At 75.1% G+C, this 56453-nt stretch carries 52 protein-coding genes, 4 tRNA genes and 1 riboswitch (2 of these 57 only partly in view); of the genes, 16 read left to right on the forward strand and 40 right to left on the reverse strand.

Annotation, left to right across the window (positions count from 1 at the left end):
- The 18 genes from M3185_RS04345 to M3185_RS04430 all read right to left on the reverse strand — a co-directional run.
- Positions 1–41: the start of a helix-turn-helix transcriptional regulator gene (locus M3185_RS04345; RefSeq protein ID WP_251332444.1), read on the reverse strand. It extends 919 nt beyond the left edge of the window; the window shows 41 of its 960 coding nt (coding positions 1–41); the start codon lies at positions 39–41; the stop codon falls past the left edge of the window.
- 75 nt (positions 42–116) lie between these two features.
- Positions 117–299 carry a hypothetical protein gene (locus M3185_RS04350; RefSeq protein WP_251332445.1) on the reverse strand — a complete coding sequence of 61 codons (183 nt, stop codon included), beginning with the start codon at positions 297–299 and terminating at the stop codon, positions 117–119.
- Between the two features lie 201 nt (positions 300–500).
- Entirely contained in the window at positions 501–1265 is a 765-nt protein-coding gene (gene hisF, locus M3185_RS04355; protein ID WP_251332446.1) for an imidazole glycerol phosphate synthase subunit HisF, read from the reverse strand.
- A gap of 39 nt (positions 1266–1304) precedes the next feature.
- A complete protein-coding gene (gene hisG / locus M3185_RS04360; RefSeq protein WP_251332447.1) occupies positions 1305–2150 on the reverse strand; it encodes an ATP phosphoribosyltransferase in 846 nt (281 codons plus the stop codon).
- A gap of 80 nt (positions 2151–2230) precedes the next feature.
- Positions 2231–2494: a phosphoribosyl-ATP diphosphatase gene (locus M3185_RS04365; RefSeq protein ID WP_251332448.1), complete on the reverse strand. Its 264-nt coding sequence runs from the start codon at positions 2492–2494 to the stop codon at positions 2231–2233.
- A gap of 72 nt (positions 2495–2566) precedes the next feature.
- Positions 2567–3046 carry a 6,7-dimethyl-8-ribityllumazine synthase gene (gene ribH, locus M3185_RS04370; protein ID WP_251332449.1) on the reverse strand — a complete coding sequence of 160 codons (480 nt, stop codon included), beginning with the start codon at positions 3044–3046 and terminating at the stop codon, positions 2567–2569.
- Positions 3043–3783 carry a GTP cyclohydrolase II gene (locus M3185_RS04375; RefSeq protein ID WP_251332450.1) on the reverse strand — a complete coding sequence of 247 codons (741 nt, stop codon included), beginning with the start codon at positions 3781–3783 and terminating at the stop codon, positions 3043–3045. Before M3185_RS04375 ends, ribH begins: the two co-directional genes overlap by 4 nt.
- Positions 3780–4445, reverse strand: coding sequence for a 3,4-dihydroxy-2-butanone-4-phosphate synthase (ribB, locus tag M3185_RS04380; protein WP_251332451.1), 666 nt, complete (start codon positions 4443–4445; stop codon positions 3780–3782). The genes M3185_RS04375 and ribB overlap by 4 nt, the downstream gene beginning before the upstream one ends.
- Complete coding sequence (locus tag M3185_RS04385) at positions 4445–5146, reverse strand: riboflavin synthase (protein ID WP_251332452.1); 702 nt, start codon at positions 5144–5146, stop codon at positions 4445–4447. Before M3185_RS04385 ends, ribB begins: the two co-directional genes overlap by 1 nt.
- A 96-nt stretch (positions 5147–5242) precedes the next feature.
- The gene (ribD, locus tag M3185_RS04390; protein ID WP_251332453.1) at positions 5243–6301 is read right to left on the reverse strand and encodes a bifunctional diaminohydroxyphosphoribosylaminopyrimidine deaminase/5-amino-6-(5-phosphoribosylamino)uracil reductase RibD; all 1059 of its coding nucleotides are present in this window, start codon (positions 6299–6301) and stop codon (positions 5243–5245) included.
- 106 nt (positions 6302–6407) lie between these two features.
- A riboswitch (FMN riboswitch) is annotated at positions 6408–6571 on the reverse strand.
- Positions 6572–6629: 58 nt separating this feature from the next.
- Complete coding sequence (gene rpe, locus M3185_RS04395; RefSeq protein ID WP_251332454.1) at positions 6630–7289, reverse strand: ribulose-phosphate 3-epimerase; 660 nt, start codon at positions 7287–7289, stop codon at positions 6630–6632.
- A gap of 33 nt (positions 7290–7322) precedes the next feature.
- Positions 7323–8912, reverse strand: a complete 1590-nt coding sequence (locus M3185_RS04400; protein ID WP_251332455.1) for an RsmB/NOP family class I SAM-dependent RNA methyltransferase — start codon at positions 8910–8912, stop codon at positions 7323–7325.
- Positions 8909–9832 (reverse strand): methionyl-tRNA formyltransferase, encoded by a 924-nt coding sequence (gene fmt / locus M3185_RS04405; RefSeq protein WP_251332456.1) that lies wholly within the window; start codon positions 9830–9832, stop codon positions 8909–8911. Before fmt ends, M3185_RS04400 begins: the two co-directional genes overlap by 4 nt.
- Before the next feature lie 41 nt (positions 9833–9873).
- The gene (gene def / locus M3185_RS04410) at positions 9874–10458 is read right to left on the reverse strand and encodes a peptide deformylase (RefSeq protein ID WP_251332457.1); all 585 of its coding nucleotides are present in this window, start codon (positions 10456–10458) and stop codon (positions 9874–9876) included.
- Between the two features lie 65 nt (positions 10459–10523).
- On the reverse strand, positions 10524–11393 hold the full coding sequence (locus M3185_RS04415; protein ID WP_251332458.1) for a cytochrome: 870 nt from the start codon (positions 11391–11393) through the stop codon (positions 10524–10526).
- A 154-nt stretch (positions 11394–11547) separates the two neighbouring features.
- Positions 11548–11622: transfer RNA gene (locus M3185_RS04420), tRNA-Val, on the reverse strand.
- A gap of 51 nt (positions 11623–11673) precedes the next feature.
- Positions 11674–11744: transfer RNA gene (locus M3185_RS04425), tRNA-Cys, on the reverse strand.
- Positions 11745–11804: 60 nt separating this feature from the next.
- Positions 11805–11877 (reverse strand) — tRNA-Gly (locus M3185_RS04430).
- Between the two features lie 406 nt (positions 11878–12283).
- Between M3185_RS04430 and M3185_RS04435 the strand changes: the two genes are divergently transcribed.
- Positions 12284–12355 (forward strand) — tRNA-Val (locus M3185_RS04435).
- Between the two features lie 164 nt (positions 12356–12519).
- On the opposite strand, the gene zapE is transcribed toward M3185_RS04435, so the two are convergent.
- Complete coding sequence (gene zapE / locus M3185_RS04440) at positions 12520–13575, reverse strand: cell division protein ZapE (RefSeq protein ID WP_251332459.1); 1056 nt, start codon at positions 13573–13575, stop codon at positions 12520–12522.
- A gap of 196 nt (positions 13576–13771) precedes the next feature.
- On the opposite strand from zapE, the gene M3185_RS04445 reads away from it, so the two are divergent.
- The 3 genes from M3185_RS04445 to ybaK are packed head-to-tail and all read left to right on the forward strand — an operon-like array spanning position 13772 to position 15643.
- Positions 13772–14680: a sulfurtransferase gene (locus tag M3185_RS04445; protein ID WP_251332460.1), complete on the forward strand. Its 909-nt coding sequence runs from the start codon at positions 13772–13774 to the stop codon at positions 14678–14680.
- The gene (locus tag M3185_RS04450) at positions 14677–15132 is read left to right on the forward strand and encodes a SufE family protein (RefSeq protein ID WP_251332461.1); all 456 of its coding nucleotides are present in this window, start codon (positions 14677–14679) and stop codon (positions 15130–15132) included. Before M3185_RS04445 ends, M3185_RS04450 begins: the two co-directional genes overlap by 4 nt.
- A 19-nt stretch (positions 15133–15151) precedes the next feature.
- Positions 15152–15643 (forward strand): Cys-tRNA(Pro) deacylase, encoded by a 492-nt coding sequence (gene ybaK, locus M3185_RS04455; protein ID WP_251332462.1) that lies wholly within the window; start codon positions 15152–15154, stop codon positions 15641–15643.
- Between the two features lie 9 nt (positions 15644–15652).
- Here the strand turns inward: ybaK and M3185_RS04460 are convergent, their stop codons facing one another.
- Positions 15653–16957, reverse strand: coding sequence for an alpha/beta hydrolase family protein (locus tag M3185_RS04460; RefSeq protein ID WP_251332463.1), 1305 nt, complete (start codon positions 16955–16957; stop codon positions 15653–15655).
- Positions 16958–17049: 92 nt separating this feature from the next.
- Here M3185_RS04460 and msrB point away from each other — a divergent pair, with 92 nt between their 5' ends.
- The 3 genes from msrB (at position 17050) to M3185_RS04475 (ending at position 19671) form a co-directional block, all read left to right on the forward strand.
- The gene (gene msrB, locus M3185_RS04465; RefSeq protein ID WP_251332464.1) at positions 17050–17484 is read left to right on the forward strand and encodes a peptide-methionine (R)-S-oxide reductase MsrB; all 435 of its coding nucleotides are present in this window, start codon (positions 17050–17052) and stop codon (positions 17482–17484) included.
- 92 nt (positions 17485–17576) lie between these two features.
- Positions 17577–18254, forward strand: a complete 678-nt coding sequence (locus tag M3185_RS04470) for a DUF3000 family protein (RefSeq protein WP_251332465.1) — start codon at positions 17577–17579, stop codon at positions 18252–18254.
- Positions 18255–18306: 52 nt separating this feature from the next.
- Positions 18307–19671 carry an HRDC domain-containing protein gene (locus tag M3185_RS04475; RefSeq protein WP_285859438.1) on the forward strand — a complete coding sequence of 455 codons (1365 nt, stop codon included), beginning with the start codon at positions 18307–18309 and terminating at the stop codon, positions 19669–19671.
- A 32-nt stretch (positions 19672–19703) separates the two neighbouring features.
- Here the strand turns inward: M3185_RS04475 and M3185_RS04480 are convergent, their stop codons facing one another.
- A complete protein-coding gene (locus tag M3185_RS04480; RefSeq protein ID WP_251332466.1) occupies positions 19704–20174 on the reverse strand; it encodes a hypothetical protein in 471 nt (156 codons plus the stop codon).
- Between the two features lie 249 nt (positions 20175–20423).
- Here M3185_RS04480 and M3185_RS04485 point away from each other — a divergent pair, with 249 nt between their 5' ends.
- Complete coding sequence (locus M3185_RS04485; RefSeq protein WP_251332467.1) at positions 20424–20861, forward strand: Rieske (2Fe-2S) protein; 438 nt, start codon at positions 20424–20426, stop codon at positions 20859–20861.
- A gap of 16 nt (positions 20862–20877) precedes the next feature.
- On the opposite strand, the gene dxs is transcribed toward M3185_RS04485, so the two are convergent.
- From dxs to M3185_RS04505, 4 genes are all read right to left on the reverse strand, one after another.
- Entirely contained in the window at positions 20878–22893 is a 2016-nt protein-coding gene (dxs, locus tag M3185_RS04490; RefSeq protein WP_251332468.1) for a 1-deoxy-D-xylulose-5-phosphate synthase, read from the reverse strand.
- Between the two features lie 197 nt (positions 22894–23090).
- Positions 23091–25919, reverse strand: coding sequence for an aconitate hydratase (locus M3185_RS04495; protein WP_251332469.1), 2829 nt, complete (start codon positions 25917–25919; stop codon positions 23091–23093).
- Between the two features lie 155 nt (positions 25920–26074).
- Entirely contained in the window at positions 26075–27472 is a 1398-nt protein-coding gene (locus tag M3185_RS04500) for a class I SAM-dependent RNA methyltransferase (RefSeq protein WP_251332470.1), read from the reverse strand.
- Positions 27469–29496: an APC family permease gene (locus M3185_RS04505; RefSeq protein WP_251332471.1), complete on the reverse strand. Its 2028-nt coding sequence runs from the start codon at positions 29494–29496 to the stop codon at positions 27469–27471. Before M3185_RS04505 ends, M3185_RS04500 begins: the two co-directional genes overlap by 4 nt.
- 105 nt (positions 29497–29601) lie before the next feature.
- Between M3185_RS04505 and M3185_RS04510 the strand changes: the two genes are divergently transcribed.
- Both M3185_RS04510 and M3185_RS04515 read left to right on the forward strand, forming a co-directional pair.
- Entirely contained in the window at positions 29602–30345 is a 744-nt protein-coding gene (locus M3185_RS04510) for a potassium channel family protein (protein ID WP_251332472.1), read from the forward strand.
- Positions 30345–31019, forward strand: coding sequence for a potassium channel family protein (locus tag M3185_RS04515; RefSeq protein ID WP_251332473.1), 675 nt, complete (start codon positions 30345–30347; stop codon positions 31017–31019). The genes M3185_RS04510 and M3185_RS04515 overlap by 1 nt, the downstream gene beginning before the upstream one ends.
- A 6-nt stretch (positions 31020–31025) precedes the next feature.
- Here M3185_RS04515 and M3185_RS04520 read toward each other — a convergent pair whose 3' ends face one another.
- The 4 genes from M3185_RS04520 to dut form a co-directional block, all read right to left on the reverse strand.
- Positions 31026–31760, reverse strand: coding sequence for a DUF3159 domain-containing protein (locus M3185_RS04520; protein ID WP_251332474.1), 735 nt, complete (start codon positions 31758–31760; stop codon positions 31026–31028).
- Between the two features lie 13 nt (positions 31761–31773).
- Entirely contained in the window at positions 31774–32181 is a 408-nt protein-coding gene (locus M3185_RS04525) for a hypothetical protein (protein WP_251332475.1), read from the reverse strand.
- Positions 32182–32184: 3 nt separating this feature from the next.
- A complete protein-coding gene (locus M3185_RS04530; RefSeq protein ID WP_251332476.1) occupies positions 32185–32934 on the reverse strand; it encodes a DUF3710 domain-containing protein in 750 nt (249 codons plus the stop codon).
- A gap of 78 nt (positions 32935–33012) precedes the next feature.
- Entirely contained in the window at positions 33013–33441 is a 429-nt protein-coding gene (dut, locus tag M3185_RS04535) for a dUTP diphosphatase (RefSeq protein ID WP_374238464.1), read from the reverse strand.
- Positions 33442–33563: 122 nt separating this feature from the next.
- On the opposite strand from dut, the gene M3185_RS04540 reads away from it, so the two are divergent.
- Positions 33564–34082 carry a DUF3093 domain-containing protein gene (locus tag M3185_RS04540; protein WP_251332478.1) on the forward strand — a complete coding sequence of 173 codons (519 nt, stop codon included), beginning with the start codon at positions 33564–33566 and terminating at the stop codon, positions 34080–34082.
- 147 nt (positions 34083–34229) lie between these two features.
- On the opposite strand, the gene M3185_RS04545 is transcribed toward M3185_RS04540, so the two are convergent.
- Complete coding sequence (locus M3185_RS04545) at positions 34230–34529, reverse strand: DUF4193 domain-containing protein (RefSeq protein WP_251332479.1); 300 nt, start codon at positions 34527–34529, stop codon at positions 34230–34232.
- Positions 34530–34826: 297 nt separating this feature from the next.
- Between M3185_RS04545 and sepH the strand changes: the two genes are divergently transcribed.
- Both sepH and M3185_RS04555 read left to right on the forward strand, forming a co-directional pair.
- On the forward strand, positions 34827–36077 hold the full coding sequence (sepH, locus tag M3185_RS04550) for a septation protein SepH (RefSeq protein ID WP_251332480.1): 1251 nt from the start codon (positions 34827–34829) through the stop codon (positions 36075–36077).
- A 129-nt stretch (positions 36078–36206) separates the two neighbouring features.
- Positions 36207–36986 (forward strand): hypothetical protein, encoded by a 780-nt coding sequence (locus tag M3185_RS04555; protein ID WP_251332481.1) that lies wholly within the window; start codon positions 36207–36209, stop codon positions 36984–36986.
- Between the two features lie 39 nt (positions 36987–37025).
- On the opposite strand, the gene M3185_RS04560 is transcribed toward M3185_RS04555, so the two are convergent.
- The 4 genes from M3185_RS04560 to M3185_RS04575 are packed head-to-tail and all read right to left on the reverse strand — an operon-like array spanning position 37026 to position 43004.
- Positions 37026–38201, reverse strand: coding sequence for an alkaline phosphatase family protein (locus tag M3185_RS04560; protein WP_251332482.1), 1176 nt, complete (start codon positions 38199–38201; stop codon positions 37026–37028).
- Positions 38198–38908: a DUF5998 family protein gene (locus M3185_RS04565; protein ID WP_251332483.1), complete on the reverse strand. Its 711-nt coding sequence runs from the start codon at positions 38906–38908 to the stop codon at positions 38198–38200. The genes M3185_RS04560 and M3185_RS04565 overlap by 4 nt, the downstream gene beginning before the upstream one ends.
- A gap of 46 nt (positions 38909–38954) precedes the next feature.
- Complete coding sequence (locus M3185_RS04570) at positions 38955–40292, reverse strand: serine/threonine-protein kinase (RefSeq protein WP_251332484.1); 1338 nt, start codon at positions 40290–40292, stop codon at positions 38955–38957.
- A gap of 15 nt (positions 40293–40307) precedes the next feature.
- Positions 40308–43004 (reverse strand): bifunctional acetate--CoA ligase family protein/GNAT family N-acetyltransferase, encoded by a 2697-nt coding sequence (locus tag M3185_RS04575; RefSeq protein WP_251332485.1) that lies wholly within the window; start codon positions 43002–43004, stop codon positions 40308–40310.
- A 130-nt stretch (positions 43005–43134) separates the two neighbouring features.
- Between M3185_RS04575 and M3185_RS04580 the strand changes: the two genes are divergently transcribed.
- Positions 43135–45633, forward strand: a complete 2499-nt coding sequence (locus tag M3185_RS04580; protein WP_251332486.1) for a DNA gyrase/topoisomerase IV subunit A — start codon at positions 43135–43137, stop codon at positions 45631–45633.
- 24 nt (positions 45634–45657) lie between these two features.
- On the opposite strand, the gene M3185_RS04585 is transcribed toward M3185_RS04580, so the two are convergent.
- Entirely contained in the window at positions 45658–46707 is a 1050-nt protein-coding gene (locus tag M3185_RS04585) for a malate dehydrogenase (RefSeq protein WP_251332487.1), read from the reverse strand.
- Positions 46708–46782: 75 nt separating this feature from the next.
- On the reverse strand, positions 46783–48891 hold the full coding sequence (locus tag M3185_RS04590) for a DNA gyrase/topoisomerase IV subunit B (protein ID WP_251332488.1): 2109 nt from the start codon (positions 48889–48891) through the stop codon (positions 46783–46785).
- A 270-nt stretch (positions 48892–49161) separates the two neighbouring features.
- On the opposite strand from M3185_RS04590, the gene M3185_RS04595 reads away from it, so the two are divergent.
- A complete protein-coding gene (locus M3185_RS04595) occupies positions 49162–49362 on the forward strand; it encodes a DUF7455 domain-containing protein (protein WP_017834164.1) in 201 nt (66 codons plus the stop codon).
- A 199-nt stretch (positions 49363–49561) separates the two neighbouring features.
- On the opposite strand, the gene M3185_RS04600 is transcribed toward M3185_RS04595, so the two are convergent.
- The 4 genes from M3185_RS04600 to M3185_RS04615 all read right to left on the reverse strand — a co-directional run bounded on the left by M3185_RS04600 (position 49562) and on the right by M3185_RS04615 (position 55128).
- On the reverse strand, positions 49562–51115 hold the full coding sequence (locus tag M3185_RS04600) for an RNA polymerase sigma factor (RefSeq protein WP_251332489.1): 1554 nt from the start codon (positions 51113–51115) through the stop codon (positions 49562–49564).
- A gap of 185 nt (positions 51116–51300) precedes the next feature.
- Complete coding sequence (locus tag M3185_RS04605) at positions 51301–52704, reverse strand: DUF4192 family protein (RefSeq protein ID WP_251332490.1); 1404 nt, start codon at positions 52702–52704, stop codon at positions 51301–51303.
- Between the two features lie 124 nt (positions 52705–52828).
- The gene (locus M3185_RS04610) at positions 52829–54124 is read right to left on the reverse strand and encodes an MFS transporter (RefSeq protein WP_251332491.1); all 1296 of its coding nucleotides are present in this window, start codon (positions 54122–54124) and stop codon (positions 52829–52831) included.
- Between the two features lie 86 nt (positions 54125–54210).
- Positions 54211–55128: a proteasome assembly chaperone family protein gene (locus M3185_RS04615; RefSeq protein ID WP_251332492.1), complete on the reverse strand. Its 918-nt coding sequence runs from the start codon at positions 55126–55128 to the stop codon at positions 54211–54213.
- A 233-nt stretch (positions 55129–55361) separates the two neighbouring features.
- Between M3185_RS04615 and M3185_RS04620 the strand changes: the two genes are divergently transcribed.
- On the forward strand, positions 55362–56453 hold the 5' portion of the coding sequence (locus M3185_RS04620) for a leucyl aminopeptidase (protein ID WP_251332493.1). It continues 453 nt past the right edge of the window; the window shows 1092 of its 1545 coding nt (coding positions 1–1092); it begins with the start codon at positions 55362–55364; the stop codon falls past the right edge of the window.

Raw genomic sequence — 56453 nt, forward strand, 5'->3', positions numbered from 1 at the left:
TCCCGGGTCGAGTACGACGACCGGTGGAACGCGGTGCTCATCCGCCGGGGCCGCGAACGGCCCGCCGGCGCCCACGAGCGCCGGCGACCGCTCTCGTCATGGTGTCCGGTCCGGGCCTAGCGCCGGTTGAGGAACTTGCGCAGCATGCCGCCGACCCCGGCGCCGCCCGAGCGGCGGGTGCCGGCCTGGCCCGCGGCGTTCACCCCGCGCGTCGTCCGGCGCCCGCCGGCGGCCCCGGTGGCGCGGGTCCCGCCCGTCAGTCGTCCGGTGGCGTTCCTGAGGATGTTGTTCAAACCCACGGTGGACTCCTTCGTCGTCAGCGCCCTGGGGGCGGACCGCCGCCAGGGTGCTGACGACTGTACGCCGTCCGCGTGTCCACGGCTACGCCCGGCGCCGGGTCGCCGCCGTGGGCCGTCACGAAGGCCCGGCCGCCGTGCACGGGCCGGGCCCGCACCGCCGCCGGGGCGCGGGCACCGTCGCGCTCCCGGGGTGCGAGCGGCTCAGCGGACCTCGTAGCCGGCCGCGCGCAGGGCGTCCTTGACCTCGGCGATCGCGTGCACCGGCCCGAAGTGGAAGATCGAGGCGGCCAGCACGGCGTCGGCGCCCGCGGCCACGGCAGGCGGGAAGTGCTCGGGCGCCCCGGCCCCGCCGGAGGCGATCAGGGGCACGTGCACCCGCTGCCGCACGGCGGAGATCATCTCGAGGTCGAAGCCCTCCCGGGTGCCGTCGGCGTCCATGGAGTTGAGCAGGATCTCCCCCACGCCGCGTTCCTCGGCCTCGCGGGCCCACTCCAGGGCGTCGAGGCCGGTGAGCGTGCGCCCCCCGTGGGTGGTGACCTCGAAGCCGGAGGGGGTGTTCCCGGTGCGGCGGGCGTCGAGGGACAGGACGAGCACCTGGCTGCCGAAGTGCCCGGTGATCTCGTCGATGACCTCCGGGCGGGAGACCGCGGCGGTGTTGATGGAGGTCTTGTCCGCGCCGCAGCGCAGCAGCCGGTCGACGTCGGCGACCGCGCGGACGCCGCCGCCCACCGTGAGCGGGATGAAGACCTGCTCGGCGGTGCGGGTGACGACGTCGAAGGTGGTCTCCCGCGCGGCCGAGGACGCGGTGACGTCGAGGAACGTCAGCTCGTCGGCGCCCGCCTCGTTGTAGCGCTTGGCGAGCTCCACGGGGTCGCCGGCGTCGCGCAGGTTCTCGAAGTTGACGCCCTTGACGACGCGACCGGCGTCGACGTCCAGGCAGGGGATGACACGTACGGCAACGCCCACGGGCGGGACCTCCTCGGCTGCGGCGGGTGGGGGACGGGGTCAGATCCGGGCGGCCTGGATCGGGGAGACCAGGATCGCGCGGGCACCGATCTCGTAGAGGGCGTCCATGACCTTGTTGGTCTCCGCCTTCGGGACCATGGCGCGCACGGCACAGCCGTTGCCGCGGCCCAGCCGGGCGATGGTCGGGCCCTCCATGCCGGGGGTGATCCGGGTGGCGGCGTCGACGAGGTCCTCGGCGACGTCGTAGTCCATCAGCACGTACTGCCGGGCCACGAGCACGCCCTGCAGGCGCCGGCGCAGCACGGCCAGGCCCTCGGGCTCCTCGGCGGTGCGGCGGCGGATGAGCAGCGCCTCGGAGGTCATGATGGGCTCGCCGAAGACCTGCAGGCCCGCGGCGCGCAGGGTGTTGCCGGTCTCCACGACGTCGGCGATCGCGTCGGCCACGCCCAGCCGGATGGAGGACTCGACGGCGCCGTCGAGGCGGACCACGGACGCGCCGACGCCGCGCTCGGCGAGGTAGTCGCGCAGCAGCCCGTCGTAGCTCGTCGCGATCCGCTTGCCCTCGAGCTGGGCGATCGAGCTGAACTCGCCCGCGGGGCCCGCGAAGCGGAACGTGGAGCGGGCGAAGCTCAGCGGCAGGTCCTCGTCCGCGTGGGCGCCGGAGTCCAGGAGCAGGTCGCGTCCGGTGATGCCGACGTCGAGGGTCCCGCCGCCCACGTACACCGCGATGTCGCGGGGGCGCAGGTAGAAGAACTCGATGTGGTGCTCGGGGTCCACGAGGACCAGTTCGCGCGAGTCGCGGCGCTGCCGGTACCCGGCCTCCTTGAGCATGGTGACGGCGGCTTCGGACAGGGCGCCCTTGTTGGGCACTGCGACACGCAGCATGGGGATCCTTCTCGGCTTCGAGGGGAGGCGCTCCGGCAGGAGCGTCCCGGTGGGAGCGGGGTGCGGAGGCGGCGGGGCGCTCAGAGGTGGGTGTAGACGTCCTCGAGGCGCAGGCCCTTGGCGACCATCATGACCTGCAGGTGGTAGAGCAGCTGCGAGATCTCCTCGGCGGCCTGCTCCGGGGTCTCGTACTCGCACGCCATCCAGACCTCGGCGGCCTCCTCGACGATCTTCTTGCCGATCCCGTGGACCCCGGTGTCGAGCTCCCGCACGGTGCCGGAGCCTTCCGGTCGGGTCACGGCTTTGTCGCTGATCTCGGCGAAGAGGGTCTCGAAGGTTTTCACGCCTCCCAGGGTAATGGGTCGGCGCGGCCGCCCCGGACGGCGCCGCGCGCGGGCGCCGTCCGGGGCGGCCGGTCAGACCTGCAGGGCGCGCAGCAGCAGCGCGGTCTGCACAGCGGCGGCCGCGGCCTCGTAGCCCTTGTCCTCGTGGGAGCCCTCCAGGCCCGCCCGGTCGAGGCCCTGCTGCTCGGTGTCACAGGTCAGCACACCGAAGCCCACCGGCACGCCGGTGCGCACGGCGACGTCCGTGAGGCCCTGGGTGGCGGCGGAGCACACGTAGTCGAAGTGCGGGGTCCCGCCGCGGATCACGACGCCGAGCGCCACCACGGCGTCGACGGTCGGGGCGAGCCGCGCCGCGGTCACGGGCAGCTCGAAGCTGCCGGGCACCCGCACGACCGTCGGGTCCGCCACCCCGGCGTCGGCGAGCGCGCGGCGGGTGCCGTCGAGCAGCCCGTCCATGATCACCGTGTGCCAGCTCGAGGCGACGACGGCGATGCGCAGGCCGGCCGCGTCGGCGGTGCTGAGGTCGATGTCGGGGGCTCCGTGTCCGCTCATGGGGTGCTCTCTCCTGTGCTCTCGAGGGGCGTGGTCTGGTGGAACGTGGTGTCGTGGAACGCTGTCTCGTCGTTGAAGCTGTCGCTGTCGGTGATCCCGCCGGCGGCGTCGTCCACGTGGCGCAGCCGGTGGCGCATCCGGTCGCGCTTGGTGGCGAGGTAGTCGTGGTTCTCGGGACGGGCCGGGACCTCGTTGGGGACCATCTCGGTCACCTCGATGCCCAGGTCCGCAAGGTGCTCCGCCTTGGCGGGGTTGTTGGACAGCAGCCGGATCCGGGTGAGCCCGAGCCGGTGCAGGATCGCCGCGGCCGCGGTGTAGTCCCGGGCGTCGGCGGGCAGGCCGAGCAGCTCGTTGGCCTCGACGGTGTCCGCTCCCCCGTCCTGGAGCTTGTACGCGCGCAGCTTGTTGACGAGGCCGATGCCGCGGCCCTCGTGGTTGCGCAGGTACAGCAGGGTCCCGCCGTCGGCGGCGATCCGGCGCAGCGCCAGGTGCAGCTGGGGTCCGCAGTCGCAGCGGAAGGAGCCGAAGACGTCGCCCGTGAGGCACTCGGAGTGCAGCCGCACGAGGGGCGGCGGGCCCGCCGGGGAGCCGGCGGGGGGCGGCGCGGTGAGGCTCAGGTGCTCCGCGACGACCTCGCCCGGCCCGCCCGGCAGCTGCCAGCCCACCACCTCGAACCGGCCCTCGGGCGTGGGCACCACGACGGGCTCGGTGCCGATCAGGGCGGCGGAGGGGGTCATGGGCGCGGCTCCCGCAGGTGCACCACCAGGTCCTCGATGCTCACCAGGGGCATCCCGTGGCGGTCGGCGAACGCGCGCAGCGCCGGCAGGCGCATCATCGACCCGTCGTCGTGGACGAGCTCGGCGATGACGCCCACGGGCTCGAGGCCTGCGAGGGAACACAGCTCGACGGCCGCCTCGGTGTGCCCGCGCCGGGCGGCGACCCCGCCCTCGGCGGCGCGCAGCGGCAGCACGTGCCCGGGCCGGGTGATGTCCCCGGGCCCGGCCTGCGGGTCGGCGAGCACCCGGGCCGTGAGCGCGCGGTCCGCGGCGCTGATGCCCGTGCTCACGCCCTCCCGGGCGTCGCACGTGACGGTGTAGGCGGTGCCCTTGGCGTCCTCGTTGACGGCGACCATCGGCGGCAGCCGCATCGCGTCCGCCCGCTCGCCGGTCAGGGGCACGCACACGACCCCGGAGGTGTGCCGGACGGTGAAGCCCATGAGCTCCGGGGTGGCGTGCCGGGCGGCGAAGACGATGTCGCCCTCGTTCTCGCGGTCCGCGTCGTCGACGACGACGACCGCGGCGCCGCGCGCCACCGCCGCGACGGCCGCCGCGACCGGGTCGAGGCGGATCTGCTCCGCCCCGGCCGCGCCGGCGTCCTCGTGGGTGCTGCTGGTGCGCATCATGCTCCTTCTGCTGCCGTGGACGCGGCCGTGGACGCGGCCGTCGATGCTGCGGGGGACGCCGCCGCGCCGGCGTCGAGCCGGGCGAAGGCCAGCAGGCGCTGGGCGTACTTGGCCAGGACGTCGACCTCGAGGTTGACGCTCGAGCCCACCGGGCGGCGCCCGAGGGTGGTCTCGGCGAGGGTCGCGGGGATCAGCCCGACCTCGAACCAGGGCTGCTCCGCGCCCGGCGCGCTGACGGCGGTCACGGTGAGGGACACCCCGTCGACGGCCACGGAGCCCTTCTCGGCGAGGAATGGGGCAAGCTCGGCGGGCAGGGCCACCCGCACGCGCTCCCACTCGCCGAGATCCTCGCGCTCGGCCACCGTGCCGGTGCCGTCCACGTGGCCCTGGACCACGTGGCCGTCCAGCCGGCCGCCGGCGGGCACGCACCGCTCTAGGTTGACGGGGTCGCCCGCGGCCAGGGCCCCGAGGTTCGTCCGGGCGAGCGTCTCGCCGATGACGTCGGCGAGGAACTGCCCGGCGCCGATCTCCCCGGTGCGCGTGGCGGTGAGGCAGACCCCGTTCACGGCCAGGGAGCCGCCGTGCGGCAGGTCGGCGACGAGCGGGCCGGCGTCGACGAGCAGGCGGGCGCTCGTGCCGTCGGGCCGGGTCTCGACCGAGCGGACGGTGCCCTGCCCGGCGACGATTCCTGTGAACATCGGCTTCTTCCTCTGCTTCCTCTGCGTCTTCGGGGTCTTCTGCTGCTGGTGCTTCTGCTGCTGGTGCCTCGGCTGCGCCGTGAACCGCGGGACAGCTCAGGCCGCGGGGGCCGGCCGCAGGTGGATCCACAGGTCCGGGCCCAGCTGCTGCACGGGCCCGCCGCCGGCGGGGTCGAGCCGCCAGCGGACGGCGTCGGCGAGGGTGCCGACGCCGAGCTCCTCGAACGCCGGCCGGCCCGCGCCCAGCAGCAGCGGGGCCTGATAGAGGCTGAGCTCGTCGACGAGGCCCGCCCGCAGGAAGGCCGCCCCGACGGTGGCCCCGCCCTCGACGAGCACGTGGCGCACCCCGGCGTCGTAGAGCTCGGCCAGGGCGGAGTGGGGGTCGTGGGTGGCCACGTGCCGGAAGCGGCCGTCGGCCCCGCGCATCGCGGCGCGTGCCGGGACGGGGCGCAGGCCCATGGCCACGCGCAGGGGCTGGCGGGCGACGGCGCCGCCGTCCCCGGTGCGGGCGGTGAGCCGGGGGTCGTCGGCGAGGACGGTGCCGGTGCCCACGAGCACCGCGTCCGCGCGGGCGCGGACGTCGTGGCCGTGCTCGCGCGCCGACGGCGACGTGATCCACTGGCTGGTCCCGTCGGCGGCCGCGATCCGGGCGTCGAGGGACTGGGCGACCTTGAGCGTCACGAACGGGCGCTGGGCGCGCATGGTCTCGCCCCAGCGGTCGTTGAGCCGCTCCGCCTCCTCAGCGAGCAGCCCGGAGCGCACGTCGAGCCCGGCGGCGCGCATCGTGGCGGCCCCGCCGGAGGCGGCGGCCGTGCGGTCGGGGGCGCCGAAGACCACCCGGGGCACCCCGGCCTCGGCGATGGCCTCGGCGCACGGTCCGGTCCGGCCCCAGTGGTTGCAGGGCTCCAGGGTCACGTACATCGTGGTGCCGCGCAGGTCGGTGCCGGCGGACGCGGCCCGGTCGAGCACGTCGACCTCGGCGTGGGGGGTGCCGGCCCCGCGGTGGTGGCCGACGTGCAGGATCCGCCCGGAGGCGTCGACGAGGACGGCGCCCACCAGGGGGTTGGCCCCGCGGGGGCCGCGGGCGGCCGCGTGCAGGGCGGTCCGCATGACCGACCGCTCGGCGTCGCGGCCGGGCTCGCGCTGCGGGTCCATCGCGCCGTCCTTTCCCGGGTCGGAACCGGGGCGCAGGACAACGGTGACGCCGCCGGGACCCGGCGGCGCGGTGGCGCGTCCGTGCGGGCGCGCCACGAGGGCCGTTGAACGTGTTGCCTTCCATCCAGACTGTGACTGTCGGTACCGGAGTTCCACCGGTTCGGCCGGACGCCGAGCCCCGGCGGGCGCGGGGCGCCTGCAGGAACGTCGTCGTCCGGTTCGCGGACTGTGACCGCCGGTTCGGACTTGCACCGACCCCGGAACACGTTGTTGTTGTCCCGATTATGACACAGCGCCGCGCGGCCGGGCGGCAGCGTCCCGGAGGGCCTCAGCCCTGGTGGGCGGCGGCGCGCAGCGCGGCGATGGCGGCCTCGGGGTCCCCGGCGCCGTAGACGGCCGAGCCGGCCACGAAGGTGTCGGCCCCCGCCTCCGCCGCGCGCACGATGGTCTCCGCGGTGATCCCGCCGTCCACCTGCAGCGCCACCCGGCCGCCGCCCGCGCGGATCGCCTCGGCGGCACGGCGGATCTTCGGCAGCGTCACGTCCAGGAACGCCTGCCCGCCGAAGCCCGGTTCGACGGTCATCACCAGCAGCATGTCCAGCTCCGGGAGCAGGTCGAGGTAGGGCTCCACCGGGGTCGCCGGGCGCAGGGCCAGCCCGGCGCGGGCCCCGTGGGCGCGCAGCTCGCGGGCGAGCCGCAGCGGGGCGCGGGCCGCCTCGGCGTGGAAGGTGACGGACTCGCAGCCGAGCTCGGCGTAGGCCGTGGCCCACCGGTCCGCGTCCTCGACCATCAGGTGGACGTCCAGCGGCACCGGGCTCACGGCGAGGACCCGCTCCACCACGGGCAGGCCCAGCGTGAGGTTGGGGACGAAGTGGTTGTCCATGACGTCCACGTGCACGGCGTCGGCGGTGGCGATCCGGCGCAGCTCGCCCTCGAGGTTGACGAAGTCGGCGGAGAGGATCGAGGGGTGGATGCAGGTGCGGGACACGGGGGCTCCTGAGGTGGCGGTCGAGTCGGGGCGTCAGTGCTTGCGCAGCAGGGCCAGGAACATGGCATCGGTGCCGTGGACGTGCGGCCACAGCTGGACGGTCGCGGGACCGGACGCGCCCTCCCAGGGGCGGGACGGGTCCCGGTCCCCGTCGAGCGCGCCGGGCAGGGCCGCGCCGCGGGCGGGGCCGAGCGCGTCGACGAGCTCGGCGTCGTCGCGCCCGGCGAGCACGTCCTGGACCACGGCCAGCGTCTCGGCGGCGTGCGGGGAGCAGGTCGCGTAAGCGACCAGCCCGCCGGGGCGCGTGACGTCCAGCGCGGCCCGGAGCAGCTCCCGCTGCAGCGGGCCCAGCTCGGCGAGGTCCCGGGGGGTGCGCCGCCAGCGGGACTCCGGGCGGCGGCGCAGCGCGCCGAGGCCGGTGCAGGGGGCGTCCACGAGCACCCGGTGGAAGCCCGCCTCCGCGGCGGGCCGGCCGCCGAGCAGCTCGGCGGCGTCCCGCCCGTCGCCGGTGCGCACCGTCCACGCCCGCCGGGGCACGGGGCGCAGGGCCTGGCGGACGAGCTCGGCCCGGTGCGGGGCGACCTCGTTGGCGGTCAGGTGGGCGCCGGACCCGGCGGCGAGCGCGGCGAGCAGCGCCGCCTTGCCGCCGGGTCCGGCGCACAGGTCGAGCCAGCGCTCGCCCGCGGTGTCCTGCTCCCCGGCCGCCACCAGTGCGCGGGCCACGAGCTGGGAGCCGGCGTCCTGGACGCGCACGCCGCCCCCGCGCACGGAGTCGAGCCGGTGCAGGTCCCCGCCGCTGCTCAGCGCGGAGCCGGGGACGAGCGGACCGGGCTCCGCCCCGGTCTCAAGGGCCTCGGCCAGCTCGCCCAGCCCGGGCAGGGCCACGAGGTTGACCACCGGCGCGGCGTTGTCCGCCGCCAGCAGGGCCTCGAGCTCGGCGGCGTCCCGCCCGTGGGCGGTCAGCGCCTGGCGCAGCGCGCGGACCTCCCAGGCCGGGTGGGCGTGGGCGAGGCCGAGGCGCGCGGCGTCGTCGGGGGCGTCGGCGGTCAGCTGCGCGACCCAGGCCGCGAGGTCCCTGGCCGCGACCTTGCGCAGCACCGCGTTGACGAGCCCGCCGGGTCCCGCGCCGATCTCGGCGCGGACGAGCCCGACCGTCTGGTCGAGGGCGGCGTGGTCGGGCACGCGCATGGCCAGCAGCTGGTGGACGCCCAGGCGCAGGGCGTCGAGGACCGCGCCGTCGAGGTCGGCCAGGGGCCGGTCGACGCAGCGGGCGAGCACGGCGTCGTACGTGCCCTGCCAGCGCAGCGCCCCGTAGGCGAGCTCGGTGGCGAACCCGGCGTCCCGCCGGTCCAGGCGGTGGGCGCGGATCAGCTTCGGCAGCACGAGGTTGCCGTAGGCGCCCTCCTCGGACACGGCCCGCAGGGTCTCGAAGGCGGCGAGCCGGGCGGGGTCCGCCCGTCGGGTGCGGCGCCCCGGCGCCGAGGAGGAGTAGGAGCGCTCCGCCTGCGCGCGCCGGTTGCGCTCGTGGCCCTTGGCGTTGCGGCGCGGGCCCTCCTGCCGGCGGTCGCGCTCGGGGCGCCCGCCCCGCCGCTCGCCGTGCTGCCGGTCGTTGCGCTCGCTCACTCGAAGACCACTCCTGTGTCGGTGTTCCGGCCGCGCGCCCACGCGGCGGCGTCCATCGTTCTCTTCCCGGCCGGCTGCACCCGGGTGAGCTCCACGGCGTAGGAGCCGGTGCCCACGAGCACCGCCCCGCCGCGCAGCACGCACTGCCCGGGGGCCAGGTCCCGGTGGTCCGGCCGGGCGAGGACCCGGTCCAGCTTGAACCGCTGCCCGTCGAGCACGGTCCACGCCCCCGGTTCCGGGGTCACCCCCCGCACGCGGTGGGCCACGGCCACGGCCGGGTCCGTCCACCGGACGCGGCCGTCCTCGCCCGTGAGCTTGGGGGCGAGGCTGACCTCGCCCTCCTGCGGGACCGGCCGGGCGGTGCCGTCGACGACGGCGCGCAGGGACTCCGCCAGCAGCGGGGACCCCGAGCGGGCGAGCCGGTCCAGGACCGTCCCGGCGGTGTCGTCGGGACGGACCTCGTCGGTCAGGGTGCCGAGCACCGGCCCGGTGTCGAGGCCGGCCTCGAGCAGGAAGGTGCTGGCCCCGACCACGGTGTCCCCCGCCATGAGGGCGCGCTGGACCGGGGCGGCGCCGCGCCACTGCGGCAGCAGCGAGAAGTGCAGGTTGATCCAGCCGTGGGGCACGGCGTCGAGCGCGGCCTGCGGGACGAGGGCGCCGTAGGCCACGACGGCGGCGACGTCGGCGCCCAGCCCGCGGATCCGCTCGGTCAGCTCCGCGTCCACGCGGTTGGCCCTGAGCACGGGCAGGCCCCGCCGCTCGGCCTCCTCCGCCACCGGCGAGGGCGTGAGCACCTTCCGGCGGCCCACGGGGGCGTCGGTGCGGGTGAGCACGGCCGCGATCTCGACGTCGGGGCGCTCGGCCAGGTGGACGAGGGGCGGCACGGCGACGGACGGCGTGCCGGCGTAGAGGATCTTCACGGCTCTCCTGGGAATCTTGCCGGACGGGCGGGGGGCGGGGGTCAGGCGCCGGACGGGGCGCCCGCCCCGAAGGACGAGCCGGCGCCGAAGGACGAGCCCACGCTCGTGGCGCGCCGGCCGGCCACCCCGCTGACGACCCCGTTGTAGTCGGCGGCGCGCAGGGCGCGCAGCGCCTCCCGGCGGGCCTCGCCCTCGAGCCGGTCGACGTAGAGGCGCCCGTCGAGGTGGTCGGTCTCGTGCTGCAGGCAGCGCGCGAGCAGCCCGGTGCCCTCCACGACCACCGGCGCGCCGTGCTGGTCGACCCCGGTGACGCGGGCCCAGTGGCGCCGCGGCGTCTCGAAGCCCAGCCCGGGCACGGACAGGCAGCCCTCCCCGCCCTCCTGCGGCTCCTCGCCCACCTCGAGCACGGGGTTGACCACGTGGCCCTCGGCGCCCTCCACGGCCCACGTGAACACGCGCAGGCTCACGCCCACCTGGGGCGCGGCCAAGCCCACGCCGCCGACGTCCAGCATCGTCTCGTGCATGTCCGCGACGAGGCGTCGCAGGGCGTCGTCGAACACGGAGACCTCCGCCGCGCGGGTGCGCAGGACGGGGTCCCCGATGGTGCGGATGGGCAGGATGGGCATGGTGGGACCTCGCTCTCGACCTCCCAAGTCTACGGTCCGCCCGGCGGGGGCGGGCACGCCGCGGGTCAGGCGGGCGGGGCCGGCGGGAGCTCCCCCAGCGGGGGCGGCGGCACGGGGCGCAGCGCGGGCCCGGCCGCGGCGAGGGCCGTCTCCTGCGTCCACACCCGGTGCAGGGCGCAGAACTTGTACCAGTGCGCCTCGAGCACGGCCGGCACGGCCTGGACGGGCACGACCTCCGTCTCCCCGATCGCGACGCCCAGCAGCAGGTCCGCGTTCCCGTAGGCCCACGGCTCCCAGCTGCCGGCCTCGGCGTCCACGAGGGACTCCTCGGCCTTGAGCCCGGCGACCAGCTGGGTGACGACCTTGGGGTCGAGGGGCTTGACCCGCCCGTCGCGGTCCGTGCCCTTGGTCTTGTAGTCGATCAGGCACACCTTGCCGGCGATCCGGGCCACGAGGTCGAGGGTGCCGGCGTAGCCGACCGTGGAGTTCCACACGGTGACCTCCACCGCGAGCGGCTCGGGGGCGTAGAGGTCCCACCACTCGTCGAAGCGGGAGGCGAAGCGCTCCTCGCCGTGCTCGGCGAGCGCGGCCCGCGCGTCGGCCGCCCGGTGGGGCCGGCCCAGCGCGCGCAGGGCGATCTGCTCGGCGTAGGTGTGCACGCGGTCCCCGCGGGCGGCGGCGTCGTCCCGGTGCCGCTCGGCGGCCTTCGCCGCGTCCCGGACCACGGCGCGCAGCTGCGCGGGCGAGCCGAGGGCCGCGCGCAGCCGCTCGTCCCGCACGGCCGCCTGCGCCGCGGAGTAGCCGTACCAGCCGTCCAGGTCGGTGGCCGCCCGCGAGAGGACCGTGGTGATGGAGGGCACCGTCGCCTGCTCCGAGGTGGACCTCGCGTACATCCGTCCGTACTCGGTCTGTTCCGCCAGCCTGGGCTGTGTCACGCTGCTCGCTGCCTCTCCGTGGGTCCGGGGTGCCGTCCCCGGTCCCCGGGGCGCTGGCCCGCACGCTACCGGCTCCCTCGGACAGGCGGCCGGCCGCCGCGGCGGAGCCCGGGCACGACGAAGGCCCCGGCTCGGTGAGCCGGGGCCTTCGTGCTGGTGCGCGATACTGGGATCGAACCAGTGACCTCTTCCGTGTCAGGGAAGCGCGCTACCGCTGCGCCAATCGCGCTTGACCGTTCGACCTCCGGGGAGGTCGGCAAGCGAGGTGGGGTGTGCACCGAGGTGGAGACGGGATTCGAACCCGCGTTGACGGCTTTGCAGGCCGCTGCCTAACCACTCGGCCACCCCACCGGGACCTGGTCCTCACGGACAGGGCCGTTGGTCACGACATCTACGATGTCGATCACTGCGAGCGGACGACGGGAGTCGAACCCGCGACATCCACCATGGCAAGGTGGTGCTCTACCAGCTGAGCTACGTCCGCATGTCTGTCGGCCGATCTCTCGATCTTCCGAGTTGGAACTCTATCACAGCCGTTTTCCCCGGCGTCTCCGCAGGGAGGGGGCGTGCGGCAGTCGACGGCCTCCTCGGTGCGGAGCGCCTCGCGGCCGCTCCGTCCCGCCGGAACCCGTCGGTGTTCCTGACAGGTGAAGACTGTACGGGAACGTTTTCGGAAACGCCAAATCGCCCGCCCGGCCCCTCCCGGCCCCGTCCGGCCGTGGCCGCGAGCCGGACGGGCAGGGGCCGCGGCCCCTGCCCGGGAACGCCCTTCTCACCCTCCCCGCCCCGTGGACGGCCGGCCCACGGGGCGCCCCGTGGAGCCCGTCCGGACCGTCCCGGCGGCGAATTGGCCCCCGGGGCGGATGTGGGTTATGGTTTTCGAGCAGTGAGCGCGATTGGCGCAGCGGTAGCGCGCTTCGTTCACACCGAAGAGGTCACTGGTTCGATCCCAGTATCGCGCACGAGCACCGAGAGGACCCCGGCTGACCAGCCGGGGTCCTCTTCTCGTTCCGGGCCCGGAGCCCGGGCCCCCACCACGACGACGGCCCCGCCGCCCACCGTGGGAGGGCGGCGGGGCCGCGGCGGGGTGGCGCCCCGGGGCGGGCAGCCGGGCGGGGCGCCGGGGTCAGGCGGCGGAGACGTCCCCGAGGATCCCCTCGCGGGCGAGGGCGGTCAGGCGCGAGACGGCGCGGAAGTACTTCTTCTGGTAGCCGCCGGCCATCATCTCGGCGGTGAAGACCTGGTCGAAGGGCCGGCCCGAGGCGATGATCGGGAGGTTCTTGTCGTAGAGCCGGTCCGCGAGCACCACGAAGCGCAGCGCCACGGCCTGCTGCTCGATGGTGTGCACGTCGCGCCACACCACGGCGTCGATCCCGTCGATGAGCTTGCGGTAGCGGGAGGGGTGCACGGTCGCGAGGTGCTCCACGAGGGCGGCGAAGTCGTCGGCGGCCACGACGCGGCCCGCGTAGCGCTCCTCGACGGCGCGCTCGAGCTCCTCCTCGGACAGCGGCGCGGGCGCCTGCGGCAGGCCGCGGTGGCGGAAGTCCTCGCCGTCGATGCGCTGGACCTCGAACTGGTCGGCGAGCACCTGGATCTCCCGCTGGAAGTCCTGGGCGGCGAAGCGGCCCTCCCCGAGGGAGCCCGGCAGGGTGTTGGACGTCGCCGCGATCCGCACCCCGGCGTCGGAGAGCTCCCGCATCAGCCGCGACATCAGCACCGTGTCCCCCGGGTCGTCGAGCTCGAACTCGTCGATGCACACCAGCTGGTAGGAGCTCAGCGCGTCCACCGCCTTGCGGAACGTCAGGGCGCCCACGAGGTTGGTGTACTCCACGAAGGTCCCGAACGCCTTGGGCCCGGGCACGGCGTGCCACAGGGAGGCCAGCAGGTGGGTCTTGCCCACGCCGAAGCCGCCGTCCAGGTAGATGCCGGTGCGCACGGCGGCCCCGCCGCCCCCGCCGAAGAGCTTCGCGAAGAAGCCGCCGCCGGAGCCGGTGCGGCCGACGGACTCCGCGAACGTCCGCAGCTTCTGCACGGCCTGCGCCTGGGAGGGCTGCTGGGGGTCGGGCCGGTAGGTGTCGAACGAGACCTCCCCGAAGCGCTCGGACGGCCGGAAGCCCGCCAGCAGTTCATCCGCCGACACGTTGGGCCGGCGGTCGGTGAGGTGTTCGATCTGGATGCTCACGGGGAACCTCTCTGTCCGCCGCGGCCGGCGGTTCGCTGGGCGTCCGTGCGCCGGCGGGCGCACGGAGGTGCTCCGGCGATTTTACCGGCTGGCTCCCCCGGGGCCGCGCCGGGACGTGATCGGCCCCGGCGCACTACGCTGGGGAGGAACCCGGCCCGCGAGGGCCCCACCCGCTCCCCACCCGGAAGGATCCCCCATGGGCGTTGCCGTGGAGAACAACGAAGAGTTCGCGCAGTACGCGCACCCCGAGCGACTGGTGTCCACCCAGTGGGTCGCCGAGCACCTGGCCGACCCGGGCGTCGTCGTCGTCGAGTCCGACGAGGACGTCCTGCTCTACGAGACCGGGCACGTCCCCGGCGCCGTGAAGATCGACTGGCACACCGACCTCAACCGCCCCGACACCCGCGACTACGTCGACGGCGCCGGGTTCGCCGAGCTGATGTCCCGCAAGGGCATCTCCCGCGACACCACGGTCGTCGTCTACGGCGACAAGTCCAACTGGTGGGCGGCCTACGCCCTGTGGGTCTTCGAGCTCTTCGGCCACCCGGACGTGCGGCTGATGAACGGCGGCCGGGACAAGTGGATCGCCGAGGGCCGCGAGCTGTCCACGGACAGGGTCGTGCCCGAGCGCGCCGACTACCCCGTGGTGGAGCGCGACGACTCCCGGGCCCGGGCGTACCAGGAGGACGTCCTCGCCCACCTGGGGCAGAACCCCCTGATCGACGTCCGCTCCCTGCCCGAGTACACCGGCGAGCGCACGCACATGGCCGAGTACCCGCAGGAGGGCACCCTGCGCGGCGGGCACATCCCCACGGCCGCGTCCGTGCCGTGGGCCCGGGCCGCAGCCGAGGACGCCCGGTTCCGCTCCCGCGAGGAGCTCGAGGCGATCTACCGCGACGAGGTCGGCCTCGCCGCGGACGACGACATCATCGCCTACTGCCGCATCGGCGAGCGCTCCTCCCACACCTGGTTCGTGCTGAAGTACCTGCTCGGCTACGACAAGGTGCGCAACTACGACGGGTCGTGGACGGAGTGGGGCAACTCCGTGCGCGTGCCCATCGTGCTGGGCGCGGAGCGCGGCGAGGTCCCCGGGAGCGCCCGGTGACCGCGGCGCTGCCCGCCCAGCTCGAGGAGCTGGTCGACGACTTCACCGCGGTCCCCCAGGAGGACAAGCTGCAGCTGCTGCTCGAGTTCTCCCGCTCCCTGCCGGCGCTGCCCTCCCGGCTGGGCGAGCACCCGGAGGAGCTGGAGCAGGTCGTGGAGTGCCAGTCGCCGCTGTTCCTGGCCGTCGAGTGGGACGAGGACGCCGAGCCCGGCCCGGACACCCCGGTGCGGCTGTTCTTCTCGGCCCCCGCCGAGGCCCCGACCACGCGCGGCTTCGCCTCGATCCTGCACGAGGGCCTCGACGGGCTGCCCGCGCAGCAGGTCCTCGAGATCCCCGACGACCTGCCGGAGCGCTTCGGGCTCACCCAGCTCGTCTCCCCGCTGCGGATGCGCGGGATGTCGGCGATGCTCGCCCGGATCAAGCGCCGGGTCCGCGAGCTGCAGGACGCCTGAGCGGCGCGGCGGCACCGGCGTGGCGAGGAGCTCGCGCCGCGCCGGCCCGACGGCGGCCGTCGCGGCGCTGGAGCGGGCCGGCGTGGCCTACGCCGTGCACGAGTACGACCACGACCCCGCGGCGGCGTCCTTCGGCCTGGAGGCCGCCGCCGCGCTGGGCCGGGACCCCGGGCAGGTGTTCAAGACGCTGATGGTGGTGCACGAGCGGGACTGGGCGGTCGCGGTGGTCCCCGTCTCCGCGCGGCTGTCCCTGCGGGCGGCGGCGGCCGCCCTGGGCTGGAAGCGGGCGGCCCTGGCCGAGCCCCGGCTCGCGGAGCGGCGCACCGGCTACGTGGTCGGCGGGATCTCCCCGCTGGCCCAGAAGGCGCCCTCGCCCACCCTGCTGGACGACTCGGCCGCCGCGTGGCCCACGGTCCTCGTCTCGGGCGGGCGGCGCGGGCTCGACGTCGAGCTCTCCCCCGCGGACCTGCTGCGGCTCACGGGCGGGCGCACGGCGGCGCTCCAGGCCTGAGCCGGGCCTTCAGGCCTGGGCCGGGGCGCTCGTGCGCGCGTGCTCCGCCAGCCGGGCCGGCAGCCAGCGCCGCACGGCGTCCTCCCACCGCCGCGGGTCCACGTTCCACTCCTTCGTGTGCCGGGCCCGGGCGAAGGGCACGAACTCCACCAGGCGGTTCTGCTCCGCGAGCAGCCGCGAGCTCTCGGCGGGGACGAACTCGTCGTCCACGGAGTGCAGGATCAGCGTGGGCGCGCGCAGGTGGTCGGAGCGGGAGAGCCAGTCCAGGGCCTTGAGGTCCACCGGCGCGGCCAGACCGGTGAGCATCCGGCCCGCCCGGTGCGAGATGAGGTTCGTGGCCAGCCGCCCGATCCCGGAGGGCACGCGCCGGGTGCGGGAGTGGTGGGCGATGAGCTCGAACCAGTCCACCACCGGGCCGGTGAGCACGAGGGCCGCGATGTCGTCCCGGTAGAAGGACAGGTCCGCCGTCTGCAGGGAGATCGCCCCGCCCATGGACCAGCCGAACAGCACGATCTGCGTGGCCCCCCGGGACTTGGCGTAGCTGATGGCCGTCTGCACGTCCTTCCACTCCGTGAAGCCCAGCCCGTAGCGGTTGTCGTGCGTGGGCGGGGCCTCCCGGTCGTTGCGGTAGGAGATCAGCAGCGACGTCAGCCCCAGCTCCCGCGCCACCGGCACGGCGCGCACGGTCTCCATCCGGTTCGCCCCGCGGCCGTGGACCATGATCGCCCAGGGCCCCGGCAGGACGCGGGGCCGCTCCCCCTCGGGGGTGGGCCCGCCCTCGGCCGGCACGACCCAGCACGGGGCCGGGCCGACCTCGATGGGGATCTCCACCTCCTCGAACGGCAGCCCCGCCGCCCCCGGGTCCGGGTAGACGGTGCCAGACCAGAAGCCGCGGGAGGCCGTGGACAGGTCCCCGGTGTAGACCTCCTCGACGACGCGGGTCACGGTGCCCTCCTGCGGGGACCAGGCGCGGATCGCCCCGATCCGGGCGTGCCCGCGGCCGGCGTCGAAGCGCAGGCTGTACGTCCCGGCGACGGTCGTGTCGACCGTCGCCGGCAGCTTCACGAGCGTCGCGGCGGACGGGTCGCCGGCCTCGCCCGTGCGGGCGAGGCCGAGGATCGGCAGGTCCTCGGAGCGGTACTTGGGCGGCACCACGACCTGGCGGGCGAAGTACGCGGCCGCCGCGCTCGAGAGCCCGAAGGTCAGCGAGGCGGCGCCCACGGTCACCGCGGCGCCCACCACGGCGCCGCGGGCCCACTGCGTGGCGGGCGCAGGGTCGGGGGCGGCGGGGGGCGGGAGGAGACGTCGGAGCATGCTCCCAGTCTTCCACGGGCGGCGGGCATAACCGGGCCCGACGCGTGGTTGTCCTTTCCGACCCGACTGCCGAGCTGACCACGGAGGAGACCATGACCGAGCCCACCCGGACCGGCGACCGACCCGACCCCGCCGCCCGCACCGAGGAGGACTGGCGCTCGATCCTGTCCCCCGAGGAGTACCACGTGCTGCGCGAGGCCGGCACGGAGCGGCCCTTCACCGGGGAGTACTGGGACACGGAGACCGAGGGCGTCTACGCGTGCCGCGCCTGCGGGGCGGAGCTGTTCCGCTCCGAGACCAAGTTCGACGCCCACTGCGGCTGGCCCTCCTTCTGGGCGCCGCTGGCGGAGGAGCGGGTCAGGTACATCAAGGACACGGCCCTGGGCATGGAGCGCGTCGAGGTGCGCTGCGCCGCGTGCGGGTCCCACCTGGGCCACGTCTTCGGCGGGGAGGGCTTCCCCACCCCGACCGACCTGCGGTACTGCATCAACTCGGTCTCAGTCCGCCTGGTGCCCGCCGAGTCGTGAGCCGCCCCGGTCCCCGCGCGGGAGCCTCGTCACATCCGGCCCGGCGGCGTGGCACGGCCCACACCCGCCCCGGGACGGCCTACCCTGCCAGTGTGAGCGCGGTGAACGACATGTCATGGGTGCCCCAGGACTTCCGGGCGACCCTCGCGCAGCTGCGCCGTTCCCACGCCCGGGAGGGGATCGAGCTCACGGAGATCCCCGCCCCCACGCACCTGGCCCCGTTCGCGCTCGCGGTGCGCGCCGACGTGCGCAGCCCGGCGGGCCTGCCCGGGGGGCCCGCCCCCCTCGCCGGTCCGGCCGGGGGGCGCCCGGGGGCCCCCGCCGGTCCGCTCGTGGCCGCGGGCCGGGCGCCCGCGGCGGCCCTGGACGAGCTGGCCACGGGCCGCTTCGTGCTCCTGCACGACCCCGCGGAGCCCCCCACGTGGGGCGGCGCCTTCCGCATCGTCACGTGGGCGCGGACCGCCGTGGAGCGGGAGGTCGGCTGCGACGACACGGCGGGCGCGATCGCCTGGACGTGGCTGCTCGAGGCCCTGGACCGGCACCGGGCCGGATATTCTCGGGAGGGCGGCACCGCCTCCCGCGTCCTCGCCGAGGGCTTCGGGGTCCTGGGCGACCAGGAGGAGGGGGCCGACGTCGAGCTGCGCGCCTCGTGGACGCCCGACGGCCCCGACGTGGAGCCGCACCTGGCGGCCTGGACGGACGCGCTGTGCACGTTCGCCGGGCTGCCCCCGTACCCGCAGGGCGTGACCGTGCTGCACCCGCGCCGCTGACCACCGAACCGACCGCGCCCCGCCGGGGCCGACACAGAATCGAAGACGCTCCTTGACCGACCCAGCCGACCGCCGATCCGCCACCGACGAGCCCGCGACCTCCGTGGTCGCCGGGTTCGAGGAGTACGAGATCCCCGACAGCGTCCACCTCTCGGCGCCGTTCGACGGCGTCCCGCCCGTCATCGACACCCCGGTCGGCCTGGAGCGGGCCGCCGCCGCCGTGGCCGAGGGCACGGGCCCGGCCGCGATCGACACCGAGCGGGCGTCCGGCTTCCGGTACGGCCAGCGCGCGTTCCTCGTGCAGCTGCGCCGCGAGGGCGTGGGCACCGTGCTCGTCGACCCGGAGGCCACGGGCTCCCTCGCCGTGCTGGGCGAGGCGCTGTCCGGGGTCGAGTGGGTCCTGCACGCGGCCACGCAGGACCTCCCCTCCCTGCGGGCCCTCGGCATGCACCCGGACGCCCTGTTCGACACCGAGCTGGGCGGGCGGATCGCCGGCCTCCGGCGCGTGGGGCTGGCCGCGGAGACCGAGGAGCTGCTCGGCTACACGCTCGCCAAGGAGCACTCCGCCGTGGACTGGTCCCGGCGCCCGCTGCCGAAGGACTGGCTCAACTACGCGGCCCTCGACGTCGAGATGCTCATCCCGCTGCGCTGGGCCCTGGAGGAGCTGCTGCGGGAGAAGGGCAAGCTCGAGTGGGCGCTGCAGGAGTTCGAGGCGGTGCGCACCGCCCCGCCCGCCCCGCCGCGGAAGGACCCGTGGCGCAAGACCTCCGGGATCAACAAGGTCAAGGGCCGCCGGCAGCTCACGGCCCTGCGCAACCTGTGGGAGGAGCGGGAGCGCCTGGCCCAGCATAAGGACCTCTCCCCCGGGCGCCTGCTGCCGGACGCGGCGCTCGTGGCGGCGGCGTCCGCCATGCCGCGGACCGTGCCGCAGCTGCTCGCCACCCCCGCCTTCCACGGGCGGCTGGCGGCCCGGGAGGCCCCCCGGTGGCTGCGGGCGATCGCCGACGCGCGCCAGGCCACGGAGCTCGTGCCGTTCACCGTGAAGTCGGACGCCCTGCCGCCCGTGAAGGCGTGGGAGGCCAAGCGTCCCGAGGCCGCCGAGCGGCTGAAGGCCCTCAAGCCCGTCGTCACGGAGCTGGCGGAGGAGCACGAGATGCCCACGGAGAACCTGCTGACCCCCGAGCACCTGCGGCGCTTCTGCTGGCAGCCGCCCAAGAGCACGACCGACCAGGCCGTGGGCGACCGGCTGCGGACGCTGGGGGCCCGCGCGTGGCAGGTCGAGCTGACCGCGCCCGTCATCGGGGCGACCTGGCGGGAGCTGCGCGCCCGCCGGCGCGCCGAGCGCCAGGCCGAGCTCGCCGGGTCCCCGGCCGGGGCGCCGGACGCCCCCGGGGACGAGGACGCCCCGGCGGCGTGAGCCGCCCGGTGCCCGCACCGCGCGGACCTGCGTCAGCGCGGGGTGTCGCCGGGGGCCGGGAACGGCGCGGCGGGATCCGTGGTGGGCTCCGGGGTGACCGGCTTCGCGGTCTCCAGGTCGGCGAAGTCGCTGGACGCGGTCCCGGAGGTCGTGGTGCCCGGCGTCGTGGTGCCGGAGGTCGTGGCCGCCGTCCCCGGGGAGGCGGTCCCGGAGGACTCCGCCGAGGAGCCGGAGACCTTCTCCTTGACCGTGGAGGACGCGTCGGAGGCCTTGGCCCCCACGGTGCCGGCGGCCTTCTTGGCGCTGTCGGCGAGCTTGCCGCCGACCACGGGGACCTCGGCCCGGACCCAGTCGGTCCCGCCGGAGACCTTCTCCTGGACCTTCGGGTCCTGCCACGTCCTGAGGGCGTTCTGCTTGAGGGTCTCGTAGCTCTTGCGGCCCGAGGCCGAGCCGACGACGAAGCCGGCCCCGAACCCGGTGACGAAGATGAGGCGCTTGAGCATGCTGGTGTCCTTCCGTCCGTCCGGGCGGTGGGGCCCGGAGCGCGTGGTGGAGCCGGTCGTGCGCGGTTCGGCCCGCTGGGTGCTGTCATCGTCATCCTACTGAGGAACGCGCCCCGCCCGACAGCGTCCCGGCGCGGCTCCGCTGTCAGCGATCACCCGGGCCCGCTGTGTGACGGCCCCGTCCGGGGGCCCGGGCCCGGGCCCCTAGACTGGCGGCAGACCCCGTCCGTCGTCGTCGAGAGGACCACCGTGACCGCACCCGAGCCCGACCACCCCGTTCCCTGCGGCCCGCGGCGACGCTCCGTCCTGGGGGCGGCCGGGCTGGCGGCCGGCGCGGCCGCGGCCCTGACCGCGTGCGGCAGCAGCGACGAGGCACCGGCGGCGGGGCCGGGCTCGCCGGTGGACCTGGGCCCCGTCGAGGACCTGCCCGTGGGCTCGGCCGTGAAGGTCGACCGGGACGGGGTGCAGGCGGTCGTCGGGCGCCCGGCGCCGGACACGGTCGTGGCGTTCTCCCCCGTCTGCCCCCACCAGGGGTGCATGGTGGCGCCCCGGGAGAAGCGCTACGTCTGCCCGTGCCACGCCTCGGAGTTCGACCTCACCACGGGCGACGTCGTCAGCGGCCCCGCCCGCAGCGGGCTCGAGCCCTATCCCGTGGCCGTCACCGGCGGGCGGATCGTCCTGGGCTGAGGCCCCGGCGGGGCGCTCAGCGCCTGCGCAGGCGGGGCAGCGGCGCGCCGTCGTCGTCGCCGCGGACCGCGTCCGGCTCGATCGGTCGGGCGTAGGGCACCCGGGTGCCCAGCACGGACGCCAGCGTGTCCTGGGCCACCCGCTGGGCGGTGAGGCCCACGCGCTCCAGGACCTGGGAGCGGGAGCCGTGGGCGAGGAACCGCGTGGGCAGGCCGACCTCGTTCAGGGCGGTGTCCACCCCGGCGGCGCGCATCTCCTGCCGGATGCGGGAGCCGATGCCCCCGGCGCGCACCCCGTCCTCGACGACCACGACAATCCGGTGCTCGGCCGCGAGCTCGATCACCGAGCGCGGCACGGGCAGCACCCAGCGGGGGTCGACGACGGTCGAGGACACCCCGTGCGCCTCGAGCCGGTCGGCGACGTCGAGGGCGAGCCCGCTCATCGCCCCGACGGACACGAGCAGCACGTCGCGGCGGGCGCCCTCGCCGCCGCCCTCCCCGCCCCGGCGGGCGAGCACGTCCACCCCGTCGACCAGCCGGTCCAGGGCGGGCACCGGGGCGCCCACGGAGCCCTTGGGGTAGCGGATGACGGTGGGGGCGTCGTCGACGGCCACCGCCTCCCGCAGCTCCTCCACGAGGGTCGGCTCGTCGCGCGGGGCGGCCAGGTGCAGGCCGGGCACGATCTGGAGCAGCGCGAGGTCCCACATGCCGTGGTGGCTGGGCCCGTCCGGCCCGGTGACGCCGGCGCGGTCCAGGACCACCGTGACGCCGGCCCGGTGCAGAGCCACGTCCATGAGCAGCTGGTCGAAGCCCCGGTTGAGGAACGTGGCGTAGAGGGCCACCACGGGGTGCAGCCCCCCGTAGGCCATGCCCGCGGCCATCGCGATGGCGTGCTGCTCGGCGATGCCCACGTCCACCACCCGGTCGGGGTGGGCGGCCTGCATCTTCTGCAGCCCCACGGGGATGAGCATGGCGCCCGTGACGCCCACGACGTCCTCGCGCTCGTCGGCGATGCGCGCGATCTCGTCGCGGAACACGGACGTCCAGCTGCGCTCGGAGCTGGTGGCGGTGGAGCGTCCTGTGAGGGGGTCGATGACGCCGACCGCGTGGAACTGGTCGTCCTCGTGGGCGATGGCCGGCGGGTAGCCGTGCCCCTTCTCCGTGATGGCGTGCACGATGACGGGCCCGCCGAAGTTCCTGGCGTTGGTGAGGGCCTGCTCGACGGCCTCGAGGTCGTGCCCGTCCACCGGGCCGACGTACTTCATCCCGAGGTCCTCGAAGATGCCCTGCGGGACCACGACGTCCTTGATGCCCTGCTTCATCCCGTGCAGGCCGCGGTAGACCATCCCGCCGAGGGGCCCGGAGTGCCTGAGCAGGTTCTTGACCGACTCGAGCGTCTGCTCGTAGCGGCGGTCGGTGCGCACGGCGTCGACGCCCTGCTGGACGCTGGCCTGCAGCTCGGCGAGGCGGTTGGCGAAGCCGCCGACCGTGGGGGCGTAGGAGCGGCCGTTGTCGTTGACGACGATGACGACCTTGCGGTGCCGGTCGGAGGCGATGTTGTTGATGGCCTCCCAGGCCATCCCGCCCGTGAGCGCGCCGTCGCCGACCACGACGACGGCGTGCCGGTCCGCCTGCCCCGTCATGGCGTAGCCGCGGGAGATGCCGTCGGCCCAGGACAGGGACGACGAGGCGTGGGAGGACTCCACGATGTCGTGCACGGACTCGGCGCGGTCGGGATAGCCGGCCAGGCCGCCCTGCTGGCGCAGCGTCGCGAAGTCCTTGCGCCCGGTGAGCAGCTTGTGCACGTAGGACTGGTGGCCGGTGTCGAAGACGATGGCGTCCCGGGGCGAGTCGAAGACCCGGTGCACCGCCATGGTCAGCTCCACGACCCCGAGGTTGGGTCCCAGGTGCCCGCCGGTGGCGGAGACGTGGGTGACGAGGAAGTCGCGGATCTCGGCCGCGAGCTCGCCCAGCTCGGCGCGGCTCAGCCCCGCGAGGTCCTCCGGGCCGGACACCCGCTCCAGCACGCTCATGCTTCCTCCCGTGGTCCTCGGCGTCGTGGTCGGCGGCACCGGATCCGGGATCACCGGGCCGGCACGTCCTCACGATCCTACTCGCTCGCCCCGACGGGCCGGTGCGGGCCGCGGGGCCCCGAGAGCGCCGGAGGGCCCGGTCCTCGCGGACCGGGCCCTCCGTTCGCCGCCGCCCGCCCGGGTGGGCGGGACGGGGATCAGGACTTGGCGATGTTCCTGAGCACGTACTGCAGGATGCCGCCGTTGCGGTAGTAGTCCGCCTCGCCCGGCGTGTCGATGCGCAGCACGGCGTCGAACTCGACGGTGGAGCCGTCCTCCTTGCGGGCGGAGACCTTCAGCGTCCCGGGGGTGGTGCCCTCGTTGAGCGCGGTCACGCCCTGGACGTCGAAGACCTCGGTGCCGTCCAGGCCGAGGGAGCCCGCGGACTCCCCGGCCGGGAACTGCAGCGGCAGCACGCCCATGCCGATGAGGTTGGAGCGGTGGATGCGCTCGTAGCTCTCGGCGATGACGGCCTTGACGCCCAGCAGGGAGGTGCCCTTCGCGGCCCAGTCGCGCGAGGACCCGGAGCCGTACTCCTTGCCGCCCAGCACGACCAGCGGGACGCCGGCCTCCTTGTAGTTCATCGCGGCGTCGTAGACGGCGGCCTGCGGGCCGCCCTCCTGGGTGAAGTCGCGGGTGAAGCCGCCCTCGACCCCGTCCAGGAGCTGGTTCTTGATCCGGATGTTGGCGAAGGTGCCGCGGATCATGACCTCGTGGTTGCCGCGGCGGGAGCCGTAGGAGTTGAAGTCCTTGCGCTCCACGCCGTTCTCGATGAGGTACTTGCCCGCCGGGGTGTCGGACTTGAAGGAGCCCGCCGGGGAGATGTGGTCGGTGGTGACCGAGTCGCCCAGCTTGAGCAGCACGCGGGCGCCCGTGATGTCCTCCACCGGGGTGGTCTCCATCGTCATGCCCTCGAAGTACGGTGGCTTGCGCACGTAGGTGGACGCCTGGTCCCACTCGAAGGTCTTGCCGGTCGGGGTGTCCAGGGTCTGCCAGCGCTCGTCGCCGTCGAAGATGGTGCCGTACTCGCGGGTGAACATCTCCGTGTCGATGGACGCGTCGATGATCTTCTGGACCTCGACCGGGTCCGGCCAGATGTCCTTGAGGTACACGTCGTTGCCCTCCGAGTCCTGGCCCAGGGGCTCGTTCTCGAAGTCGAAGTCCATGTTCCCGGCCAGGGCGTAGGCGATGACCAGCGGCGGGGACGCCAGGTAGTTCATCTTCACGTCCGGGTTGATCCGGCCCTCGAAGTTGCGGTTGCCCGAGAGCACCGAGGTCACGGCCAGGTCGTTGTCCTGGATGGCCTGGGAGATCTCCTCCTCCAGCGGGCCGGAGTTGCCGATGCAGGTCGCGCAGCCGTAGCCGACGATGTAGAAGCCGAGCTCCTCGAGCGCCGGCACCAGGCCGGACTTCTCGTAGTAGTCGGTGACGACCTTCGAGCCCGGGGCGATCGAGGTCTTGACCCACGGCTTCGCCTTGAGCCCCTTCTCGACGGCGTTGCGGGCCAGCACGGCCGCGGCCATCATCACCGACGGGTTGGAGGTGTTGGTGCACGAGGTGATCGAGGCGATCGACACGGCGCCGTGGTCCAGCTCGAACTCGCGCCCGTCGGGCATGCTCACGGGGACCAGCTTCGTGGGGCGCCCGGTCTCGGCGTGGGCGTGGTGCTCGCGCGGCTCGTCGTTCTTGGACTGGGCGTGCTCCGGCATGTAGGCCGGGGCGTCGGAGGCCGGGAACGACTGGGCGGAGGCCTCGTCGGCGGAGTTGCCGGCGGTGACGTCCTCGTCCACGTGCGTGGCGTAGTTCAGGAGGTCCTCCTGGAACTGCGCCTTGGCCTCCGTGAGGGAGATGCGGTCCTGCGGGCGCTTCGGGCCGGAGATCGAGGGGACCACGGTGGAGAGGTCCAGCTCGAGGTACTCCGAGAAGGTGATCTCCTTCGCCGGGTCGTGCCACATGCCCTGCTCCCTGACGTACGCCTCGACGAGCGCGAGCTGCTCCTCGGAGCGCCCGGTCAGGCGCAGGTAGTCCATGGTGACGTCGTCGATCGGGAAGATCGCGGCGGTCGAGCCGAACTCGGGGCTCATGTTGCCGATGGTCGCGCGGTTGGCCAGCGGCACCGCCCCGACGCCCTCGCCGTAGAACTCGACGAACTTGCCGACCACGCCGTGCTGGCGCAGCATCTCGGTGATCGTCAGCACGACGTCGGTCGCGGTGGCGCCCGCCGGGATCTCGCCGGTGAGCTTGAAGCCCACGACGCGCGGGATGAGCATGGAGATCGGCTGGCCGAGCATCGCGGCCTCCGCCTCGATGCCGCCCACGCCCCAGCCCAGCACGCCGAGGCCGTTCTCCATGGTGGTGTGGGAGTCGGTGCCCACGCAGGTGTCCGGGTAGGCGCGCAGCGTGCCGTCGACCTCGCGGGTCATCACCACGCGGGCGAGGTTCTCGATGTTCACCTGGTGGACGATGCCCATGCCCGGCGGGACGACCTTGAAGTCGTCGAACGCGGTCTGGCCCCAGCGCAGGAACTGGTAGCGCTCGCCGTTGCGCTGGTACTCGATGTCCATGTTGCGCTCGATCGACTCGTGGCTGCCGAACGAGTCGATCTGCACGGAGTGGTCGATCACGAGCTCGGCCGGGGCCAGCGGGTTCACGCGGGCGGGGTCGCCGCCGAGGTCGGCGATGGCCTCGCGCATGGTCGCCAGGTCGACGATGCAGGGCACGCCGGTGAAGTCCTGCATGATGACGCGGCCGGGGGTGAACTGGATCTCGATGCTGGGCTCGGCGCTCGCGTCCCAGTTCGCCAGGGCGTTGATGTGCTCGGAGGTGATGTTGGCGCCGTCCTCGGTGCGCAACAGGTTCTCGAGCAGAACCTTGAGGCTGAACGGGAGCTTCTGGGCCCCCTCCAGCGCGTTCAGTCGGAAAATCTCGTACTCGGTGCCGTTGACGTCGAGGACGCCCTTGGCTCCGAAGCTGTCCACCGTGCTCATATGCGTGGAACTCCTTCTCGCCACCGTCTGGGAAACGTTCGCTCGAGGAGCCGGGATGCCCGGTGTTCCTCCGCGAACAGTCACCTGTCAGTGTAGCCCGTGCGGAGGGCCCGGCCTCGGCGGGTCCCGCCGGGGCCGACACACGGCGCTGCCGGTCAGGGCTCCAGGACGGCGAGGGTCTCCACGTGGTGGGTGTTCGGGTACATGTCGAAGGCCCGCACGGAGCGCACGCGCCATCCCGCCCGGCGGAAGCGGCCCAGGTCCCGCGCCAGCGTCGCGGGGTCGCAGGCGAGGTACGCGACCCGGCGCGGGGCCAGGGCCACGAGCTGGTCCACGACGGTGCGCCCGGCCCCGGCCCGGGGCGGGTCCAGGAGCACGACGTCGGGGCGCGCCGGGCCGCGGCCCCGGGCAGGCCGGCGCCGGCCGCGCGGGGCGGGGCCGGCCTCCGGCCAGAGCCGGCCGAGGACCTTCTCCACGCTGCCGCGCTCGACGCGCACCTGCGGGCGGTCGGCGAAGGTGCGCCGGGCGTCGGCGCTGGTGACCGGGGAGCCCTCGACGGCCACGACCGTCCCGTCCCCGCCCACGGCGTCGGCGAGCGCGGCGGTGAACAGGCCCGCCCCCGCGTAGAGGTCCAGGGCGTGCTCCCCGGGGCGGGCGGCCGCGGCGTCGGGCACCGCCCGGTGCAGCAGCCCGGGGGCGCAGCGGTGGATCTGCCAGAAGCCCTCGGCGGAGACCTCCCAGCGGTACGGGCCCGCGTGCTCGACGACGGACGGGCGTCCCGCCCACGTCTCGGGCTCCCGGGCCCCGGCGGCCCGGGCGGTGACGGAGACGTCCCGGCCGGCGGCGAGCCGCCCCAGCTCCCGCCGCAGCCGACCGCCGTCCGCCTCCGGGGCGAGCGTGAGGTGCACCAGCGGGGCCCCGCCGTCGGCGGGGGCGGCGACGTCGACGCGCTCCGCGCCGCGCAGGTCCAGCTCCGCGAGCCGGAGCCCGTCGATGGCGGGGAGCACGAGCGGGAAGCCGTTCACGGGCACGATCTCGGCGCTGCGGTGCGGGTGCATCCCGATCCGTCCCGCCGCGTCCACCGCGAAGTGCGCGCGCGTGCGCCAGCCGAGCCCCCGGGGGTCCTCCCCCGGCATGGCCTCGACGACCACCTCGTGCTCGAGGCCGGCCAGCCGGGAGAGCTGCTCCGCGACGACGGCGGCCTTGAGCTGCCGCTGGGCGGGCAGCTCGGCGTGGCCGAGCTCGGCCCCGCCCACGGGGGCCCGCCCCCGGGCCCACGTCACGAGGGGGTCGGCGAGCTCCCACGCGTGGCGCTCGCGCCGGTGCGGGTCGGCCTGGAGGACGTCCACGACGTCGCCCCGCCAGAACCGGGCCTCCGGTGCGGCCTCGGTGAGCCGCACGCGCACGCGCTCGCCGGGCAGGCCGTGGCGGACGAAGACCACCCGGCCCTCGGCGGTGCGCGCGACGGTGTGCCCGCCGTGGGCGATGGGCCCGAGCCGCAGCTCGAGCTCGGCGGGGGCCGCGGGGGCGGCGGGGTCGGTGGCAGGGCTCACGGGCGGAACGCTTTCTCGTCGGGACCGGCGGGCCGGTCGGCGGGGGCGGTGGCGGACTCGGGGCCCACGTCCCGGCCCGCGGCGGTGGACAGGTGCCAGGGCACGGAGGCGGTCATGACCCCGCGCTCCTGGTGCAGCCGGGCCCGCAGGGGCCGGATCGCCTGGTTGTGCAGCAGCCGCTCCCAACGCCGGTGCACGACGTACTCGGGCAGGTAGACGACGACGAGGTCCCGCGGGGACTTCCGGCGCACCCCCCGGACGTGGTCCACGAGGGGGCCGATCGTGTCGCGGTACGGGGAGTTGAGCACGGTGACGGGCACGGGGATCTCCAGGCGCTGCCACTCGGCGAGGATCCGCTGGGTCGCGGCGGCGTTCGTGTCCACCACGACCGCCTCCAGGGTCGAGGGCCGGGACGCCCGGGCGTAGGCGAGGGCGCGCATGAGGGGCTTGCGCACGGAGGAGACGTAGATGATGGCGTGCACGCGCGAGGGCAGGGCCCGCACCGGGGAGTCGGGCTCGAGGGCGAGCTCGGCGTCCACGGCGTCGTAGTGGCGGCGGATCCCCCACATCACCGCGCCCAGCGCGGCGAGGGCCACGATGGTGATCCACGCGCCCTGGGTCAGCTTGGTGACGAGCACGACCACGAGCACGGCGGCGCACTGGACGAACGCCACGAGCGCCACCGCCCGGCGCACGAGCAGCTCGCGCCGGTCGCCGTGGTGGCGGCGCAGCCGGCCGACCCGCGCCCAGTGCCGGAGCATCCCGGCCTGGGTGAGCGTGAACGAGACGAACACGCCCACGATGTAGAGCTGGATGAGCCGGTTGACGTTGGCCCCGAACGCCACGGTGAGGACCACGGCCACGAGCAGCAGCAGGACGATGCCGTTGGTGAAGGCGTAGCGGTCCCCGCGGGCCTGCAGCTGCCGGGGCAGGAAGGCGTCGCGGGCGAGCCGGGAGGCCAGCGTGGGGAAGCCAGAGAACGCCGTGTTGGCGGCCAGCACGAGCACCCCCACGGTGGCGGCCACGAGCACGAAGAACCACAGGGACTCCGGCCCGAAGACGGTGCGGGCGAGCTGGCCCAGGACGGGGTCCTGGAAGAAGTCGGGAGCGGGGTGGCGGCCGTCGATGAGCAGCTGCTCGGCCGGGTCCCCCACCACCACGACGCCCGCGCGGTCGGCGAGGTACATCACCCCGGCCAGCAGCGCGGCCGCGAGCGCGCCGAGCAGCCCGAGCGTGGCCGCGGCGTTGACGGCGCGGGGCTTGCGGAAGTAGGGGACGGAGTTCGTGATGGTCTCGACCCCCGTGAGCGCCACGGCGCCCGAGGAGAAGGCGCGCAGCACCAGCAGCGCCCCGGCCAGCCCGGCGAGGCCGGCGTCGAAGCCGGCCGCGGGCAGCACCTCGTACGCGGCGCTGGGGGCGGTGCCGAGGCTGCCCGCGAGGTCCCGGCCCACGCCGACGAGGATGAGGGCCGTGAGCACGGCCAGGAAGAAGTAGGTGGGCACGGCCGCGGCCCGGCCCATGAACGCCAGCCCGCGCAGGTTCAGCAGGCCCACGAGCAGGATCCCCCCGACGGCCAGCTCGACCCGCCGGTCGGCGAGGGCCGGCAGCGCGGCGGTGACGTACTGGGCGGCCGTGGCCATGGACACGGCGACGACGAGGACGTAGTCGGCCATCAGCGCCGCCCCCACGCCCACCCCGGCGGCGCGGCCCAGGTTCTTGGAGACGATCTCGTAGTCGCCCCCGCCGGAGGGGTAGGCGCGCACGTTCTGCCGGTACGCGGTGATCACCACGGCGAGCACCACGAGCACGGCCAGGCCGACCAGCGGGGAGACCGCGACCGCCGTCGTGCCCGCCAGGGCGAGGGTGAGGATGATCTCGTCCGGGGCGTAGGCCACCGACGAGAGGGCGTCGGCCGAGAAGACCGGCAGGGCCGTGCGCTTGGGCAGCACGGCGTCGCCAAGACGCTCGTTGTGGATGGGCTTGCCGACGAGTGCACGCCTGAGCGCCCGGGGAATGCTCTGCACGGCTCCCCACGCTAGTCCGTCCCGCCGCGATTGTCCGCCACGGGGGACGTGAGCTGCGCCGCCCCCGCGCCGGGGCGGTCCCCGGGGTGGCCTAGGCTGGGAGCCATGGCGCACTTCGTGATCATGGGAGTCGGGCGGGTCGGCGTGATGATCGCCCACACCCTCGAGGACTCCGGGCACACCGTCGCGGTCATCGACCAGGACGACCGGGCGTTCCGCCGGCTGCGCAAGTCCTTCGGGGGCAAGAAGGTCACGGGCCTGGGCTTCGACCGCGAGGTGCTGCGCCGCGCCGGGATCGAGGAGGCCTACGCGTTCGCGGCGGTCTCCAGCGGGGACAACTCCAACATCATCGCCGCCCGGGTGGCGCGCGAGACCTTCAAGGTGCGCCGGGTGGTCGCCCGCATCTACGACCCCAACCGCGCCGAGTTCTACCAGCGCCTGGGCATCCCCACGGTCGCCGCCGTGCGCTGGAGCGCCGACCAGGCGCTGCGCCGGATCCTGCCGGAGCAGTCGATCACCGCGGACTTCCGGGAGGCCTCCGGGCGGCTCCAGCTCGCGGAGCTCCTGCTCGACGACTCCTGGTCCGGCCTGCACCTCGACGCGATCGCGGAGGCCACCGGGGTGCGCGTCGCGTTCGTGACCCGCTTCGGGGAGGGCATCCTGCCGGGCCCGGACACCAGCTACCAGCAGGGGGACGTGGTGCACGCCATGATGCGCACCGACGACGTCGAGGCCGTCACCAGGGTGCTGTCCCGGCCGCCGAGCCCGGACGTCCTCGACCTGGCCAGCTCGCTGCGCCGCGACGCCGACGGCGTGGCCGGCGACGACCGCTACCCGGGAGGCAGCTGATGCGCGTGGTGATCGTGGGCGCGGGCGCCGTGGGTGCCTCCATCGCCCGGGAGCTGCTCTCGCACCGCCACGAGGTGGTGATCTTCGACGAGAAGCCGGAGGTGATCGGGCGCTCCGACCTGCGCGGGGCGCAGTGGATCATCGGCGACGCCTGCGAGCTGTCCACGCTGCGGGAGGGCGGGCTGGAGGACACCGACGTCGTCGTCGCCGCGACGGGCGACGACAAGGCGAACCTCGTGGTCTCCCTCCTGGCCCGGAGCGAGTTCGGCGTGCCCCGCACGGTCGGGCGCGTCAACAACCCCAAGAACGAGTGGCTCTTCGACGACGCGTGGGGCGTGGACGTCGCGGTCTCGACGCCGCGGCTGATGACGGCGCTCGTCGAGGAGGCGGTCGAGGTCGGCGACGTCGTGCGGCTGCTGACGCTGCAGACGGGTGGGGCGATGCTCTCGGCGTACACGGTCCCGCACGAGCACCCCGTGATCGCCACCATGGTCTCGCAGGTGCCGTGGCCGCCGGAGGTGACGCTCGTGGCGATTCTGCGCGACGGCGTGCCCATCACCCCGTCCGGGGACGACGTCCTCGAGGGCGCCGACCAGCTGTTCTTCGTCTCCAGCGCCGAGGGCGAGGCCCAGCTGCGGGCGATGTTCACCACCGCCGGCGAGCACGGGGCCTGACGGGACTCAGACTCCGCCCTGCGTCCCGTCCTGCGTCCCGGCGACCTGCTGCGGGGGCCGGGAGACGAGCCACGCGAGCCACAGGGTCAGCGCGTACAGCGGCACGCCCATCACCAGGCGGGCCACGCCCAGGCCGGTGACGTTCTCCGCGAGGTACAGGGGCACCTGCACGAGGAGCCGGGCCGCGAACATGGCCATCAGCATGCCGGTGGCGATCTGGTAGGCGCGGCGGCGCACCGCCACCCCGCGCCACTGCGTGCCCTCCCCGCGGATGTACCCGTAGAACACCCCGAGCAGCGGCCAGCGCGCGAGCAGGGACACGCCCAGGCCGGCGCACCAGATCGCGTTGATCCAGAAGCCGGGCACGTAGTAGTCCAGCGCCTCGCCGGTGGCCCGGGCCACGAGCGAGCAGACCCCCACGCCCACGAACCCGGAGACGGCCTGGAGGAGGCTCTGGCGCTGGACCAGCCGCAGCACCGTGAACAGGGCCGCCGCGCCCAGCGAGGCGAGCAGGGCGGGGCCCAGGACGCCGCCGATCAGGAGCACGGCCAGGAACACGACGCCGGGCAGGATCGTCTCGGCGAGCCCGCGCCAGCCGCCCACGGCGTGCAGCACGTCGAGCTGGCCGTCGGCCCGGCGGCGCATCCCGGAGCGGGCCGCGTAGGCGGCCATCGAGCGCTCCAGGTCGCGGGCGCGCCGCGGCGGCTCGGTGTCCTCCCGGGGCTCGCTGGGGTCCGTCATGTGCTGACCTGTCCTATCTGCCGACCTGCTTGGCGATGATCTCGTAGCGCGGGTTGAACATCGTGGGCCGCCCGTCCCGGAAGCTGACCACGCCCACGCAGCGCAGCCGGGTGCCGGCGGTCACCCCCGGCACGCTGCGCTGGCCCTGCCAGACGAGCCGCAGGGGGCGGGGCTCGGGGCGGCCGTCCTCCCCCAGCGCCGGGGAGCAGTCGGGCACGAGCAGCGCGCAGTAGCTCTGCACGCCCGTCACCGGGGGAACGGTGACCTCCTCGACCAGCCCGGTGGCCATCACGCGGCGGCGCCCGCCCCGGGCCGCGGTGGCGGGGTCGAGGTCGCCCGCGCACACCGGGTCCTCGGTGATGACGTCGATCGCCCCCGTCGCGGCCGTCGCGCGCGGGGGGCGGGTCCAGGTCGTCGTCACGGCTCAGCCGATCTCCGTGATCTCCGGGCCGCGCTGCGGGGGACGCGCGGGGGCTGGCTCGGGCGCGGGGTCCGGCGCGGGCGGGTCGGCCGGGCGGCGGACCGCGCCCTCGGGCACGCTCAGCGGCAGCAGCTCCCGCGGGGGCATGGGCTTGTCGCCGCGCACGACCACCAGCTCGCGCAGGACCTCCTCCAGGGCCGCGGCCGGTTCGGCGGCCACGGCCGCGGTGCCCGTAAACACGGCGCGGACGAACCAGCGGGGCCCGTCGACGCCGACGAAGCGCGCGAGGCGGAAGCCGCGCGTGCCGTCCGAGGCGGTGGCCGGGAAGCGGGTGAGGACCTGGAGCCCGAAGGGGCCCTCCTCGATCCGGGGCTCCCCGTTGCTCGTGCGCAGGGACTCGACGAGCTCGCGGCGCACCTCGTCCCACAGCCCCTCGGAGCGTGGGGCGGCGAACGCCTGGACCTGGACGGAGCCGCCGTCCAGGTCCAGGGCCACGGCGCGGGGGCGCTGGGTGCGCTCGTCGATCTCGAGGCGCACGCCCAGGCCCTTGCGGGGCCGCACGAGCAGCGACCCGAGGTCGAGGTAGCCGTCCCGGTGCTCGAGCTGGGAGACGTCGAGCGGTCCCCGCGGCTCCTGCCGGGCCTTCGTGGCGGCCTCGGCGGCGTCCGCCGCGGCGGCCTCTCCGGCGGGCACGTCCTCGTGCCCGCCGGGCGCGGCGTCCTGCTGCGGCTGCTTCTTCTTGCGACCGAACATGTTCTCGTTCTCCTCCGCCGGCACGCCGTGCCGGCTCGTGGGTCTGCTCGCGGTGGGGCCTCGGGTGCGGGCGCGGTCTCAGGCGGTGCCGCTGGAGCCGAAGCCCGAGCCCCCGCGCTCGGAGGGCGGCAGGGCCTCGACCACCTCGAAGACGGCCTGTTCGACGCGCTGCACGACCAGCTGCGCGATCCGGTCGCCCCGGCGCACCTCGAAGGCCTCGGCGGTGTCCGTGTTGAGCAGGGTCACCATGATCTCCCCGCGGTAGCCGGAGTCCACCGTGCCGGGGGCGTTGACGACGGTGATCCCGTGGCGGGCGGCGAGCCCGGAGCGCGGGTGGACGAACCCCGCGTAGCCCACGGGCAGGGCGAGCGCCACGCCGGTGGGCACCAGTGCCCGCGCACCGGGGGCCAGGGTCACGTCCACGCGGGAGCGCAGGTCCGCGCCGGCGTCCCCGGGCTTCGCGTACACGGGGAGGGGCAGGTCGGGATCGAGGGCCCGCAGGGCGATGCTGAGCGGGCACCCGGTCCCGGGCGGCGGCCGGTGGCCTGTCGACTGGTCGTTCACAGTGCCCCACTCTAACGCCACGGGGGCGGGCGGGACGGCCTGCGCAGTCGTGAGAGTCTTAAGGCATGTCCCACCCTGCCTCCTCCAGCGCGTTCCCCGCCGACGACCCTCGCCGTCCCCGCCCGTCCGGCCCGGACGGGACCGGCTCCGAGGTCCTCTACGAGGAGCGGCTCTCGCCCGCGTGGTGGATGTGGCTGCTCGTCCTGTTCGTGGGCGCCGTCGTGTTCGTGTCCCTGGCCCCCGTCAACCCGTGGGTCGCCGCGGCCGCCGCCGTCGTGGCCGCCGGCGGTGCCGGCATCGCCCTGGCGGTCTCCAGCCCGTCGATCGTCGTCACCCGGGAGCACCTGCAGGTGGGCCGGGCCCGCATCGAGCGGCGCTTCGTGGGCGAGGCGGAGGCGTTCCGCGGCGACGCCGTCCGCTGGGTGCGCGGGCCCGAGCTCGACGCCCGCGCCTACATGAACTTCCGCGCCTCCGTGGGCCCGGTGGTGCGGATCCGCATCACCGACCCCGTGGACCCCACGCCCTACTGGCTGACCTCCTCCCGCCACCCGGAGCGGATCGTCGAGGTCCTCGCCGGGCGCTGAGCCGCCGGGGACCGGCCGGCGGCGCCGCCGGGGCCGCCCCCGCAGCGTTTTCCTGGGGGCGCGAGGACCGCCTCCATGCAGAACCCCGCCGCGACGGCCGTCGCGGCGGGGTTCTGCATGGAGGCGGAGCGGGTCGCCGGGCCGGACTCAGCCCACGCACTCGACGCAGTACTTCACGCCGTTCTTCTCCTCGGCGATCTGCGAGCGGTGGCGGACCAGGAAGCAGGACCCGCAGGTGAACTCGTCCTCCTGGGCCGGGAGCACGATGACGGAGAGCTCCTCGTTCGACAGGTCCGCGCCCGGAAGCTCGAAGCTCTCGGCGGCGGCGGCCTCGTCCTCGTCCACGCTGCCCGACTGCGAGTCGCTGCGACGGGTCTGCAGCTCCTCGATCGAGTCCTCCTTGAGCTCGTCGTCCTGCTTGCGCGGCGCGTCGTAGTCAGTGGCCATAGTCCGTCTTCGCTCCAATGGGTCCGGGGGTGGCTCCGGCGGGGCGTCGAAGCGGCCCGCCGGGCTCTGTATCGCGTAGATTGTTCACCATACGTGGGCAAAAATCCAACCGTGTCCCCTGCCCGCGAACGGGCCGCAGGAGGCGTTCCGACCGGTCCCCGGCGGCTGCCTGCCGGCCCAGTAGGATTGGGGCGCGAGACCGGCCCGGCGCGGAGTGCGCGGCCCCCGATCCCGCCCCGCAGTGCCCGCTCGAGGACCGCGACGCACCCGAGAACCACCCACCGGAGGATTGAGAGCATGGAGCAGTTGCGCCTGGCAGGTGTGCACGACGACGGTGAGCACCTGGTCGTCGAGGACGAGACGGGCACCCGCCGCCTGCTGAGGATCGACCAGGAGCTGCGGCTGGCCGTCCAGCGGGCGCGGCGCCTGCCCGCGGCGCGCCAGCGGGGCGGGCAGTTCGGTCCCCGCGAGATCCAGGCGCGCTTCCGCGCCGGCGCCACGGTCGACGAGATCGTGGCCGAGAGCGGCTGGGAGGCCGCCCGGGTCCGGCGCTACGAGTGGCCGATCCTCGCCGAGCGCGCCCACGTGGCCGCCGAGGCGCAGAAGGTCGAGATCGAGGACCCGACCGCCCACCGCGGCTACCACTCCGTCTTCGAGGGCGAGCCCCTGACGCTGGGCCGCGCCGTCGCCCACCGCGCGGGCGAGCTGGGCGTGGACCCGGCCTCCCTCGAGTGGGACTCCTGGCAGCGCGAGGACCAGCTGTGGACGGTCGTCGCCCGGTTCGTCGTGGTGGACCCGGCCGCCGCCCCCGGCGAGGAGCCCTCCCCGGCCGAGTGGATCTTCAATCCCGCCAACCAGAGCGTCCGGTCCGCCAACGCGTGGGCGGAGGCGCTGACCGAGCCGGAGCGCCCGGACACCCCCATCACCGCCGGCGCGGGCGTGGTCCCCGGCGGCCTGGGCCCCGAGCTCACCCAGCTGCGCCGCTCCGCCGTGGAGGCCGACGACCTCCTCGACGTCCTGCAGGCCCGCCGCGGCCAGCGCCTCGGCGAGGACGTCCAGGGGGACGACGCCCTGGCCGAGCTGCTGGGCCGCGGCATGGGCCACCTCGAGCACCGGCCCCGCCCGCTCGGCGCCCCCGAGGACACCCCGGTCTTCGACCGCCCCTTCCAGGCCGCGACGCAGTTCCCCGTCCCCGCCGGGCCCGGGGGGACGGTCCCCGAGCCCGCCGCCGCCCCGGCGGAGGAGCCGGTGGGGGAGCCCGTGGAGGAACCGGCGGCCCCGGAGCGGGCCCCCGAGCCCGCCGCCCCGGTCGGCGACCGGACCGCGGAGCTGGCCGGGGACCGTGGCGAGGCGCCCGCGGCCGGGGCGGAGCCGGCCGGTGGCGAGGGCCCCGCCTCCTCCGCGGGGACCGACGACGCCGGCAGCACGGCCGAGCCCGCCTCCGCGGACCGGCCCCGCCCCCGCAACCGGACGGCCAAGGCCCGCCGCTCGAACCGGTCCTCGGTGCCCAGCTGGGACGAGATCGTCTTCGGCAGCTCCTCGGACTGAGCCCGGCCGCCGGCGCGCGGGAACCCGCGGCGCCGCACGGGATAGAGTGCACGCAGCAGCGCCCGGTCCGCGGGCCGCCCGTCCGGTGCCCGCGGGACCGGACACGATCACGTCAGGGGCTTGTACGGCATGGGCAACACCATCCAGGACGATCTCTTCGGGGAGGACGAGTACGACGCCGCCCCGGCACGGGCCGTGCCCGGCGGCCCGGAGGACCCGGATCCGCTGGACGACCCCGGCGCCGGGACCACCGCCGGGTCCCCCACCCTGGGCCGGCTCGTCGCGGTCCTGCTCCTGGGCGCCGTCGCCCTCGTGGTGCTGGCCGGCGCGGGCGCCCTGTACCTCGGCGGCGTGGGCCGGGACCTCTTCGGCGCGGGCCGCGAGGGGCAGTTCACCCCCGCCCCGGCCGTGACGGGCCTCCCGTCGGCCTCGCCCACCGCCTCGCCGACCAGGACGCGCAGCGCGAGCCCGACGCCGTCGCCCACTCCTTCTCCCGAGGCCGTGCCGGAACCCGCGGCCCCCGTCCTTCCCCCGCCGGCTTCGCAGCCCCCGGCTCCCGCGGCCCCGGAGCCGGTGGTGCCCGAGCCCGTGGTGCCCGAGCCCGTGGTGCCCGAGCCGGTGGTCCCGGCCCCTGTCGCCCCGGTGCCGGTGGTCCCCGCTCCGGCCCCTCCGGTTCCCGCCGCCCCGGCGCCGTCCGCACCAGCACCGTCCGCACCGGCCCGGACGCAGTCCCCCGCCCCCGGGACCGCGCCCCCGGCCACCGAGGGCACGGGGGGCGGCTCCACCCCCGAGCAGACGCGGAGCGGGGAGGCCGCGGCGGAGGACGACGGCGTCACGGGCGAGGCCGGTCCGGGCGGGACCGGCGAACCCGACGCCGGCGCGGAGCCCGCGTCCTCCGCCACCCCCTGAGCGCGCTCCGGGGCTCCGCTCACGGCTCCGCGGCCCGGGTCAGGCGAGCCGCAGCAGCGGCACCTCGCGCTCCGCGCGGGTGAGGGAGCCGTGCTGGCCCACCATCGCCATGGCGCTCGGCCGGACGCGCCCGAGGTCGAACAGGGCCAGCGGGTCCTTCGCCGCGACGAGCAGGTCCCCGATGCGCCCGCGCACCGTCTCGCGCACCTGCTCGGGCGCTCCGAAGTAGCCGGCGGCCAGCGCGGCCTCCCGGGAGAGGAGCCACACGCGGGACCCGAAGCGCTCGCGCCAGGCGCCCACCAGGTGCCGGACGTCCTCGGCGGTCGCCTCCGGTTCGAGGTGCAGCTGGACCATCCGCGGCTCCCCGGCGGTGTGGCGCACGCCGTCGAGCAGCCCGGGCAGCTGCGCGTAGTCCACCCGTGCCTCCGGGGCCACGTCCACCATGCCGTGGTCGCCGGTGACCAGCACGGTCGTGCCCGAGGGGACCCGGGCCACCAGGCGGCGCAGGGACGCGTCGAGCTCCTCGAGCTGGGCCGTCCACTCCCAGGACTCCCAGCCCCGGGCGTGGCCCGTGCGGTCCAGCTCGTCCCAGTAGAAGTACATGAGCGTGTCCCGCCCGGCCGCCAGCTCGTCGAGGGCCGCGGTCACGCGCGCCGCGGGCCCGTCCGCGGGCACGAACCGGCCCCCGCGCAGGGCCGCCCCGGTGAGGCCGGAGCCGGCGAACCGGTGCCGGCTGACCGTGACCACGTCCACGTGCTCGGCCGCCCGCTCGAACACCGTGGGCAGCGGCTGCCAGGTCCGGGCGTCCACCCCGGGGTCCCACCCGCCGAGCTGGTTGACCACCAGGTCGCGCTCCGGGTCCAGGACGTCGTAGCCGACGAGCCCGTGCGCGCCCGGTGGCGTGCCCGTGCCGAGGGAGGCGAGCGAGGCGGCCGTCGTCGTGGGGAAGGCGGCGTCCAGGGTCGCCAGGCTCCGCGCGCCGGCGAGCGTGGGCGCGTGCCCGGCGCGGGCGCGCAGCTGGGCGCGGCCCAGCCCGTCCACCAGGACGACGACGACCCGGCGCGCCGGGCCCAGCCCCAGCACGTCGTCGTAGCCGGGCACCCCGAGGGACGCCGCGGCGGAGGTCAGCACCTCGGCGACGGAGCGCCGCCCGTAGCGCGGCGGCGCCGGCAGGTCGGTGGGCAGTCCGGGAAGGGCCTCCTGGACCGCCGTCATCGGGCGGCGCCGCCGTCGCGGCCGGTGAACCGGTCGGTGAACCGGGTCCGCGGCGTCGCGGCGGCCGCCCGCCGGGGAGCAGGGGTGCGCCCGTGCGCGGGCTGGGCGATCTGGGCGCCGTTGGTCAGCGGCGCGAGGTTGGCCCGGCGCAGGGTCCGCGCGAACTCCCGCGCCCCCTCGACCGCGGCGGGCCCGTCCGCCTCGGCGCTGATCCGCAGCACGATGTCCTCCCGGGCCGCCGTGCCGGTGTAGCCGTGGTCGGCCTGGCACTGGGGGTCGTCGCACATCGCGGGGGCGAGGTCCACGTGCAGGGTGCCCGTCCACGCGATGGCGAGGGTCACCTCGGAGATCGGGCTGTCCGGGCGGTAGTTCGCCGGCTCGTAGTAGGAGTAGCTGAGCGTCACGGAGCGGATCTGCGAGATCCCGACCGTCTCCGTGGACACGCGGGCGACGACGTCGCGGCCGCTCTCGTCGAACTCCTCGTCGTCCACGTGCGTGACGTGCAGGACGTCCTCGGCGAGCACGAGCACGGTGATGTGGCGGTGCACCTCGGTGCGGTCGATGTGGGTCTCGAGCTGCACGAGGTGCGAGACCGGGGACCGGCCGTCCAGCGAGTCCTGGACCACGTCGATCACCAGCTGGGGGTAGAACCCGGCCTTGTTGATGTCCTCGACCAGCCGCTGGCCGCGCTCACCTGAATACGTCATGGGGGCCATTTTCCCCCACGGCGGCGTCCGCGCCCAACACGGCCGGTCAGGACGCCCGGTAGGAGCAGTTCTCCCGCCCGCCGCCGGCGTCCTCGCAGACCCACTCCATCCGCACGGGCCCGTCCTGCACCGGGGCGGAGGGCGTGGGGGTGGCGGGAGCCGGAGCCGTCGTGCTGGGCTCCGCGCCCGGCTCGGCGGAGCCCGGGGGCTCGAGCAGCAGGTAGGCGGCGAGGACCGCCGTGATGCCGAGCAGGACCAGCAGGAGGGCGGCCGCCGCGCCGCGGCGCCGGCGGGTGGGCGCGGGGGCCGCGGCACCGGCGGGGGGCCGGACGGCGGGCACGGTCAGCGTGGCGGTCGGCACCGCGGCGGCGGTCGTGGGGGTGCGGTCCTCGTCCCCGGCCCGCTGCGCTCCCCCGGTCCCCCGGTCCGCGGGCGGCACCGGCGCTGCGGCGGGCGCCGGGGCGTGCGAGGCCTCGGCGACCGGGGCCTCCGTGGCGGGCGGTGCGGTCCCGGCGCCCGCCCGGCTCGCCCAGGGCTCGGGCAGGGGGTCGAGGACGTCGAAGATCTCGAAGGGCTCCCCGTCGCGGGTGAGGGCCGGGTCGAAGCGGCGGCAGGCCGCGCTCGCGCTGAGGTCCTGGAGCACCGTCACGGCGGCCCGGCGCCGCTGGACGGGGTCGGGGGTCAGCAGCGCGGCCAGCTGCTCCGCGAGGTCCCCCGGCTGCCCGACGATCGCGCGGGCGTCGTCGGGACCGAGCCCCTCCCACGGCTCGAGGGACGGGTCGAGCATCCGCAGCGCGGTGACCCCGGCGGCGTAGACGTCCTGGGCGGGGTCGGGGTCCGTCAGCCCGTACGCCTCCGGGGGCAGGTAGCCGGGCGTGCCCACCACGGTGCCCGTGCGGGTCAGCCGCGCGTCCTCGACCCGCACGGCGATGCCGAAGTCGGAGAGGAAAACGTGGGGACGCCCCGTCCCGGTGCTGTCGAGCATGAGGTTGGCCGGCTTCACGTCGCGGTGCACCCAGCCCTGGGCGTGCACGAAGTGGAGGGCCTGGAGCAGCTGGGCCAGGACCTCCTGCGTCAGGTCGGAGGACGCGGCTCCGTTGTCCCGCAGCGCCGACTCCAGGGTGCCCCCGTGGACCAGGGGCATGGCGATGACCACGTGCACGTCCTCCGCGGCCCACCCGTAGGGGGCGAGCACGTGCGGGTGGTCGAGCTTCACCGACTGCTCGCGGGCGAAGCGCAGCAGGTCCGCGGAGTCCCGCTGGCGCAGCACCTTGGCGGCGCACAGCTGCTGGAGCCGGCCGTCCCAGGCGCGCCAGACGGCCCCGCTGCCGCCGCGGGCGATGGGGTCGATGAGCGTGTAGCGCCCGGCGATGGTGTCGGCCACGGGATCCGGCGCCGCCTAGCCGCGCATGGCCCGGCGAGCGCTGTCCGTCCGCTGCTGGGGGTTGCCGAGCCCGACGGAGGCGCCGAGGACGGTCAGGGAGTCGGTGGACACGAGCACCGGGTTCAGCTGCACGCGGGCGATCTCGGGGTGCCGGTCCTTGAGCAGGGCCAGCCGGCCCACGAGGTCCTCGAGCCGGTCCACGTCCGCGGCCGGCACGCTCTGGTAGCCGAAGAGCTTGCGCGAGGCCTTGGGCTCGCGGACCATCCGCCGCACGTCCAGGTCGGTCAGCGGCGGGACCCGGTGGGCCCAGTCCTCGAGCAGGTTGACGGCGTCCCCGGCCATCCCAAAGGAGAGCACGGGGCCGATGAGGGGGTCCTCGATGGCCCGCACCACCACGGCCTGGCCGGTCGGGGCCATGGCCTGGACCTCGAGGTCGAAGGAGCCGAAGGCGGCGAGGGTGCGGTGCATGGTGTCGATCGCCGCGCGCAGCTGCGCGCCGTCCTGGATGTTCAGCTGCACCCCGCCCAGGTCCAGGCGGTGGCGGAGGTTGGGGTCGGTGGTCTTGAGCGCCACGGGGTAGCCGATGCGCTCGGCGGCGGCCAGGGCGTCCTCGGGAGCCGTGAAGCGGGCGCTGGGCAGGACCTCGATCCCGTAGGTGCCGAGCAGCGTCCGGACCTGCTCGGTGTCCAGCTCGAGCAGCCCGTCGCCGGGGACGCGGGGGGCGAGGGTCTCGACGAACGTCTCGGCGGCCTCCCGGTCCACGCCCTCCGGCTCGCGCAGCACGCCCTGGTCCTGGGCGCGCCAGCGGGTGTAGTCGACGACCTTCGCCAGCGCGCGCAGCGCCGCGCCCGGGGAGTCGAAGCAGGGGACCTCCAGGCCGTCTCCGCCGTGGTGGACGGCGGAGACGGCGCCCGGCTCGGTGCAACCCGTGAAGACGACGACCACGGCCTTGCCGTACTCGCGGCCCACCTGCCCCACGGCCTCGGCGACCTCCTGGCGGGTGGTGTGCGGGATCGGCATGAGGGTGACCACGGCCGCGTCCACGGCCTCCGCGCCGAGGGTCCGCCCCACGGCCGCCCGGAGGGCGTCGAGCGCCTCGGCGCCGCCGGCGCCGGTGGGCACCCCCGCCTGCGTCACGGCGACCTCGAGGCCCAGCTGCATGCACCGGTCCTCCATGAGCTGGCCGAGGGCCAGGGCGTTGGCGACGAGGCCGGTGCGCGGGCCGGCGGGCAGGGGCTGGCTGACGAGGATGCCGGCGACGTCCATGAGCTGCTCGCTGGTGTCCGCGCGGATCACCCCGGCCTGGCGGAACATCGCGTCCAGCGCCCCCGGGGGCGCCTGGGTGGTGCGCCCGGTGTGCCCGGGGGGCAGCCGCAGCCCGGTGACCTCGCTCTTGGCCACGATGACGGGCTTGTTCAGGGACAGCCGGCGGGCGATGCGGGAGAACTTGCGCGGGTTGCCCACGGACTGCAGGTAGAGCCCGCAGGCGCGGGTGGCGGTGTCGTCCTCCCAGTACTGCATCATGTCGTTGCCCGACACGTCGGCCCGGTTGCCCGCGGAGAGGTAGGTGGACACGCCGACGGCGTGGCGCACCGCGGCCGCGTGGATCATCATCCCGATCGCCCCGGACTGGCTGAACAGCCCCAGGGACCCGTTCCGGGGCAGCGGGTGGAGGATCGAGGCGTTGAACCGGGCGTCGGGGGCGGTGTTGAACAGGCCGAGGCTCGCCGGTCCGACCAGCCGCATGCCGTGGGCGCGGGCGCGGCGCACGAGCTCGGTCTGGCGGGCCTGGCCCTCGGCCCCCGCCTCGGCGTAGCCCCCGGTGACCACGACCACCGCGTGGACCCCCGCCGCGCCGCACTCCTCCACGACACCGGCGACCTGGTCCACCGGGACGGCCACGACGGCGAGGTCCACGCGCCCGGGGACGTCGCGGATCGAGGTGGCGTGGACCATGCCGTCGCGCTCGAACGGGGTGGGGCTCACCCCGTGCAGCCGCCCGGCGAAGCCGGAGGCGATCAGGTGCTCCACCACGGCGTGCCCGGCGTGGCCGGGATCGCGGGAGGCCCCGATCACCGCCACGGACGAGGGTGCGACGACGTCGGCGATCGAGCGGGCCTCGGCGCGGTGCTCGCGGGCGGCCATGACGGCCAGCGACCTCTCGGTCGGGTCGATGTCGAAGTTCACCACGACCACCCCGTCGTCGAAGCGGCGGGTGAGCTCGTAGCCGGCCTCGGCGAAGACGTGGAGCATCTTGCGGTTCTCGGGCAGCACCTCGGCGGAGAAGCGGTCGATGCCGTTCTCCCGGGCGGCCGCCGCCAGGTGCTCGAGCAGGATCGAGCCGATCCCGCGGCCCTGGTGGGCGTCGGAGATCATGAACGCGACCTCGGCCTCGTTCGGGGTGCCGGTGCGGTCGTAGCGGCCCACGCCGATGATCTGGTCCCCGAGCAGGAGCACGAAGCACACCCGGTTCTTGTGGTCGACCACGGTGAAGCGGTCGAGCTCCCGGGCGCTCAGGGACGGCTTGTACGAGAAGAACCGCAGGTAGATGGTGCTCTCGGACTGCGACTGGTGGAAGTTCTGCAGCGCGTCCCGGTCGTGCGGGGAGATCGGGCGCAGGTGCGCGGTCGCGCCGTCGCGCAGGATCACGTCGGCCTCCCAGTACTCGGGGTACCGGCTGGGCGTCTCCGTGTCCGTGGGCTCTGGAACCATAGACTTCAGGCTAGTAGACAAACCCGCACCGTCAACGGTGCGTCCCGGTGCGTCCCCCGGCGAGCTCCAGCACCGTGCTCGCCCGGGCACGCCCCGGGGCCGACCCCCGACCGAAGGACCCCCTGCTTTGATGGCTCGCCGCCGTGCGTCCTCCCGCCCGTCCGCCGAGGACGTGCTGCCCGCCGACTTCCGGGAGAACATCGTCGACATCGACGTGACCTCCGAGATGGAGACGAGCTTCCTCGAGTACTCCTACTCCGTGATCTACTCCCGCGCCCTCCCGGACGCGCGGGACGGGCTCAAGCCGGTGCAGCGCCGGATCCTGTTCATGATGGACCGGATGGGGCTGCGCCCCGACCGGGGCCACGTCAAGAGCGCCCGCGTGGTGGGCGAGGTGATGGGCAAGCTGCACCCCCACGGGGACTCCGCGATCTACGACGCGATGGTCCGCCTCGCGCAGCCCTTCGCGATGCGCCTGCCGCTCGTGGACGGGCACGGCAACTTCGGCTCCCTCGACGACGGCCCGGCGGCCTCCCGCTACACCGAGGCCCGCATGGCCCCGGCGGCCCTGGCCCTGACGGCCGACCTCGACGAGGACGTCGTGGACTTCGTGCCCAACTACGACAACCAGTTCTCCCAGCCGGGGGTGCTGCCCGCCGCGTTCCCGAACCTGCTGGTCAACGGCTCCTCGGGCATCGCGGTGGGGATGGCGACGAACATGGCCCCGCACAACCTGCGGGAGGTCGTCGCGGGCGCCCGCCACCTCGTGGAGCACCCGGAGGCCACCCTCGAGGACCTGATGCGCTACATCCCCGGCCCCGACCTGCCCTCGGGCGGGCGGATCGTGGGCCTCGACGGGATCAAGGACGCCTACCGGACGGGGCGGGGCTCGTTCCGGACCCGCGCGAAGGTCTCGATCGAGCAGGTCTCCCCGCGCAAGCAGGGCATCGTGGTCACCGAGCTGCCGTACATGGTCGGGCCCGAGAAGGTCACCGAGAAGATCAAGGAGGCGGCGCAGGCGAAGAAGCTCCAGGGCGTCTCCGACGTCGTGGACCTCACCGACCGCAAGAACGGGCTGCGGCTCGTGATCGAGGTGAAGAACGGGTTCAACCCCGAGGCGGTGCTGCAGCAGCTCTACAAGTACACGCCCATGGAGGACTCCTTCGGGATCAACAATGTGGCGCTCGTGGACGGCCAGCCCCGGACGATGGGCCTGCTCGAGCTGCTGCGGGTCTACGTCGAGCACCGGCTCTCCGTGGTGCGCCGCCGCACCGGGTACCGGCTGGGCAGGCGCCGGGACCGGCTGCACCTCGTCGAGGGCCTGCTCGTGGCGATCGTCGACATCGACGAGGTCATCCGGATCATCCGCGCCTCGGACGAGTCCTCGGCCGCGCGCGAGGAGCTGATGGCCGCGTTCGGCCTCACCCGGGTGCAGGCCGACCACATCCTGGAGCTGCGGCTGCGGCAGCTGACGCGGTTCTCCCGGATCGAGCTCGAGAAGGAGCAGGAGGAGCTGCGCCGGGAGATCGCCGAGCTCGAGGAGGTCCTCGGCTCGGACGCCCGGCTGCGGGCGCTGGTCTCCGCGGAGCTCGCGGAGGTCTCCGCCACCCACGGCGACGACCGGCGCACCGAGCTGCTGGAGTCCGACGCGGTGCCGGGGCCCACCGCGTCGGCCGCTCCCGCCCCCGGCCGGAAGTCCGCCGGCGGGCTGGCCCTAGAGATCCCCGACGACCCGTGCTGGGTGTTCCTCTCCACCTCCGGGCAGCTCGCCCGCACCCCGAGCCGACTGCCCCTGGTCGACCCGCCGCGGCGGATCAAGCACGACGCCCTGACCTCCGTGGTGGGCGCCACCGCCCGCGGGGAGATCGGCGCGGTGACCTCCACGGGGCGCATGGTGCGCGTGCAGGTGATGGACGTGCCCGTGCTGACCGCCTTCGAGGGCACCCCCAAGCTCGGGGACGGCGTGCCCGTCAAGGACTTCCTCACGCTCGCCCGCGGGGAGCGGCTCGTGGGCCTCGCCCCGCTCGGCGCGGTGCTCGCCCTGGGCACCCGCAACGGCGTGGTGAAGCGGGTCAACCCCGACTACCCCCTCAACCGGGAGGAGTGGGAGGTCGTGACCCTGCGGGACGGCGACGAGGTCGTCGGGCTCGCCGAGTCCACCGCGGACGACGACGAGCTGGTCCTCGTGACGCGGCAGGGCAAGCTGCTGCACTTCGACGCCGGGTCGGTCCGCCCGCAGGGCCGCACGGCCGGCGGCGTCGCGGGGATCAAGCTGGGCCCCGGCGACGAGGTCGTCTTCTTCGGCGCCGTGCGCGCCGCGGACGAGACGCCCGTCGTCGTGACGATCGCCCGAGCGGCCGAGGTCCTGCCGGGCATGTCCCAGTACTCGGTGAAGGTCACCCCCTTCGCCGAGTACCCGCCCAAGGGCCGGGCCACGGCCGGGGTGCGGGCCCACCGGTTCCTCAAGGGCGAGACCGGCCTGTCCCTGGCCTGGGTGGGGCACGGCCCGGCCAAGGCGGTCTCCGCCGCCGGTGTGGCGCGGTCCCTGCCCACCGAGCACGGCCGCCGGGACGGGACGGGCGTGCCGCTCGACCAGGTCATCGACGCGGTGGGCCCGGCCTACTCCTGAGGCCGGGCCCGGCCCCGGCGGCGCTCAGCCGCGGGGGCCCAGCAGCCCCATCGCGGCGACGGCCTCCCGCTCCTCGGCCAGCTCCTGCACGGAGGCCTCGAGGCGGGAGCGGGAGAACCCGTCGAGCTCCAGGCCCGGCACGATCGTGGCCGCCCCGTCGCGGCAGGTGACGGGGAAGGAGCTCACGAGGCCCGCCGGCACGCCGTAGGAGCCGTCGGAGGCCACCGCCATCGACGTCCACGCGCCCTCGGGGGTGCCGAGCACCCAGTCGCGGACGTGGCACAGGGCGGCGTGCCCGGCCGAGGCCACGGAGGAGCCCCCGCGCACCTCGATGATTTCGGCGCCGCGCCTGGCCACGCGCGGGATGAAGGTCTCGGCCACCCAGTCGAGGCCGAGGCCCTTCCCGGCGAGGACCTCGAGGGCCGGCCGGCCGGCGACCGTGGCGTGGGTGAGGTCCGGGTACTGGTTGGCCGAGTGGTTGCCCCAGATCGCCACGCCCGCGATCTCCTCGACGCGCGCCCCGGTCGCCCCGGCCAGCTGCGCGACCGCGCGGTGGTGGTCGAGCCGGGTCAGCGCCGTGAACCGCTCCCGTGGGACGTCGGGGGCGTGGGAGGCGGCGATGTAGGCGTTGGTGTTCGCGGGGTTGCCGACCACGACGGCGCGGAAGTCCTCGGCCGCGCCGGCGTTGATCGCCCGCCCCTGCACCGAGAAGATGCCCGCGTTGGCCTCCAGCAGGTCCGCCCGCTCCATGCCCTGCGAGCGGGGGCGGGCGCCGATGAGCAGCCCGACCGACGACCCCTCGAAGGCGGCCGCGGCGTCGTCGAAGACCTCGACGCCCTCCAGCAGCGGGAAGGCCCCGTCCTGCAGCTCCAGGGCCGTGCCCTCCGCGGCGCGGCGCGCCTGCGGCAGCTCGAGCAGGTGCAGCCGGATCGGCGTGCCGGGCCCGAGCAGGTCCCCGGCCGCGGCGCGGAAGACGGTGGCGTAGCCGATCTGGCCAGCGGCGCCGGTGACGGTCACCGTCACCGGGCGGGGCCGGGACGGGACGGCGGGACGTGCGGTCTGGGAGGCGCTCATGCGGGGTCCTTCCTCGGGAACGGTCGCTCGTCCTGCCCAGCGTAGCCGCCGGTCCCGCCCTTTGCGCCCGGCCGCTCAGGCGTCGATGCGCTCCTGGTCCAGCTGCGCGGCGCCCTCGATGATGAAGTCCTTGCGGGGGGCCACCTCGGAGCCCATGAGCAGCGAGAACGCGTGCTCGGCGGCCTCGGCGTCCTCGACCCGGATCCGGCGCAGCATCCGGTGGCGGACGTCCATCGTCGTCTCGGCGAGCTGGTCGGCGTCCATCTCCCCCAGGCCCTTGTAGCGCTGGATGGGCTCCTTGTACCGCCGGCCCTCCGCCTCCAGGCGCGCCAGCAGGTCCCCGAGCTGCTTCTCCGAGTACGTGTAGACCATCTCGTTGGCCTTCGCCCCCGGGCTGACGACCTCGACCCGGTGCAGCGGCGGCACCGCCGCGTAGACCCGCCCGGCCTCCACGAGCGGGCGCATGTAGCGGTAGAACAGCGTGAGCAGCAGGGTGCGGATGTGGGCGCCGTCGACGTCGGCGTCCGTCATCATGATGACCTTGCCGTAGCGCGCCGCGGACAGGTCGAAGGTGCGCCCGGAACCCGCGCCGATCACCTGGATCAGGGCCGCGCACTCGGCGTTGGCGAGCATGTCCGTGATCGAGGCCTTCTGGACGTTGAGGATCTTCCCGCGGATGGGCAGCAGCGCCTGGTGGTTGGAGGAGCGGGCGAGCCGGGCGGTGCCCAGCGCGGAGTCGCCCTCCACGATGAACAGCTCCGAGCGCTCGACGTCGTCGGAGCGGCACTCGACGAGCTTGGCGGGCATCGACGAGGTCTCCAGCGCGTTCTTGCGCCGCTGGGTCTCCTTGTGCACGCGCGCCGAGATGCGGGACTTCATCTCGGCCACGACCTTCTCCAGCAGCTGGCCCGCCTGCTGCTTGTCGTGGCGGTTCGTGGAGGTCAGCTTCGCGGTCAGCTCCTTCTCGACCACCCGGGCCACGATCTGGCGCACCGCCGGAGTGCCGAGGATCTCCTTGGTCTGCCCCTCGAACTGCGGCTCGGCCAGCCGCACGGTGAGCACGGCGGTCAGGCCCGCGAGGACGTCGTCCTTCTCCACCTTGTCGCTGCCGGCCTTGAGCCGGCGGGCGTTGGCCTCGACCTGCTTGCGGAAGGTCTTCAGCAGCGCCGCCTCGAAGCCGGCCTGGTGCGTGCCGCCCTTGGGGGTGGCGATGATGTTGACGAAGGAGCGCAGCGCGGTGTCGTAGCCGATGCCCCAGCGCAGGGCGACGTCGACCTCGCACGTGCGCTCGATCTCGGTGAGCTTCGAGCGCCCGCTCTCGTCGAGGACCGGGACGGTCTCCTTGAACCGGCCCTCGCCGTGGAAGCGCCACACGTCGGTGACGGAGCTGTCCACCGAGAGGTACTCCACGAACTCGGAGATCCCCCCGTCGTGCTGGAACACCTCCTCGTGCGCGCCGAACTCCCCCGGCGTGCCGGGCAGCCCGCGCTGGTCGCGGACGGTGATCCGCAGGCCCGGGATGAGGAACGAGGTCTGGCGGGCGCGCTTGGCGAGCTCCTCGTAGCTGAACCGGGCGTCCTGGGTGAAGATCTGCTCGTCCGCCCAGTACCGGATCCGGGTGCCGGTGACGCCGCGCTTGGCCCGCCCGACGACGTCGAGCACCGAGTCCTCCACGAACGGCTCGAAGGCCGCGTGCGGGGAGGGCCGGCCCTTGTCGACGAAGCGGCCGGGCTCGCCCCGGCGGAAGGACATCTGGTAGGTCTTGCCGCCGCGGTCCACCTGGACGTCCAGGCGGGCGGAGAGGGCGTTGACCACGGAGGCCCCGACGCCGTGCAGGCCGCCGGAGGCGGTGTAGGAGCCACCGCCGAACTTGCCGCCGGCGTGCAGCTTCGTGAAGACGACCTCGACGCCGGTCAGACCGGTGCGGGGCTCGATGTCGATGGGGATGCCGCGGCCGTCGTCGTGGACCTCCACGGCGCCGTCGGCGTGCAGGACCACCGTGATCTCCTGGCCGAAGCCGGCGAGGGCCTCGTCCACGGAGTTGTCGATGATCTCCCACAGGCAGTGCATCAGCCCGCGGGAGTCGGTGGAGCCGATGTACATGCCCGGCCGCTTCCGGACGGCCTCGAGGCCCTCGAGGACGGAGAGGTGGCGGGCGTTGTATTCGGAACGGGAGGGTGTCACGGGGGTACGGCTCCTGGGGGACGGCGGGATTCCCCACCACTGTAGTCGGGGCGTCGGACACGCTCCCGCCGCCCGGTCCCGGCGCGGGCGGCGCGGGCGGCCGCACCGGGGCCTACGCCGGGGGCGAAAAACGTCCCCGACAGGGATCGAATGTCGGAGGGTCGTGGTTGGATATAGCAGTATCCCGATGCGTCCACGAGACCCCGGGTACGAGCACCGGAGGTGCCCAGCGCCCACGGTGCATCGCGTACGACACAGGAGGAGGATCCCGTGAACGCAACATTGGAAAGCCGAGAACTGAATGCGACCGACCGCTGCGACGCGTGCGGCGCCCAGGCCTACGTCCGAGTGATCCTCGAGTCCACGGGCGGCGAACTGCTCTTCTGCGCCCACCACGCGCGCAAGAACGAGCAGAAGCTCCGGCCCCTGGCGGCCACCTGGCAGGACGAGACGGAGCGCATCGGTTCCTGACGACCCCCACGGCGACCGGCCGCTGAACGGCCGGCGCACGCACGGAGGGCCCCGGCACCTGGTGTCGGGGCCCTCCGTGCGTGACGGGGCGGGACGGCCCTGCCGGTCGCCCCGGGGCCGGGCCCCGGCGCCGCGGGCGGCTGGCGCCCGGCCCGCCCCGCCCCTCCCCGCCCGTGAGGACCGGGAGGGACGGGACCGGTCAGTCGAGGTAGTCGCGCAGCACCTGGGAGCGGGACGGGTGGCGCAGCTTCGACATGGTCTTGGACTCGATCTGGCGGATCCGCTCGCGGGTCACGCCGTAGACCTTGCCGATCTCGTCGAGGGTCTTGGGCTGGCCGTCGGTGAGCCCGAAGCGCATCGCCACGACCCCGGCCTCCCGCTCGGAGAGGGTGTCCAGGACCGAGTGCAGCTGCTCCTGCAGCAGCGTGAAGCTCACGGCGTCCGCGGGGACCACGGCCTCCGAGTCCTCGATGAGGTCGCCGAACTCGGAGTCGCCGTCCTCGCCGAGCGGGGTGTGCAGCGAGATCGGCTCACGGCCGTACTTCTGCACCTCGACGACCTTCTCGGGCGTCATGTCCAGCTCGTTGGCCAGCTCCTCCGGGGTGGGCTCCCGGCCGAGGTCCTGCAGCATCTGCCGCTGGACGCGCGCGAGCTTGTTGATCACCTCGACCATGTGCACCGGGATGCGGATGGTGCGGGCCTGGTCCGCCATGGCGCGGGTGATGGCCTGGCGGATCCACCACGTCGCGTACGTGGAGAACTTGAAGCCCTTGGTGTAGTCGAACTTCTCGACCGCGCGGATCAGGCCGAGGTTACCCTCCTGAATGAGGTCCAGGAACAGCATGCCGCGGCCGGTGTAGCGCTTGGCGAGGGAGACTACCAGGCGCAGGTTGGCCTCGAGCAGGTGGTTCTTCGCCCGCTTGCCGTCGTGGATCACCCAGCGCAGCTCCTTGCGGGTCTGGGGGTCGAGGGAGTCCAGCTGCTCCGCGAGCTTGTGCTCGGCGTAAAGGCCGGCCTCGATCCGCAGCGCCAGGTCCACCTCCTGCTCGGCGTTCAGCAGCGCGACCTTGCCGATCTGCTTGAGGTAGTCCTTGACCGGGTCGGCGGTCGCCCCGGCGGAGACCACCTGCTGGGCGGGGGCGTCGTCGTCGTCGTTGGCGGTGATGACGAAGCCGGAGGTCTTCTCGTCCTTGGGCGCCGGGGCCGGGGCCTGCTCCTCGGCGTCCGCCTCGTCCTCGGCCTCCGTCTCCTCGTCCTCGTCCACGTCGGGGTCGACGACCCCGGCCTCGTCGGTGAAGTCCACCTCGATGTCGGCGTCGGCGTCCACCACGGCGTCGTCCTCGACGTCGGCCCCGGCGTCCTTGGCGGCCTTCTTGCGCGGGGCGGCGGCCTTCTTGCGACTCGCCGCCTTCCGGGCGGGGGCCGCGGCCGGCTCGTCGGCGACCTCGGCGTCGGGGGTGACGTCCTCGGCCGTGGCGTCCACGGCGGTGGCCGGCGCGGCGGTGGTCTTGCGGGTCGTCCGGGAGGCGGCGCTCCTCGGGGCGGCGGGGGCCGCGGTGGTCTTCCGGGCCGCGGTCGACTTGGCGGCGGTGGACTTCGTCGCCGTCGTCTTCTTGGCGGCCACGGACTTCTTGGCCGCGGTGGACTTCGCCGCGGCGGTCTTCGCCCGCGGGGACGTGCCCGTGGCCTCGGTCCCGGCGGCCGGGGCCTCGACCGCGGTGTCCGTCGTCTTCTTGCTGGCGGCAGGTGACACTGAGAGCCTTTCGTTGAACGGTCACGGCGCCCACCCTCGGGGCAACACGCCTATGACCCTGTCAAGTCCGTGCTCCGGGCAACGTCCGGCGCGGTGGGCTTGAAGGGTCCTGAGAGGCGGAACGACCGGTGCCCGGGATTTGTTCCCGGCCCGCGCACGGACCGTGGAAAAGCGCGTCGCGGGGCTCAGGCGTGCCAGGCGGTGCTGCGGTCCCGCGCCCACACGGGCACGGGGCGGGCGTCGGCGAGGCGGAGCACGCGCAGCGCCGCCGGGTGGCCCGGCACGAGGGCGGTGGCCCGCCGGACGAAGTGCGCCGTGTGGGAGCCGCGCGCCCGGAAGCGGTTGAGCTGGGCCAGCTCGACGAGCACGCCCGCGAGCGCCGCGCGCTCCCGGGCCCGCTCCGTCCGGGCGGTCGGGACCGCCTGCGGCGGGACCCCGGCACCGGTGTCCCGCCGGGCCCGGACCGCGTGGGCCGGTCCGAGCAGCCAGGTCAGGGCCAGGAGCACGCGGTACAGGGCGTCGAGCCGGGCCCAGTCGGGGGTCCCGTCCCACTCCCCCGCGAGGACCCGCGTCAGCAGGATCAGCTCCCCGGCGCCGGGCTCGGTCCGCGGGCGGGCGCCGAGGGGCCCGCCGCCGGGGCCGGGGGGCACCGGCGGCACGCCGGCGGGGGTGGGGGCGAGGGTCGGCCCGGTGGGCTCCCCGCCGGGGTCCTCCCCGCCGGGGGCCTGGGCGTCCTCGCGGGCCTCGTCGCACAGCCCGCCCCAGAGGGCGGCGGCGGAGAGCACGCCGTCGACGTCACCCGTCGCCCCGGCGGCCAGGAGCAGGTCGGCGAGCACGGGGTCCGCGAGCCCGGCCGCGAGGAAGCCGAGGAGGTCGTCGTCGAGCCCGAGCAGTGCGGCGACCCACTCCTGCCGGGCGTCCCCGACCAGCCGCAGCACGAGGTGCCACGCGCCCAGGGACCGGGCGAGGCGGTCGAGGTGGTGCCAGGCGCCGGCCCCGTGACGCAGCCAGCGGGCGGCGGCCCCCGCGACGTCACGGACGGTGCCGGCCGGCAGGTCGCCGTACTCGTGGTCCATCGCCTGCCGGGGCGCGGCGGCGTAGGAGCTGCCGGCGGCCACGAGCGCGGCGTTGACGGCGCTGTCCTGGATGACGGCGACGTCCTGGACGTCTGACGGGTCGTCCACCGGCCACCACTGCTCGCCGGCCACGATCCACCGGGCGGCCGTGCGCCGGCCCGCCCGGCCGGCGGCCCGGTCCACGAGCTCGAGCACGCCCCGGACGCGCGGCGGCACGGCCCGCTCCTGCCGTGGGGGCGGGTCCGTGTAGACGATGACGAAGACGCGGTCGCTGAGGGCGTCGTGGCCGACGGGCTCGGCGAGCTCGTCCACGAACGCCTCCGCGAAGGGCCCGTCCGAGGGGTCCTGCGGCAGGTCGACGCGCACGCACGCGCCCGCCGCGGCCGCGCCGGCGGCGAACAGGACGAGGGAGTCGGCGGGCCAGTAGCCGAGCGTGTGCGGGACCACGGCGAGCAGGTCGGCGGCGCACCGGACGACGGGGACGAACGGGTCACGGGTGGGGTGCTCTCTCATGGGCCCAGGGTGGGCGATCGTGCGCCCGCCGTCCCCGGTGCGGACCCCGGCTGGGGACGGGAACGGGCCCCGGGCGGGCGCGCCCGGGTAGTGCAGGACGGACGCCGCGGGCCGGGCCGGGCGCTCAGGCGGCGCCGGCCCCGTGGCGGCGCCGGACCTGGCGGGCGGTGGCCAGCAGCCCGGCGACGCCCAGCGCCGCGACGAGGTACTGCGCGCCGACGGCCAGCCGGAACGCGTCGGGGGCGTAGAGCTCGTCGCGGAACCCGGCGGCGTGCAGCAGGTCGAGGACGAGCCCGGTGCCGAAGATCGCGAGGACCGTGGCGGCGAAGCCGCCCACGTTGACGATCCCGGCCGCCGTGCCCGTGCGGCGCGGCGGGTTGAAGCTGCGGGCGATGTCGAAGGCGATCATGGAGGCCGGCATGCTGATCGCGATCACGCACACGGCGACCAGCACCACCGGTGCCGGGGCGGTCCCCGGCCACAGCAGGAGCACCGTCCACGTGCCGAAGACGATCCCCGTGACGGTCAGCGCCAGCCGGGCGCGGCGGCCCGGGTGCCGGGCCGTGAGCCCGCCCAGGACGAGGCCGACGGCCAGGTTGGTGAGCACGAACGACGTCATGACCACGGAGATCGTGGCGTCGCCCAGGCCCTGCGCGTACTCCAGGTAGGGATAGCCCCACATCAGCGCGAAGGTGTTGCCGGCGAACTGGGTGGTGAAGTGCACCCAGAAGGCCAGGCGGGTGCCCGGCTCGGCCACGCTCTCCCGCAGCACCCGCCCGGTGCGGCGCAGCCCGAGCGCCGGGTCCAGGACCTGGACGCCCGGCGGGGCGTTGCGCAGCACCGCGGCGGAGAGCACCGTGGCCAGCAGTGCCAGCGCCGCGAGCGCCACGAACGACGGCGACCAGCCGGCCCGTTCCAGCGCCCACGCGAAGGGGATCACGGAGACGAGCTGGCCGATGTTGCCGACCACGCCCAGCAGCTGCGTCAGCAGCGGCACGCGCAGGGCCGAGAACCAGGCGGGGATCAGGCGCATGACGCACACGAAGGTCGCGGCGTCCCCCGCTCCCACGAGCACGCGGCCGCCGACCCCCTCGGCGACCGTGTCCGCGAGCGCCAGCACCACCTGGCCGGCCACCATCAGGAGGCCTCCGGCGGCGACCATCGCCCGGGAGCCGACGCGGTCCACGAGCACGCCCACGGGGATCTGCAGGCCGGCGTAGACGAGGACCTGCATGAGGGAGAACATCGACAGGGCGGAGGCCGCGGTGCCGAAGCGCTCGGCGGCGTCCACGGAGGCCACGCCGAAGCTCGTGCGCTGCGCCACGGCGCTGAAGTAGGCGAACGTACCGATGCCGAAGACGAGGTAGGCGGAGCGGGAGTCCTTGCCGGGCTCGCGGGGACGGGACCGGTGGAAGTTCATGCGCTCCGCTCTCGGGACGGGGGCCCGGGCCCACGCCCGGGAACGGCACCGCCGTCCCGGGACGACGGCGGGCCGCCGCGGGCGGGTCAGTCCTGCTCGTCCTCCTGGGCGGCGAGGAAGGCCTCGACCGCGGCGCCGATCTCGTCGGCGTCGGGGAGGTCGGACTCGTCCCCCACGAGCAGGGACCGGGGGGCCGAGGCGTCGACGACGTCATCGTAGCGCTGTTCCAGGCCCGCCACGACCGCCTGCACCTCCGGGGAGGCACCGACCTGGTGGTCGATCTGGCGCTCGATGTCCCGCGCGGCCTCGCGCAGCTGGTCCGAGGGCAGGGTCAGGGACGTCACGGCGCTGATGTGCTCGAGGGCGGCGACCGCGGCGTGGGGCAGGTGCGCCTCCGCGAGGTACTGCGGGACGTGCACGGTGAAGCCGATGTTGTCGATCCCCTCCTCGGTCAGCCGGATCTCGAGCAGCTGGGCGGCGGAGCCGCTCATCTCGACCACGGGCTTCCAGGGGTGCTTGGTGGGCAGCAGGTCCGCCCGGCTGCCGTGCACGGACACGAGCACCGGCCGGGTGTGCGGCACCGGCATCGGGATGCCGGCGACGATGGCCACGAGGGAGACGTCCATGCGGCGGGCCAGACCGACGACCGCCTCCGTGAACCGGTTCCACTGCAGGTCCGGCTCGGGGCCGGTGAGCAGCGCGAAGCTGCGCCCCAGGGCGTCCGTCACCAGGCGCAGGGACAGCTCGGGGTGCTGGAAGCGCTCGAAGTGGTCCTCGACGAAGCTCACGTGCGGGCGGCGCGCCCGGTAGTCGTAGAGCTGGTCGAGGTCGAAGCGGGCGACGGCCTCGTGCGGCAGCGCCTCCGTGATGGTGTGCTCGATCTGGGCGGCCACGTGCCCCGCCTCCGCGTAGCCGGACAGGGCGACGATCAGCGGCAGGCCACGAACCCGGGCGTCCTCGAGCAGCGCGGGGTTGCTCAGGTACAGCGAGGTGGGGTCCAGCACGGCGTCTCCTCCTGGTGGTCGGTCCTCGGGGCGCGGCCGGCGGGCCGCACCTCGGTTGATTTCAACCCGCCCGCGCGTCCGCATATTCCCGACCGGTAGCCGCTCCCGGTCCCGCCGGCGCGCCGGGGATAGGATCGACGGGACGCCCGCCGGACGGGCGCGGGACGCCGGGAGCGGCCCCGCCGCGGCCCGGACGGGCCGTGCCTCAGCGACCGCCAGCGAAAGGACGACCCATGCCCGACGTACAGGCCCTGCTCGAGCCCCGGGGGATCGAGCTCACCGCCACCCACAAGTCCCTGTCCCGCACGCCGGCGCACGCCCTCGTGCTCGGCGTGGAGAAGGCGGGCGGCACCGGTCGCGTGGTGCTCCCCGCCGGCGAGCAGCGCCGGCTCTCCGCCGTGGTGGAGGCGGCCGAGGTGCTGCGCGTGGGCGGGGCCACCGACGAGGTGACCGTGCTCCCCGCCCCGTCCGGGCTCCCGTTCGCGGTGACGGTCCTGACCGGCCTCGGCGCCCTGCCCGAGGACGGTGCCGCCCGTGCCGAGGCCCTGCGCCGTGCCGCGGGGGCCGCGGTGCGCCGGCTCGCCGGCACGGACTCCGCGGTGCTCGCCCTGCCGGTGGCCTCCGAGCAGGACGCCGCGGCGGTCGCCGAGGGCGCCGCGTTCGGGGCCTTCGCGTTCGCCCACCAGCGGGCCGCGACCGCCGGGTCGGTGAAGGCCCCGCTGGCCTCCGCCGTCGTGCACGCCCCCGACGTCGCCCGCGCCGCGCTGAGCCGGTGCCTCGACCGCGCCGCCGCCCTGGGGCGCGGCGTGCGCGCGGCCCGGACGCTCGTGGACCTGTCCCCCAACGTGGTCTACCCGGAGACCGTCGCCGACTACGCCCGCCAGGCCGCGAAGGGCACGAAGGTCTCCGTGTCGGTGCTCGCGGAGAAGGACCTCGCCAAGGGCGGCTACGGCGGGCTGCTGGGCGTCGGCCAGGGCTCCGTGCACGGGCCCCGCCTCGTGAAGCTCGAGTACTCCCCCGCCCGCGCCGCGAAGCACTACGCCTACGTGGGCAAGGGCATCACCTTCGACTCCGGCGGCCTCTCGCTCAAGCCCCCGGCCTCGATGATGACCATGAAGTCGGACATGGCCGGGGCCGCCGCCGTCCTCGCGGCGGTGCTCACCGCCGCCGAGCTCGGGCTGCCCGTGAAGGTCACCGGGTGGCTGTGCCTCGCCGAGAACCTGCCCTCCTCCACCGCCACCCGCCCCGGCGACGTGATCACGATCCGCGGGGGGCGCACGGTCGAGGTGCTCAACACCGACGCGGAGGGCCGGCTCGTGCTCGCG

The sequence above is a fragment of the Kocuria rosea genome (assembly GCF_023715525.1).
GTDB lineage: Bacteria > Actinomycetota > Actinomycetes > Actinomycetales > Micrococcaceae > Kocuria > Kocuria rosea_A.

What these genes read in the sequence shown, in the direction of transcription:
- hisG (WP_251332447.1), bottom strand. Translation starts at nt 2,150, where the DNA reads ATGCTGCGTGTCGCAGTGCCCAACAAGGGCGCCCTGTCCGAAGCCGCC.
- ribH (WP_251332449.1), bottom strand. Translation starts at nt 3,046, where the DNA reads ATGAGCGGACACGGAGCCCCCGACATCGACCTCAGCACCGCCGACGCG.
- M3185_RS04375 (WP_251332450.1), bottom strand. Translation starts at nt 3,783, where the DNA reads ATGACCCCCTCCGCCGCCCTGATCGGCACCGAGCCCGTCGTGGTGCCC.
- ribB (WP_251332451.1), bottom strand. Translation starts at nt 4,445, where the DNA reads ATGCGCACCAGCAGCACCCACGAGGACGCCGGCGCGGCCGGGGCGGAG.
- M3185_RS04385 (WP_251332452.1), bottom strand. Translation starts at nt 5,146, where the DNA reads ATGTTCACAGGAATCGTCGCCGGGCAGGGCACCGTCCGCTCGGTCGAG.
- ribD (WP_251332453.1), bottom strand. Translation starts at nt 6,301, where the DNA reads ATGGACCCGCAGCGCGAGCCCGGCCGCGACGCCGAGCGGTCGGTCATG.
- def (WP_251332457.1), bottom strand. Translation starts at nt 10,458, where the DNA reads ATGCCCATCCTGCCCATCCGCACCATCGGGGACCCCGTCCTGCGCACC.
- M3185_RS04445 (WP_251332460.1), top strand. Translation starts at nt 13,772, where the DNA reads ATGGGCGTTGCCGTGGAGAACAACGAAGAGTTCGCGCAGTACGCGCAC.
- M3185_RS04460 (WP_251332463.1), bottom strand. Translation starts at nt 16,957, where the DNA reads ATGCTCCGACGTCTCCTCCCGCCCCCCGCCGCCCCCGACCCTGCGCCC.
- msrB (WP_251332464.1), top strand. Translation starts at nt 17,050, where the DNA reads ATGACCGAGCCCACCCGGACCGGCGACCGACCCGACCCCGCCGCCCGC.
- M3185_RS04480 (WP_251332466.1), bottom strand. Translation starts at nt 20,174, where the DNA reads ATGCTCAAGCGCCTCATCTTCGTCACCGGGTTCGGGGCCGGCTTCGTC.
- dxs (WP_251332468.1), bottom strand. Translation starts at nt 22,893, where the DNA reads ATGAGCGTGCTGGAGCGGGTGTCCGGCCCGGAGGACCTCGCGGGGCTG.
- M3185_RS04495 (WP_251332469.1), bottom strand. Translation starts at nt 25,919, where the DNA reads ATGAGCACGGTGGACAGCTTCGGAGCCAAGGGCGTCCTCGACGTCAAC.
- M3185_RS04510 (WP_251332472.1), top strand. Translation starts at nt 29,602, where the DNA reads ATGGCGCACTTCGTGATCATGGGAGTCGGGCGGGTCGGCGTGATGATC.
- M3185_RS04515 (WP_251332473.1), top strand. Translation starts at nt 30,345, where the DNA reads ATGCGCGTGGTGATCGTGGGCGCGGGCGCCGTGGGTGCCTCCATCGCC.
- M3185_RS04520 (WP_251332474.1), bottom strand. Translation starts at nt 31,760, where the DNA reads ATGACGGACCCCAGCGAGCCCCGGGAGGACACCGAGCCGCCGCGGCGC.
- M3185_RS04530 (WP_251332476.1), bottom strand. Translation starts at nt 32,934, where the DNA reads ATGTTCGGTCGCAAGAAGAAGCAGCCGCAGCAGGACGCCGCGCCCGGC.
- M3185_RS04540 (WP_251332478.1), top strand. Translation starts at nt 33,564, where the DNA reads ATGTCCCACCCTGCCTCCTCCAGCGCGTTCCCCGCCGACGACCCTCGC.
- M3185_RS04545 (WP_251332479.1), bottom strand. Translation starts at nt 34,529, where the DNA reads ATGGCCACTGACTACGACGCGCCGCGCAAGCAGGACGACGAGCTCAAG.
- sepH (WP_251332480.1), top strand. Translation starts at nt 34,827, where the DNA reads ATGGAGCAGTTGCGCCTGGCAGGTGTGCACGACGACGGTGAGCACCTG.
- M3185_RS04555 (WP_251332481.1), top strand. Translation starts at nt 36,207, where the DNA reads ATGGGCAACACCATCCAGGACGATCTCTTCGGGGAGGACGAGTACGAC.
- M3185_RS04560 (WP_251332482.1), bottom strand. Translation starts at nt 38,201, where the DNA reads ATGACGGCGGTCCAGGAGGCCCTTCCCGGACTGCCCACCGACCTGCCG.
- M3185_RS04565 (WP_251332483.1), bottom strand. Translation starts at nt 38,908, where the DNA reads ATGACGTATTCAGGTGAGCGCGGCCAGCGGCTGGTCGAGGACATCAAC.
- M3185_RS04575 (WP_251332485.1), bottom strand. Translation starts at nt 43,004, where the DNA reads ATGGTTCCAGAGCCCACGGACACGGAGACGCCCAGCCGGTACCCCGAG.
- M3185_RS04580 (WP_251332486.1), top strand. Translation starts at nt 43,135, where the DNA reads ATGGCTCGCCGCCGTGCGTCCTCCCGCCCGTCCGCCGAGGACGTGCTG.
- M3185_RS04585 (WP_251332487.1), bottom strand. Translation starts at nt 46,707, where the DNA reads ATGAGCGCCTCCCAGACCGCACGTCCCGCCGTCCCGTCCCGGCCCCGC.
- M3185_RS04605 (WP_251332490.1), bottom strand. Translation starts at nt 52,704, where the DNA reads ATGAGAGAGCACCCCACCCGTGACCCGTTCGTCCCCGTCGTCCGGTGC.
- M3185_RS04610 (WP_251332491.1), bottom strand. Translation starts at nt 54,124, where the DNA reads ATGAACTTCCACCGGTCCCGTCCCCGCGAGCCCGGCAAGGACTCCCGC.